The organism is Kitasatospora sp. NPDC087861, from assembly GCF_044742585.1.
In the GTDB taxonomy this organism is placed as follows: Bacteria; Actinomycetota; Actinomycetes; order Streptomycetales; family Streptomycetaceae; genus Kitasatospora.
The window spans coordinates 287,169-343,480 of the sequence record NZ_JBIUUS010000003.1; the positions used below are offsets into that span (position 1 = coordinate 287,169).

General features: G+C 74.5%; 48 protein-coding genes (2 of these 48 cut by a window edge). 20 read left to right on the forward strand and 28 right to left on the reverse strand.

Going from position 1 to position 56,312, the window contains the following annotated elements:
* Positions 1–984, reverse strand: partial view of an MFS transporter gene (locus ACIOJE_RS06325; RefSeq protein ID WP_400773702.1) — the 5' portion only. Its footprint begins 540 nt before the window's first position; only the first 984 of its 1,524 coding nucleotides appear in the window; it begins with the start codon at positions 982–984; the stop codon falls past the left edge of the window.
* 165 nt (positions 985–1,149) lie between these two features.
* On the opposite strand from ACIOJE_RS06325, the gene ACIOJE_RS06330 reads away from it, so the two are divergent.
* Both ACIOJE_RS06330 and ACIOJE_RS06335 read left to right on the forward strand, forming a co-directional pair.
* Positions 1,150–1,878, forward strand: coding sequence for a TetR/AcrR family transcriptional regulator (locus tag ACIOJE_RS06330; protein WP_400773703.1), 729 nt, complete (start codon positions 1,150–1,152; stop codon positions 1,876–1,878).
* A 229-nt stretch (positions 1,879–2,107) separates the two neighbouring features.
* Positions 2,108–3,505 carry an AarF/ABC1/UbiB kinase family protein gene (locus ACIOJE_RS06335; protein WP_280676294.1) on the forward strand — a complete coding sequence of 466 codons (1,398 nt, stop codon included), beginning with the start codon at positions 2,108–2,110 and terminating at the stop codon, positions 3,503–3,505.
* Positions 3,506–3,598: 93 nt separating this feature from the next.
* Here the strand turns inward: ACIOJE_RS06335 and ACIOJE_RS06340 are convergent, their stop codons facing one another.
* The 4 genes from ACIOJE_RS06340 to ACIOJE_RS06355 all read right to left on the reverse strand — a co-directional run bounded on the left by ACIOJE_RS06340 (position 3,599) and on the right by ACIOJE_RS06355 (position 7,497).
* Positions 3,599–3,844: a hypothetical protein gene (locus ACIOJE_RS06340; RefSeq protein ID WP_400668746.1), complete on the reverse strand. Its 246-nt coding sequence runs from the start codon at positions 3,842–3,844 to the stop codon at positions 3,599–3,601.
* A gap of 149 nt (positions 3,845–3,993) precedes the next feature.
* A complete protein-coding gene (locus tag ACIOJE_RS06345; protein ID WP_400335999.1) occupies positions 3,994–4,362 on the reverse strand; it encodes a WhiB family transcriptional regulator in 369 nt (122 codons plus the stop codon).
* 168 nt (positions 4,363–4,530) lie between these two features.
* Positions 4,531–4,977: a hypothetical protein gene (locus ACIOJE_RS06350; RefSeq protein ID WP_280676298.1), complete on the reverse strand. Its 447-nt coding sequence runs from the start codon at positions 4,975–4,977 to the stop codon at positions 4,531–4,533.
* A gap of 261 nt (positions 4,978–5,238) precedes the next feature.
* Positions 5,239–7,497, reverse strand: a complete 2,259-nt coding sequence (locus tag ACIOJE_RS06355; protein ID WP_400773706.1) for an ATP-dependent DNA helicase UvrD2 — start codon at positions 7,495–7,497, stop codon at positions 5,239–5,241.
* A 208-nt stretch (positions 7,498–7,705) separates the two neighbouring features.
* On the opposite strand from ACIOJE_RS06355, the gene ACIOJE_RS06360 reads away from it, so the two are divergent.
* A complete protein-coding gene (locus tag ACIOJE_RS06360) occupies positions 7,706–7,963 on the forward strand; it encodes a mycoredoxin (RefSeq protein WP_280676301.1) in 258 nt (85 codons plus the stop codon).
* A gap of 27 nt (positions 7,964–7,990) precedes the next feature.
* Here ACIOJE_RS06360 and ACIOJE_RS06365 read toward each other — a convergent pair whose 3' ends face one another.
* The 6 genes from ACIOJE_RS06365 to ACIOJE_RS06390 all read right to left on the reverse strand — a co-directional run bounded on the left by ACIOJE_RS06365 (position 7,991) and on the right by ACIOJE_RS06390 (position 15,959).
* Positions 7,991–8,830, reverse strand: a complete 840-nt coding sequence (locus tag ACIOJE_RS06365) for a GntR family transcriptional regulator (RefSeq protein WP_280676303.1) — start codon at positions 8,828–8,830, stop codon at positions 7,991–7,993.
* A 209-nt stretch (positions 8,831–9,039) separates the two neighbouring features.
* Positions 9,040–9,981 (reverse strand): NAD(+) diphosphatase, encoded by a 942-nt coding sequence (nudC, locus tag ACIOJE_RS06370; protein WP_280676305.1) that lies wholly within the window; start codon positions 9,979–9,981, stop codon positions 9,040–9,042.
* A gap of 91 nt (positions 9,982–10,072) precedes the next feature.
* Positions 10,073–11,476, reverse strand: a complete 1,404-nt coding sequence (locus ACIOJE_RS06375; RefSeq protein ID WP_400773709.1) for a dipeptidase — start codon at positions 11,474–11,476, stop codon at positions 10,073–10,075.
* Between the two features lie 145 nt (positions 11,477–11,621).
* Positions 11,622–14,486, reverse strand: coding sequence for an FtsX-like permease family protein (locus tag ACIOJE_RS06380; protein ID WP_400773712.1), 2,865 nt, complete (start codon positions 14,484–14,486; stop codon positions 11,622–11,624).
* Positions 14,483–15,247: an ABC transporter ATP-binding protein gene (locus ACIOJE_RS06385; RefSeq protein ID WP_280676311.1), complete on the reverse strand. Its 765-nt coding sequence runs from the start codon at positions 15,245–15,247 to the stop codon at positions 14,483–14,485. Before ACIOJE_RS06385 ends, ACIOJE_RS06380 begins: the two co-directional genes overlap by 4 nt.
* 79 nt (positions 15,248–15,326) lie before the next feature.
* Positions 15,327–15,959 carry a PadR family transcriptional regulator gene (locus tag ACIOJE_RS06390; protein ID WP_280676313.1) on the reverse strand — a complete coding sequence of 211 codons (633 nt, stop codon included), beginning with the start codon at positions 15,957–15,959 and terminating at the stop codon, positions 15,327–15,329.
* 78 nt (positions 15,960–16,037) lie between these two features.
* Between ACIOJE_RS06390 and ACIOJE_RS06395 the strand changes: the two genes are divergently transcribed.
* Complete coding sequence (locus tag ACIOJE_RS06395) at positions 16,038–17,015, forward strand: endonuclease/exonuclease/phosphatase family protein (RefSeq protein ID WP_400773715.1); 978 nt, start codon at positions 16,038–16,040, stop codon at positions 17,013–17,015.
* Positions 17,016–17,034: 19 nt separating this feature from the next.
* Here the strand turns inward: ACIOJE_RS06395 and ACIOJE_RS06400 are convergent, their stop codons facing one another.
* The 4 genes from ACIOJE_RS06400 to ACIOJE_RS06415 all read right to left on the reverse strand — a co-directional run bounded on the left by ACIOJE_RS06400 (position 17,035) and on the right by ACIOJE_RS06415 (position 25,473).
* Positions 17,035–18,165, reverse strand: a complete 1,131-nt coding sequence (locus ACIOJE_RS06400; protein ID WP_280676317.1) for a PP2C family protein-serine/threonine phosphatase — start codon at positions 18,163–18,165, stop codon at positions 17,035–17,037.
* 253 nt (positions 18,166–18,418) lie between these two features.
* Positions 18,419–21,661 carry a UvrD-helicase domain-containing protein gene (locus ACIOJE_RS06405; RefSeq protein ID WP_400773717.1) on the reverse strand — a complete coding sequence of 1,081 codons (3,243 nt, stop codon included), beginning with the start codon at positions 21,659–21,661 and terminating at the stop codon, positions 18,419–18,421.
* 32 nt (positions 21,662–21,693) lie between these two features.
* Positions 21,694–25,074 (reverse strand): ATP-dependent helicase, encoded by a 3,381-nt coding sequence (locus ACIOJE_RS06410; RefSeq protein ID WP_400773719.1) that lies wholly within the window; start codon positions 25,072–25,074, stop codon positions 21,694–21,696.
* 21 nt (positions 25,075–25,095) lie between these two features.
* Positions 25,096–25,473, reverse strand: a complete 378-nt coding sequence (locus ACIOJE_RS06415; protein WP_400773721.1) for an MGMT family protein — start codon at positions 25,471–25,473, stop codon at positions 25,096–25,098.
* 134 nt (positions 25,474–25,607) lie between these two features.
* Between ACIOJE_RS06415 and ACIOJE_RS06420 the strand changes: the two genes are divergently transcribed.
* Positions 25,608–28,361 carry a lysylphosphatidylglycerol synthase transmembrane domain-containing protein gene (locus ACIOJE_RS06420; protein ID WP_280676335.1) on the forward strand — a complete coding sequence of 918 codons (2,754 nt, stop codon included), beginning with the start codon at positions 25,608–25,610 and terminating at the stop codon, positions 28,359–28,361.
* A gap of 213 nt (positions 28,362–28,574) precedes the next feature.
* Here the strand turns inward: ACIOJE_RS06420 and moeZ are convergent, their stop codons facing one another.
* The 5 genes from moeZ to ACIOJE_RS06445 form a co-directional block, all read right to left on the reverse strand.
* The gene (gene moeZ / locus ACIOJE_RS06425; protein ID WP_400773724.1) at positions 28,575–29,753 is read right to left on the reverse strand and encodes an adenylyltransferase/sulfurtransferase MoeZ; all 1,179 of its coding nucleotides are present in this window, start codon (positions 29,751–29,753) and stop codon (positions 28,575–28,577) included.
* A gap of 231 nt (positions 29,754–29,984) precedes the next feature.
* On the reverse strand, positions 29,985–30,959 hold the full coding sequence (locus ACIOJE_RS06430) for an NAD-dependent epimerase/dehydratase family protein (RefSeq protein WP_280676339.1): 975 nt from the start codon (positions 30,957–30,959) through the stop codon (positions 29,985–29,987).
* Between the two features lie 91 nt (positions 30,960–31,050).
* A complete protein-coding gene (locus ACIOJE_RS06435; protein WP_400773727.1) occupies positions 31,051–32,151 on the reverse strand; it encodes a hypothetical protein in 1,101 nt (366 codons plus the stop codon).
* On the reverse strand, positions 32,151–33,869 hold the full coding sequence (locus tag ACIOJE_RS06440) for a DUF3492 domain-containing protein (protein WP_400773729.1): 1,719 nt from the start codon (positions 33,867–33,869) through the stop codon (positions 32,151–32,153). Before ACIOJE_RS06440 ends, ACIOJE_RS06435 begins: the two co-directional genes overlap by 1 nt.
* A gap of 506 nt (positions 33,870–34,375) precedes the next feature.
* Positions 34,376–35,272 carry an alpha/beta fold hydrolase gene (locus ACIOJE_RS06445; RefSeq protein ID WP_280676345.1) on the reverse strand — a complete coding sequence of 299 codons (897 nt, stop codon included), beginning with the start codon at positions 35,270–35,272 and terminating at the stop codon, positions 34,376–34,378.
* Positions 35,273–35,492: 220 nt separating this feature from the next.
* Between ACIOJE_RS06445 and ACIOJE_RS06450 the strand changes: the two genes are divergently transcribed.
* The 3 genes from ACIOJE_RS06450 (at position 35,493) to ACIOJE_RS06460 (ending at position 36,977) form a co-directional block, all read left to right on the forward strand.
* Positions 35,493–36,146 (forward strand): TetR/AcrR family transcriptional regulator, encoded by a 654-nt coding sequence (locus ACIOJE_RS06450; RefSeq protein ID WP_280676348.1) that lies wholly within the window; start codon positions 35,493–35,495, stop codon positions 36,144–36,146.
* Positions 36,147–36,286: 140 nt separating this feature from the next.
* Positions 36,287–36,514, forward strand: a complete 228-nt coding sequence (locus ACIOJE_RS06455) for a DUF3107 domain-containing protein (protein ID WP_280676350.1) — start codon at positions 36,287–36,289, stop codon at positions 36,512–36,514.
* 136 nt (positions 36,515–36,650) lie between these two features.
* Positions 36,651–36,977 carry a hypothetical protein gene (locus tag ACIOJE_RS06460; protein ID WP_400773733.1) on the forward strand — a complete coding sequence of 109 codons (327 nt, stop codon included), beginning with the start codon at positions 36,651–36,653 and terminating at the stop codon, positions 36,975–36,977.
* 4 nt (positions 36,978–36,981) lie between these two features.
* Here the strand turns inward: ACIOJE_RS06460 and ACIOJE_RS06465 are convergent, their stop codons facing one another.
* On the reverse strand, positions 36,982–37,710 hold the full coding sequence (locus ACIOJE_RS06465; protein WP_280676354.1) for a ferritin-like fold-containing protein: 729 nt from the start codon (positions 37,708–37,710) through the stop codon (positions 36,982–36,984).
* A gap of 620 nt (positions 37,711–38,330) precedes the next feature.
* Here ACIOJE_RS06465 and ACIOJE_RS06470 point away from each other — a divergent pair.
* From ACIOJE_RS06470 to ACIOJE_RS06490, 5 genes are all read left to right on the forward strand, one after another.
* Positions 38,331–40,337: a DEAD/DEAH box helicase gene (locus ACIOJE_RS06470; RefSeq protein ID WP_400773736.1), complete on the forward strand. Its 2,007-nt coding sequence runs from the start codon at positions 38,331–38,333 to the stop codon at positions 40,335–40,337.
* A gap of 157 nt (positions 40,338–40,494) precedes the next feature.
* Complete coding sequence (locus ACIOJE_RS06475; RefSeq protein ID WP_400773739.1) at positions 40,495–41,373, forward strand: alpha/beta fold hydrolase; 879 nt, start codon at positions 40,495–40,497, stop codon at positions 41,371–41,373.
* A 367-nt stretch (positions 41,374–41,740) separates the two neighbouring features.
* A complete protein-coding gene (locus tag ACIOJE_RS06480) occupies positions 41,741–41,899 on the forward strand; it encodes a hypothetical protein (protein ID WP_280676647.1) in 159 nt (52 codons plus the stop codon).
* A gap of 307 nt (positions 41,900–42,206) precedes the next feature.
* The gene (locus tag ACIOJE_RS06485) at positions 42,207–42,845 is read left to right on the forward strand and encodes a DUF6758 family protein (RefSeq protein WP_280676358.1); all 639 of its coding nucleotides are present in this window, start codon (positions 42,207–42,209) and stop codon (positions 42,843–42,845) included.
* Positions 42,846–42,955: 110 nt separating this feature from the next.
* Entirely contained in the window at positions 42,956–43,816 is an 861-nt protein-coding gene (locus ACIOJE_RS06490; protein ID WP_400773742.1) for a PHP domain-containing protein, read from the forward strand.
* A gap of 113 nt (positions 43,817–43,929) precedes the next feature.
* On the opposite strand, the gene ACIOJE_RS06495 is transcribed toward ACIOJE_RS06490, so the two are convergent.
* A complete protein-coding gene (locus tag ACIOJE_RS06495) occupies positions 43,930–44,571 on the reverse strand; it encodes a suppressor of fused domain protein (protein ID WP_400773744.1) in 642 nt (213 codons plus the stop codon).
* A 424-nt stretch (positions 44,572–44,995) separates the two neighbouring features.
* On the opposite strand from ACIOJE_RS06495, the gene corA reads away from it, so the two are divergent.
* The gene (gene corA / locus ACIOJE_RS06500; protein WP_280676364.1) at positions 44,996–46,117 is read left to right on the forward strand and encodes a magnesium/cobalt transporter CorA; all 1,122 of its coding nucleotides are present in this window, start codon (positions 44,996–44,998) and stop codon (positions 46,115–46,117) included.
* 7 nt (positions 46,118–46,124) lie between these two features.
* Here corA and ACIOJE_RS06505 read toward each other — a convergent pair whose 3' ends face one another.
* Positions 46,125–47,045, reverse strand: coding sequence for a DMT family transporter (locus ACIOJE_RS06505; protein WP_400773747.1), 921 nt, complete (start codon positions 47,043–47,045; stop codon positions 46,125–46,127).
* A 127-nt stretch (positions 47,046–47,172) separates the two neighbouring features.
* Here ACIOJE_RS06505 and ACIOJE_RS06510 point away from each other — a divergent pair, with 127 nt between their 5' ends.
* The 4 genes from ACIOJE_RS06510 to ACIOJE_RS06525 all read left to right on the forward strand — a co-directional run bounded on the left by ACIOJE_RS06510 (position 47,173) and on the right by ACIOJE_RS06525 (position 51,003).
* Positions 47,173–47,712 (forward strand): hypothetical protein, encoded by a 540-nt coding sequence (locus ACIOJE_RS06510; RefSeq protein ID WP_280676366.1) that lies wholly within the window; start codon positions 47,173–47,175, stop codon positions 47,710–47,712.
* A gap of 129 nt (positions 47,713–47,841) precedes the next feature.
* Positions 47,842–49,143 carry a magnesium transporter MgtE N-terminal domain-containing protein gene (locus tag ACIOJE_RS06515; protein WP_280676368.1) on the forward strand — a complete coding sequence of 434 codons (1,302 nt, stop codon included), beginning with the start codon at positions 47,842–47,844 and terminating at the stop codon, positions 49,141–49,143.
* A 49-nt stretch (positions 49,144–49,192) separates the two neighbouring features.
* The gene (locus ACIOJE_RS06520) at positions 49,193–49,786 is read left to right on the forward strand and encodes a DUF1003 domain-containing protein (protein WP_400668749.1); all 594 of its coding nucleotides are present in this window, start codon (positions 49,193–49,195) and stop codon (positions 49,784–49,786) included.
* 56 nt (positions 49,787–49,842) lie between these two features.
* Positions 49,843–51,003 carry an Mrp/NBP35 family ATP-binding protein gene (locus tag ACIOJE_RS06525; RefSeq protein ID WP_400773751.1) on the forward strand — a complete coding sequence of 387 codons (1,161 nt, stop codon included), beginning with the start codon at positions 49,843–49,845 and terminating at the stop codon, positions 51,001–51,003.
* A gap of 76 nt (positions 51,004–51,079) precedes the next feature.
* On the opposite strand, the gene ACIOJE_RS06530 is transcribed toward ACIOJE_RS06525, so the two are convergent.
* The 4 genes from ACIOJE_RS06530 to sigE all read right to left on the reverse strand — a co-directional run bounded on the left by ACIOJE_RS06530 (position 51,080) and on the right by sigE (position 54,343).
* The gene (locus ACIOJE_RS06530; protein ID WP_280676372.1) at positions 51,080–51,757 is read right to left on the reverse strand and encodes a hypothetical protein; all 678 of its coding nucleotides are present in this window, start codon (positions 51,755–51,757) and stop codon (positions 51,080–51,082) included.
* A 245-nt stretch (positions 51,758–52,002) separates the two neighbouring features.
* The gene (locus ACIOJE_RS06535; RefSeq protein WP_280676374.1) at positions 52,003–52,452 is read right to left on the reverse strand and encodes a sec-independent translocase; all 450 of its coding nucleotides are present in this window, start codon (positions 52,450–52,452) and stop codon (positions 52,003–52,005) included.
* 137 nt (positions 52,453–52,589) lie between these two features.
* Positions 52,590–53,615 (reverse strand): zf-HC2 domain-containing protein, encoded by a 1,026-nt coding sequence (locus tag ACIOJE_RS06540; RefSeq protein WP_280676376.1) that lies wholly within the window; start codon positions 53,613–53,615, stop codon positions 52,590–52,592.
* Positions 53,612–54,343, reverse strand: coding sequence for an RNA polymerase sigma factor SigE (sigE, locus tag ACIOJE_RS06545; RefSeq protein WP_400668752.1), 732 nt, complete (start codon positions 54,341–54,343; stop codon positions 53,612–53,614). Before sigE ends, ACIOJE_RS06540 begins: the two co-directional genes overlap by 4 nt.
* Positions 54,344–54,601: 258 nt before the next feature.
* Here sigE and ACIOJE_RS06550 point away from each other — a divergent pair, with 258 nt between their 5' ends.
* Entirely contained in the window at positions 54,602–55,264 is a 663-nt protein-coding gene (locus tag ACIOJE_RS06550) for an O-methyltransferase (RefSeq protein WP_280676630.1), read from the forward strand.
* Positions 55,265–55,405: 141 nt separating this feature from the next.
* On the opposite strand, the gene ACIOJE_RS06555 is transcribed toward ACIOJE_RS06550, so the two are convergent.
* Positions 55,406–55,573 carry a DUF3117 domain-containing protein gene (locus ACIOJE_RS06555; RefSeq protein WP_014137929.1) on the reverse strand — a complete coding sequence of 56 codons (168 nt, stop codon included), beginning with the start codon at positions 55,571–55,573 and terminating at the stop codon, positions 55,406–55,408.
* Between the two features lie 313 nt (positions 55,574–55,886).
* Between ACIOJE_RS06555 and ACIOJE_RS06560 the strand changes: the two genes are divergently transcribed.
* On the forward strand, positions 55,887–56,312 hold the 5' portion of the coding sequence (locus ACIOJE_RS06560) for an enoyl-CoA hydratase-related protein (RefSeq protein ID WP_280676387.1). The gene runs 375 nt beyond the window's last position; only the first 426 of its 801 coding nucleotides appear in the window; its start codon is at positions 55,887–55,889; the stop codon falls past the right edge of the window.

Genomic DNA, 56,312 nt, shown 5'->3' on the forward strand with positions numbered 1-56,312 from the left:
GGCCGCGAGCTTGGCGCCGACCCCGTTGCCGACCAGCGCGGCGATGGCCAGCGGCACGAACGCGAGGCCCGCCTTGACCGGCGAGTACCCGAGCACGAACTGCAGGTACTGGGTGAGCACGAGCAGCAGGCCGCCGTTGCCGATCTGCACCAGGGTCAGCGACAGCGAGCCCCCGCTGAAGTTGCGCTGCTTGAAGAGCACCAGCGGCACCATCGGCGCGGAGGTGACGTTCTCCCACACCACGAACCCGCCGAGGCCGAGCACCGCGACGGCCAGGGTGACCAGGGACTGGCCGCCGAAGGCACCGTGCTGCGGGATCTCGATGATCCACCAGACCAGCGCGGTCATGCCGACCGCGGACAGCACCGCGCCGAGCGGGTCGGGCTTCTGCCACGGGCCCTTGGACTCCGGCATCAGCAGCAGGCCCGCCAGGATCGCCAGCGCCACGACCGGGACGTTGATGAAGAAGATCGAGTGCCAGGAGAAGTGGTTGATCAGCACGCCGCCGAGGACCGGGCTGCCGACCAGCCCCAGCATCGCCACCGAACTCCAGGCGGCCATCGCCTTGTTGCGCTCGTCCTCGTCGAAGACGGTGATGAGGATCGACAGCGTCGAGGGCATGATCAGCGATCCGCCGACGCCCATCGCGACCCGCGCCGCGATCACCTCGCCGGGGTTGGTGCAGAAGGTCGCCGCGAGGGAGGCCGCCCCGAAGAGCAGCAATCCGATGATCATGATCTTCCGGCGGCCGAAGCGGTCTCCGAGGCTGCCGGAGGTGAGCAGCAGCCCGGCGAAGACCAGGACGTAGGAGTCGAGGATCCACTGGGTGTCCTGGGCGCCGGCGCCGAGGTCCGCCGTCATCGAGGGCACCGCGACCGTCAACGCCATGCTGTCGACCACCAGGACGAGCGAGCTAAGGCACAGCACGATCAGGATCCACCAGCGGTGCGGATTGCGACCTTCGACCACCTTGCGGGCTTCCATCAGCCACCCCTCCATTCTGCGCACACCGTTCCCCCGGTGCACACTCCGTTCCTGCCATGCGAACACTGTACGCATTGAGGAACAGTGTGCGCAACACCAGACTCCTGTACGCTCAATGCGAACGGTGTACGCAACGAAGCAGGAGCAGAGGGAAGGGAAGCCACCATGGCCGCCGAGACGAACCCGATCCCGTCCGTATGGGCCCGCCGACAGCGCGAGCCCGACCAGCCCGCACTCAGCCGGGCCGCGATCGTCCGCGAGGCGATCACCATGCTGGACGCCGAGGGCATCGAGGCCCTGAGCATGCGCAAGCTCGCCGCCCGCCTGAACGCGGGCGCCACCTCCCTCTACCGGCACGTGGCGACCAAGGACGAGCTGATGGAGCTCGCGGTGGACGAGGTCTTCGGCGAGATCACCCTGCCGCCCGCCGACAGCCCCGACTGGCGCGCCGCCGCCACCGAGGCCGCCGGGGCGTTCCGGGCGACGGCCCTGCGCCACCCCTGGCTGTCGTCCGTCCTCGGCCAGGCCGGCCTCGCCTACCTCGGCCCCAACCTGATGTCCTACGGCGAGCGACTGACCGCCTTCTTCGCCTCGGCCGGCTTCCCCGAGCCGGCCCGGGCGATCGACACGGTCATCTCCTACGTCGTCGGGATGAGCACCACGGAGGCGGCCTGGCTCACCACCGTCGCCCGGGCCGGCGAGAGCGAGGCCGAGTTCATCGCCCGTCTGATGCCCGCCGCCCAGGAGGCCACCGCGGGCTTCGACCACCTCACCGACGCCTACGCGGTCGCCACCGCGGACCCGGAACCGGACCCGGCCGCCGTGCGCGACGCCAAGTTCGCCTACGGCCTCGACGTGGTCCTGGACGGTCTGGCCCTCCGCCTGCCCCGCTGACCGCCGCCCCGGTTCCCCGCGCCCGGCCCGACCGGACCGAGCCGCCCGACTCCCCCGCACCGGACCAAGCCGCCCAACTCCCCCGCAAAGGGGCAGCGGCCGCGGCCCGCGCACGGTGCTCCCCTCCCCGCCCGGGGAAATACCGCCGGGGGCGGGGTGGGGAGCGGGCACAATGGCCTAGTGATGGTGGGCCGTCCGGTGTCGGGGGGCCAGGGAATTGGAGGCCCGGGTGAGCGATCTTCCGCGCAAGGCAGTGACCCGCACGGCACGGCTCGCCGCCCTGCCGCTGGGAATAGCCGGTCGCGCCACGCTCGGACTGGGCAGGCGCATCGGCGGCCGCTCCGCCGAGGTGGTGACGGCCGAGCTCCAGCAGGCCACCGCCGACCAGTTGTTCAAGGTCCTGGGCGAACTCAAGGGCGGGGCGATGAAGTTCGGGCAGGTGCTGTCCGTCTTCGAGGCCGCGCTGCCCGAGGAGGTCGCCGGGCCGTACCGGGCCGCGCTCACCAAGCTGCAGGACGCCGCTCCCCCGATGCCCGCCGCCAAGGTGCACACCGCGCTCGCCCAGCGACTCGGGGACAACTGGCGCGAGCTGTTCCGGGAGTTCGACGACCGACCGGCGGCGGCCGCCTCGATCGGGCAGGTGCACCGGGCGGTCTGGCACGACGGGCGCCGGGTCGCGGTCAAGGTGCAGTACCCGGGCGCGGGCGACGCACTGCTCGCGGACCTGACGCAACTGAGCCGGGTGGCTTGGCTGTTGGGCCCGTTGATCCCCGGGCTGGACATCAAGCCGCTGATCACCGAGCTGCGCGAGCGCGTGTCGGAGGAACTGGACTACGAGCTGGAGGCGCAGGCCCAGCGCCGGCACGCCGAGGAGTTCGCCGACGACGCGGACATCCTGGTGCCCGACGTGGTGGCGCAGGCCGACCAGGTGCTGGTCACCGAGTGGATGGACGGCACCCCGCTGGCCGAGGTGATCGCGAACGGCACCCAGGAGGAGCGCGACCGCGCCGGGCAGCTGCTGGCCCGGTTCCTGTTCGCGGGCCCGTCCCGGACCGGCCTGCTGCACGCGGACCCGCACCCGGGCAACTTCCGGCTGCTGAAGGACGACGGCCCGGCGTCGGGCTGGCGGCTGGGGGTGCTGGACTTCGGCACGGTGGACCGGCTGCCGGGCGGGCTGCCCGAGCCGATCGGGGCGTCGTTGCGGATGGCGCTGGACGGCGACGCGGCGGGCGTGCTGACGATGCTGCGCGAGGAGGGCTTCGTCAAGCCCTCGATCGAGCTGGACCCGGACGCGGTGCTGGACTACCTGCTGCCGATCATCGAGCCGGCCGCCGTGGACAGCTTCCACTTCACCCGGGCCTGGATGCGCGCCCAGGCGGCCCGGATCGCGGATCCGCGCTCACCCGCCTACAACCTGGGCAAGCAGCTGAACCTGCCGCCCGCGTACCTGCTGATCCACCGGGTGACGCTGAGCACCATCGGCGTGCTCTGCCAGCTGGGCGCCCAGGCGCCGTTCCGGGCGGAGATGCTGGCGTGGCTGCCCCGGTTCGCCGAACAGGAACCCGCGAAGCCGGCCGGCCGCAGGCCCGCGAGCGGAAAGGCCGCCGGCCGCACCCGCAAGAGCTGACCCGGACGCCGCAACGGCCGCAGGCCGCTCCCCATGACGGGGGGCGGCCTGCGGCACGACGGGGGTGAAACGCGGGGAGGCCCCGCGCCGCGACTACATCAGCGCGACGGCGAGGGCCTTGCGGGCGCGCAGCGAGGCGCGCTCGGCCCGCTGCTTGAGCCGGCGGGCCCTGGCGACCCGGGTGACGAGGCGTTGGTGCTCCGCCTCGTGCAGGCGCTCTTGCATATGGGCCCGGGCCAGGGATTCGTGGAGGAGTTGCATTTCGAGGGTCCTGTTCTGGATCTGAAGTTCGGTGGTCTGCTCGGCGCGGACGGTCGGATCGATGGCGGCGGCGGTCATGTGGTGGTCCTGCTCGTGGTGCGTGCTCGGGAAGGGGACTGGTCGGGCTGCGTCGGCCTTGGCGGCGGCGATCCGGACGGAACGGCGGAGGGAGGTGTCCAGCAGGGGCTGCTCTCCCCGGCGGACGGCCCTGGCGCCGTGGGCGGGGTTCACGCCATGACCTCGGTCTTGCGCGGACGGCCACGCGGCCGCTTGCGGGCCACGACGACGCCCTGGACGAAGAGCTCGCCACCCCAGACGCCCCACGGCTCGCGCCGCTCCAGCGCGCCGGTCAGACAGGCGTCCTTGACCGGGCAGGTGCCGCAGAGGGACTTCGCGTACTCGACGTCGGCGGGCGTCTCGGCGAAGAAGACCTCGGGGTCGAAGGCGCGGCAGGGGATGGGGAGCCCGAGCGCCTCGGCCTGCTCGATGGAGCTGATCTGCATGGAAGGAACCTCCGGGGGGTCGGCCTGGTCGGCCTTGGTGATCTGGCTTGTCGGCGGTACGGACGGGATGGGCGGTGTGATGACCGTGGACACTGTTGGCGTCTTCCTCGTCTTCTCAGTGGTTCCGGCCCAGATGGCTGGTGGGTCTGGGCCGGAGGCCCCGGGGGGCCTGGGGGGTCTTGCGTACCGGACAAAACAGAAGGGCCGCGGATCCCGGTGTGACGGGTTCCGCGGCCCTGGAGGTGCCGACCTGAGGCTTGCTCAGGTTCGTTCTCTCCAGGGTTCAGGCCCGCGGAAGGCCCGCATCCGGATGGCCTTGGCGCCCGCGAGGGCCGCCATGGCCTGGTTAATCTGCTGCTCGTTCTGCTTCTGGGCGTTTCCGGCACCGATGACCTGCGCATAGTCGCCATGCATGGCGGCGGCTACGAGTGCCTTCGGTGCCTGGGTCGGTCGCTCATCACGCAGGGAGCGCGACGTGCCGAACGACGCCCAGTCGCGGGACAGACCGGTCTCGACAGCGGTGCCTTCGACGTTCCTGCCGGCCGCGCCGCAGAGATCAGTGTGTCCAAGGGCACTGACAGCGGGGACGACGGAGACACCGGTGGTGTCGAGACCCAGACCGGTTCCACCGAGCTCGGCGAGCGCCCGCAGACGGGCGGCACGCAGGGAGGCAGCGACAACGGTCTGGCCAGTCAGTTTGGTGATCATGATGTTTCCCACTGTCTTCGCCTCCTCTCGGCGTCTCGCGGAGCCCGGTTCCCCCGGCTCCGAATGTTCGGATGTCTGTCTCGGTGAAGCTGTTGGGTGTGGGGGATTCGGCACAGGTGTCACCCCGTGCGATCGCGTCCCCTTGACCGCTCCGGCAGGCTATTGCGCTCCCGGTATGCCGCGCAAACTATTTTTCGCGGCGGGTTCCGAAGTCCCCCGAGCGGCCCCCGGGCGACTCGCCCGGACCGCGCCCGGACCGGCTCACGCCGGATCGACCGGCTCGCCGTCCTCGACACCGTCCGGATCCTCCACGGGCTCCTCCCCCGCACACAACGAGAGCACGGCGGCCCCGTACTTGTCCAGCTTCAGCGCACCGACCCCGGAGATGACCGCCAGCTCCTGGCGACTGGCCGGCACGTCCTCGGCGATCGCCATGAGCGTCGCGTCGGTGAACACCACGTAGGCCGGTGCTCCCTGCTTCCTGGCCTGCCCGGCCCGCCACTCGCGCAGCCGCTCGTACAGCGCCTCGTCCATCGTGGACGGGCAGCTCTCGCAGCGGCGCAGCTTGCGCTCGACCGCCTCGGTGAGCACCTTCTCGCAGACCCGGCACTTCACCGGCCCGCGGACCCGCCGCCCGGCGGAGCGCTCACCGGGCTCGACGCCCCCGCGCCCGCTCCGCCCGCCGGTGCGCGCGCCGGGCGCGCTGGAGCCCGGGCGCAGCCCGTCCATGAAGCGGCTGGGCTTGCGGCTGGCGCGGCCGCCCGGGGAGCGGCTGAGCGCCCAGGAGAGCGAGAGGTGCTTGCGGGCGCGGGTGACGCCGACGTAGAGGAGCCGGCGCTCCTCCTCGATCTGCTCGTCGGTCTTGGCGTAGATGATCGGCAGGGTGCCCTCGGTGAGGCCGACGAGGAAGACGGCGTCCCATTCGAGGCCCTTGGCGGCGTGCAGCGAGGCGAGGGTGACGCCTTCGACGGCGGGGGCGTGCTGGGCGGCGGCCCGGGCGTCGAGTTCGGCGACGTAGGCGGCGAGTTCGGCGCCGTGGCCGGCGGCGGCGCGGGTGCGCTCGAACTCCTCGGCGAGCCGGACGAGCGCGGCGAGGGACTCCCAGCGGTCGCGGACGGCGCCGGAGCCGGCGGGCGGTTCGGCGGTGAAGCCGCGGGTGGCGAGGACGGCGCGGACCTGGCCGGCGAGGTCGGGGGCGTCGGCGGTGAGCGGGTCGGCGGCGGCCCGGGCGGCACCGCGCAGCAGGACGCCGGCGTCGCGGACCTCGGGGCGTTCGAAGAACCGCTCGGCGCCCTTGAGCTGGTAGGGGACGCCGAGGTCGGCGAGGGCCTGTTCGTAGACCTCGGACTGGCCGTTGGTGCGGAACAGGACGGCGATCTCGCTGGCGCGCACGCCGGCGGCGAGCAGGTCCTTGATCCGGCGGGCGGTGGTCTCGGCCTCGGTGGGCTCGTCCTCGTACTCGGTGTAGACGGGTTCGGGGCCGGCCTCGCGCTGGGAGACGAGTTCGAGCCGGTGCCGGGCGGCCTCGCCGCGGGCCTGGGAGAGCAGCCCGTTGGCGAGGTGGACGACCTGCGGGGTGGAGCGGTAGTCGCGGACCAGCTTGACGACCGTCGCCTCGGGGTGGCGGGTGCGGAAGTTGAGCAGGTAGTCGGGGGTGGCGCCGGTGAAGGAGTAGATGGTCTGGCTGGCGTCGCCGACGACGCAGAGGCTGGCGCCGCCGCCGGGGCCGGTCCACTGGTCGAGGAGGCGCTGCTGGAGCGGGGAGACGTCCTGGTACTCGTCGACGGTGAAGTGCCGGTACTGGCCGCGGACCTGGTCGGCGATGTCGGGGCGGTCCTCCAGGATGGCGGCGGTGAGCAGCAGGACGTCCTCGAAGTCGATCACGCCGCGGCGGCTCTTGGCCTCCTCGTAGACGCGGTAGACCTGGGCGGTCTCGGCCGGGTCGCGGGGGGCCTCGCGGCCGGACTTCTGGACGGCGGCGGGGTAGTCGTCGGGGCCGATCTGGGTGACCTTGGCCCATTCGATCTCGGCGGTGAGGTCGCGCAGTTCGGTGCGCTGGACGCGCAGGCCGCAGCGGCCGGCGGACTCGGCGACGAGCTGGACCTTGCGTTCGAGCAGCGAGGGGACGGGCCCGCCGACGGCGCGCGGCCAGAAGTACTGGAGCTGGCGCAGGGCGGCGGCGTGGAAGGTGCGGGCCTGGACGCCGTCGGCGCCGAGCTGGCGCAGCCGGCCGCGCATCTCGCCGGCGGCGCGGGCGGTGAAGGTGACGGCGAGGACCTGCTGGGGCTGGTAGACGCCGCTGCGCACGCCGTAGGCGATCCGGTGGGTGATGGCGCGGGTCTTGCCGGTGCCGGCGCCGGCCAGGACGCAGACGGGCCCGTGCAGGGCGGTGGCGACGGCGCGCTGTTCGGGGTCGAGCCCGGCGAGCACGGCGTCGGGGCCCGTGGCGGCGGTGGGGTCGGCCCAGAGGGAGCCGTGGGGGCCGTCGGACGGGCTGCCGCTCAAGAGGTCTTCCTGCATGCGTTCCATCCTCTCAGCCCGCTGGGACAACGGGGGCGGGGTTGTCCACAGGTCCGGTGTGATCGCAGGATGATCACTGCGCACCGGGGCGCGCGAGTCCGTTCGTGCGCCGCCGTCTGCGCCGGGGCGTGGCCGTGCGGAATGACCGCCGCGCGGCGGGCGTTCCCGCCTTGAGACCGTACGCCCTCTTCCTGAAGGAGCCTCCTCGATGTCCGGCAGCGTGACGATGTACAGCACGACCTGGTGCGGGTACTGCAACCGACTCAAGAGCCAGCTGGACCGGGAGGGGATCGGCTACACGGAGATCAACATCGAGGAGGACCCGGCGTCGGCGTCCTTCGTCGAGTCGGTCAACGGCGGCAACCAGACGGTGCCGACGGTGCTGGTGACGCCGAACGCCGGCGGCGAGCGGGTCGTGATGACCAACCCGAGCCTGCTGCAGGTGAAGAAGGCCCTCGGGGTCTGAGCCGGCCGGGGCCCGGGTCGGCGCGCGTCACGGCGCGTCGGCCCGGGCGGGGTCGACGGGCGCGGCGGGCGCGGGCAGGATGGTGCGCGCCGCGAGGTCGCCGATGCCGTAGACGAGCCGGCTGCGGTCGGCGGAGTAGCGGGTCTCGATGACCCGGACGGGCCCGCGCCGGTCGAAGGTGACGCGGGTCTGCACCATCAGCGGCACGCCGGGGCCGCCCTGGAACCACTGGGCCTCCTCGGGGCCGGGCATCCGGGCGACCAGGTGGTCGACGGCGCCGATCTCGGTGCGGCCGAGTCCGTTGAGGACGGCCTCGTCGCCGCCCTCGACCGGGTCGGGTTCCATCAGCGGGGTGCCGGCGGCGAGTCCGGCCCGGTAGTGGCTCTCCTCGATCGAGTAGGGCTCGCGGTCGAGCAGGCGCAGCTGGCGGCGGACCACGATGGCCTCGCCGGGGCGCAGTCCGAGCCGTTCGGCGATGTCCACCCGGGCCCGGACGATCATCATCTCGAAGTCGCTGGTGAGTTCGCGGCCGGCCTCGGCGGCCTCGCCGAGGTAGACGGCGGAGGGCAGGGCCAGGCAGTCCCGGGGGGTGGGGGCCAGGGTGGGGCCGTAGGCGCGGTGGTCCAGGACGGGGTGTTCCCGCAGGTAGGTGCCCTTGCCCTGGAGGCGGACCAGGCGGCCTTCGTTGACCAGGACGTCGACCGCGAGCCGGACGGTGTTGCGGGCGACTCCGTACTGGCGTTCCAGTTCGCTCTCGACCGGCAGCGCGGCATCGGCGGTGAACTCGCCCTCGGCGATCCGGCGGCGCAGGTCGGCGGCGAGGCGCTGGTATTTGGGGGATTGGGCGGTGCCCCGGGGGATTGTCACCCGAGTGAATGTAGCGAGCGCCGTGGCGGGGTTTCAGCCGTTTCCGGCAATGTCGTCCGCGCGGGTTGACGGCGGATGCCGGGTGGCATGCGGCGGTAGCAGAACTGGCCCGTCCGGCCACGAACATCCGATCGTGGCGGATTCGGGAGGGGATGGAAAAGAAAAACGGGGGCGCGCGGCATAATCCGCACGCCCCCATTCGGACAGGATTACCAGCGCGCCGCCGACGGCAGCGGTCCGCCGTACCAGAGCTCGACCAGGTGGCGCGCGATCGAGATCCCGGACGGCGGCAGGATCTCCCCCGCCTCCATCCCGGCCTTCAGCTCCTCGCGGGAGAACCAGCGCGCCTCGGCCAGCTCCTCGCCGTCCACGGTGATCTCCGTGCCGCCCGGCAACGCCCGGCCCGTGAAGCCGAGCATCAGGCTCGACGGGAAGGGCCAGGGCTGGCTGGCGACGTAGCGCACCTCGCCGACCTTCACACCGGCCTCCTCCTGCACCTCGCGCACCACCGCCTGCTCGATCGACTCCCCCGGCTCGACGAAGCCGGCCAGGGTGGACCAGCGGCCCTCCGGCCACAGCGCCTGGCGGCCGAGCAGGCAGCGGTCCTGCTCGTCGGTGATCACCATGATCACCGCCGGGTCGGTGCGCGGGTAGTGCTCGGCCGCGCAGGAGGTGCAGCGCCGCACGTGCCCGGCACCGGCCTTCTCGGTCGGGTGCCCGCAGCGCGAGCAGAAGCTGTGCAGCCGGTGCCAGTGCTCCAGCGCGACGGCGTGCACCAGCAGTCCGGCGTCCCGGTCCGACAGCAGCGCGCCGACCTCGCGCAGCCCGGCCGGACGGGCGTCGCCGTCCAGCCGCCCGGGCAGGCTGTCCCCGGCCAGCGCGAAGTACGAGACGCCGTCCTCGTCGGTGCCCAGGAAGTACCGGTCCCCGGTCTGCGGCGCCTCGAAGGAGGGCAGCAGCACGAGTTCGGTGCCCTGCGCGGTGTCGACGACGAACGCCTCGCCGCCGGCGATCGGCAGCACCCGGGTGGCCGGGTGGCTCCAGGCGGCCGCCAGCCAGGGCTCGTCGAACCGGTGCTCGGCCGCCCGGTCCACCCCGGCCCGGGCCAGTGCCAGGTTCAGTGGGCGTTCGGTCTCAGGCACGGTGCTCACTTCGTTCCATCCCCACGTGATGAATCATCCGGATGAGTGATCTGACTGCCATGGTGTGCTCGCGCGGGCTCCCCCGGCGGGCCGGACGGGCTCACGCGCCGGGCCGGAAGTTCTCGGCCAGGTCCCCCCACAGGTACGCGGCGGTCTCCACGCCCTTGGCCAGCAGGTCCAGCTCGACCTTCTCGTTGACCGAGTGCCAGCCGTCCGAGGGCACCGAGATGCCGAGGAACAGCACCGGCGCGCCGAGCACGTCCTGCAGGTCGGCGGCGGGGCCGGAGCCGCCCTCGCGGGTGAAGAGGATCTTCTGCCCGAAGGCCCGCCCCATGGCGCGGACGGTGGACTGCAGCGCCGGGTGGTCCAGCGGGGTCAGGCAGGGCCGGGTCGCGCCCGGGAAGGCCAGCTCGTAGCGGACGCCCTCGGGCACCCGCGCGGCCACCCACTCCCGGACGGCCTCGCGCACCTTCTCCACCTCCTGCCCGGCGACCAGCCGGAAGGACAGCTTCAGGTGCGCCGAGGACGGCACGATGGTCTTGCCGCCGGGGCCGGTGTAGCCGCCCCAGACGCCGTTGACCTCCGCGGTCGGGCGGGCCCAGACCCGCTCCAGGGTGGAGTACCCGGCCTCGCCCCGGGTGCCGTACGACTTGGCGACCCGCAGCCACTGCGCCTCGTCGAAGGGCAGTTCGGCGAACAGCTCGCGCTCGCGGTCGGTCAGCTCGATCACGCCGTCGTAGAAGCCCGGGATGTCCACCCGCCGGTCGGCGTCGTGCAGGGCGGCCGCCAGTTCGGCGGCGACCTCGGCCGGGTTGGGGACGGCGCCGCCGAAGGAGCCGGAGTGGATGTCGGTGTCCGGGCCGTACAGGTCGATCTGGGCGTCGGCCAGGCCCCGCATCCCGGTGCAGACGGTCGGTGTGGTCTCGGACCACATGCCGGTGTCCGAGATGACCACCACGTCGGCGGCCAGCCGCCCGGCCTCGCGCCGGACCAGGTCGGCGAAGTGCGGCGAGCCGGACTCCTCCTCGCCCTCGATCAGGAGCTTGAGGTTGACGGCCGGCGCGGTGCGCCCGGTGGCGGCCAGGTGGGCGCGCACGCCCAGGGTGTGGAAGAACACCTGGCCCTTGTCGTCGGCGGCGCCGCGGGCGAACAGCTGCTTGCCGACCACGGTCGGGGTGAACGGCTCGGTGTCCCAGCCGTCCTCCTTGGCGGCCGGCTGCACGTCGTGGTGCCCGTAGACCAGGACGGTCGGCGCGGACGAGTCCCCGGAGGGCCACTCGGCGAACACCGCCGGCAGACCGTCGGTCTCCCAGACCTCCGCCACCGGGAAGCCGGTGTCGCGCAGCTTGGCGGCCAGCCACTCGGCGGAGCGCCGCACGTCGCCGGTGCGGCCGGGGTCGGCGGAGACCGAGGGGATGGCCAGCCACTCGGAGAGGTCGGCGAGGAAGGCGGCCTGGTGCTGGTCGATGAAGGCGCGGACGACGCTGTCCGGAGTTCTCGTCATACGGACGACTTTAGTTCGCCCGTGCGGGTGCCCGCCCGGGCCGTCCGGCTGCCGGGCGCCGTCGGGGCTGTAACCTCCGTCACCCCCGGCCGCGACCCGGCGGTGACCGGGGCGCGGACGGGGGTGACGGGAGGGCGCGGGGACCTCAGCCGGAGCGGCGCAGCAGCGAGATCCGCGAGCGGGTGAGCAGCGCGGCCAGGCCCGCCGCGAGCAGCGGCAGCACCACCACGGTGATCGCGAGGGTGGTCCACGGGAAGACCACGACCGACTTGTTGGCGATCACGTCGGCGGTCATCCCCGGTACCGTGGCCGCCGCGCCCTGGACCTTGCGCAGCGCCACCGCCGGCACGATCCCGCAGACGGTGCCGAGCAGGGTGCCCATGGCGGCGATCACCCCGCACTGGAAGCCGGACAGTGTGCGCCGGATCCGGGGCTCGGCGCCGACCGCCGCGAGGGTGGTCAGGTCGCGCTGGGAGTCGGCGGCGGCGAGGCCGGTGGCGATGCCGGCCGCGCCGAGGGCGACGATGGCGGCGAAGATCGACAGCCCGAGGCTGATCAGATCGGCCCTGGACTGGTAGCCGCGCTCGATCGAGAGGACGTCCTGGTCGGTGAGCTTGGCCAGCGCCCCGTTGGCCTTCTGCTGGGCGCCGTCGGAGGGGACGCCGTCGGGCAGCCAGACCGAGCCCGCCGGGGAGGTGGTGAGCCCGAGCCGGGTGGCGGTGTCGGGGCTGATCACGGCCGCGCCGTTGGCCGGCACCGTCGCGGACACGAGGACGGCGTCGACGGCGATCTCGGTGTGGCCGCGCTTGCCGGGGGACGGCACGTCGCCCGCTTGGAACGGATCGTTCAACTCGACGGCGACCTTGCCGTCCTTGAGGTAGCGCGCGTCGAAGACCACGGCCTTGCCGGCGGCGAGGGCCCGGCCGGCGGCCGGGTCGGTGACGCCGAAGAGGTTGCGCAACAGGGTGGCGTCACCCGCGCTGAGGTCGCCGTAGGGGCTGCCCCGGTGGCCCATGCTCTTGCAGCGCGGGTCGGTGGTGAGGAGGCGCTCGGTCTCGACGGGGCCGAGGTCGTCGTTGTCGACGACGGGGCAGCGCAGTTCCTTGGGCAGCTCGACCCGGATGTAGCCGCAGCTGCCGCCGGCGGAGCAGTCGCCCTTGTAGTTCACGCGCTGGACGTCGGCGCGCGGCCCGAGGGCGGGGATGTTGCGCTCCACCTCGTCGCGCATCTGCGGCAGCAGCTTGCCCTCGGCGGCGGGCAGCCAGCCGCTGCCGATCAGGACGGCGCCGGCGGGGGCCGCGGCGACGTACTCGCGACGGCCCTCCTCGTCGTAGCTGGCCGTGTAGACGCTGACCGCGACGGTGCCGGCGACGGCGGCCATCACGGCGGCGACGGCGGGCGCGGTGCGGCCGCGGTGGCGCACCGAGTCGCGCAGGGCGAGCCGGGGGCCGAGCGAGAGCCAGCGGCCGAGCCGGCCGAACAGCCCGACCAGGTAGGGCGTCAGGGCGACCATGCCGAGTTCGGCGACGGCCGAGCCGCCGAGGACGGCCAGGCTGCGGCTGGCGAAGCCGCTGGTGGCGCCGAGCAGGGCGAGCGCGGCGCCGCCGCCGACCATCAGCAGACCGAGCAGGGCGAGCTTGCGGCTCGGGGGCTTGAGCGAGTCGCGCCCGGTGAGCGCGGCGACGACGTCCTGGCGGGAGGCCTGGACGGCGGGCACCACGGCGGCGAGCAGGCCGGTGACCAGGCCGACCAGGAGCACGCCCAGCAGGTCGAGCGGCTGCAGGTTGAAGTGGCCGAAGCGCTGGCCGGAGTACTCCTCCGCCTGGGTGCGCAGCAGGGCGACCAGTCCGATGCCGAGTCCGAGGCCGACGACGGCGCCGGTGACGCCGAGGACGATGCCGCCGCCGAGGACGACGGCACGGACGTTGGCGCGCTCACCGCCGCCCGCGGCGAGCAGGCCGAGCTGCCGCCGGGAGCGCCGGGCCCCGACGGCGAAGGCGGGGCCCGCGAGGAGGACGATCTCCAGCAGGGCCATGCCGACGACGGTGGCGAGGATGACGACGGAGGTGCGGTCGAGGTAGCCGGTGCTGCTGCCGCCGTGCTTGTCGGCCTCGACGTAGTAGGGCACGTCGGCGCGGGCCGGCGGGTCGAGCAGGACGGTGCGGGAGGCGAGGGTGAAGCCGTAGCCGCCGAGCTCGGTGACCTTGGACCAGTCGAGGGTGGCGCCGGCGGGGAGCTTGACGAGCCAGCGAGTGGGCTCGTCGGTACCGGCGTTGCGGCCGTCGCCGGCGCCCGTGAGCTTGGCGACCTTGCTGATCAGGGTGCCGGGCCGGGCGACGATCTCGGTGGCCGTCAGCTCGCCGGGGTACTCGACGACGCCGGTGATGGTGAAGGGGGCGTCCTCCAGGCCGCGCACGGTGGTCTGGTCGCCGATCTTGAGGCCGGAGCGGGAGAGGAACTCCCCGGTGACGGCGGTTTCGCGGTCGGTGGCCGGAGCGCGGCCCTTCACCAGGTTGACCCGGCCCTTCCAGACCGGATCGGTGAGGTCCAGCTCGGTGGTCCGGGCGCTGAGCAGGCCCTGGGCACTGCCGGCGGCGGTGAAGGGGCCCTGCCGCTCGGGCACGAGGGTGGCGCCGGGCGGGAGCAGTTGCCGCGCCAGTTCGGCGGGTTCGGTGTCGAGGCTGCGCTGCTGGACGGGGGTGTACCGGGGGGCGGCGCCGTCCTTGGCCTCGTACTTGGGGCTGTTGACGGTCATGCCCTTTTCGGGGTCGGGCGCCTGCAGGACGGTGGCGCCGCGTTCGACCATCTCCAGTTCGCCGTCGGCCTGGCCCATGACGCGCACGACGTGTTCGGCGGGTTCGAGGTCGGCGCTGCGGAAGACCACGTCGGCGCCGGTGACCCCGAGAACGGGCAGCGCGACCATGGCGATGACCAGGGCGCTGCGGCCCTTGGCCCGCAAGGCGTCGCGGCGGGCGATGCGCAGGGCGACCCGCCAGGCGCTGAGCTTCACTCGTCCACCTTCACGCTGTTGGTGGCGGCGGTGACGAGCAGGCTGGCGGCGTCCTGGCTGACGCTCTCGTCGACCATGCGGCCGTCGCGCAGGAAGACCACGCGGTCGGCCCAGGCGGCGTGCCGGGCCTCGTGGGTGACCATCATGGCGGCGGCACCGGCGTCGCAGCGGGCGCGCAGGACGGCGAGGACGGCCTCGCCGGTGGTGGAGTCGAGGGCGCCGGTGGGCTCGTCGGCGAGGACCAGGCGGCGGTCGCCGATCAGGGCGCGGGCGATGGCGACGCGCTGCTGCTGGCCGCCGGACATGTCGTCGGGGAAGCGGTCGGCGAGCTCGGGGATGCCGAGTTCCTCCAGGGCGGCGAGCGCCTCGCGGCGGGCGGCGCGGGCGGAGAGGCCGTCGAGTTCGCGCGGCAGCGAGATGTTCTCGCCGGCGGTGAGGGCCGGTATCAGGTTGTAGTCCTGGAAGACGTAGCCGACGGAGCGGCGGCGGACCTGGGCGAGCCGCTTGCGGGTGAGCCCGCCGAGGGCGACGCCCTCGACGAGGACCTGGCCGTCGGTCGGGGTGTCCAGTCCGCCGGCGAGGGTCAGGAGCGTCGACTTCCCGGAGCCGGACGGGCCCATGACGGCGACGAACTCGCCGGGGTGGACCTTGAGGTCGATGCCGCGCAGGGCTTGGACCTGCGCGGCGCCTTGGCCATGGACTCGGGTGACGTTCTCCAGGTGCAGTACCGGCGTCTGCCGGGCCGGTTGGGTGTGGGACATGGTTCCCCCCTTGTGCTGGTGGTGGGCTCGGCGTCGGGTCCGAGTCGGTGGTTCGGGTGGCCGTCGCGGCCGGGCGCGCTCAGGCGCGCAAGCGGCGGCGGGCGGGCGGGGCGCCCGTGGCGCCGCCGTCGCGGGCGGCCTCGGCGGCGCGGGCCTGTTCGGCCTCCGCGTGCTGGGCGAGGCGGGTCTCGCAGTGGTCGAGCCAGCGGATCTCGGCCTCGGTCTGGAAGATCAGCTGGTCGAGGACGAGCAGCCAGGCGAGGTCGTGGCTCGCGGAGGACGCGACGCCGGGCCTCGGTTCCCCGGCCAGCGCGCGGCCCTTGAGCCGGGTGTAGTCCTGGAGCGCCTTGATGCTGTGCCGGCGCTGGCCCTGGACGACGGTGGTGACGTCCACCCCGGGGACGGTGACCGCCATGGCGAGCTTGATGGCCAGTTCGTCGCGCGGCGGGTTGGTCCGGGGCACCGGGGTGTCGAACCAGGCCCGCAGCTCGGCTCGTCCCGATGCGGTGACGGCGTAGAACTGGTGGCCCTCCTCGTCCTCCCCGGCGGGCTCGACCAGCCCGTCCCGTTCCAGCCGGGACAGCGTGGTGTAGACCTGCCCGACGTTGAGCGGCCAGGTGGCGCCGGTGCGCGCCTCGAACTCGGTGCGCAGCTGGTAGCCGTAGCGCGGGCCCTGGTCGAGCAGGGCGAGCAGACCGTGACGGATGGACATACCGAGTATGTATACCCGGTATGCCCTACGGCCTCAAGCTGCGCCTCCTCCCCCGGCGACCGGGTACCGTCGTGCGGTGTGAGCCAGTTGCGCATCGCCACCTTCAACCTGCTGCACGGTCAGCCACTCGCCCCGGACGGCGCCCCGCGGCCCTACCCGGCCGACGCCGGCGGGCCGCTGGCGGAGGCGGTGGCCGCGCTGGACGCCGACGTCCTGGCCCTGCAGGAGGTGGACCGCCACCAGTCCCGCTCCGGCGGCACCGACCAGGCCGCGGTCGCGGCCAAGGCGATGGGGGCCGCCGACTGGCGCTTCGCCGCCGCCCTGCACGGGCGCCCGGCGCCGGTCGCGGGCTGGGTGTCGGAGCCGTCCGCGCCCGGCGGCCTGCGGGTGTACGGGCCGGGCGACGTGGGCGACGGCGCCGTCCCCTCGTACGGCACGGCGCTGCTGACCCGGCTGCCGGTGCGGCACTGGCGGGCCCGCCGGTTCGCCCCGGCGCCGTTCGGACTGCCGCTGCGGGTGGCCGGCCGGCGCGGGCTCACCCCGGTGCCGGACGAGCCGCGGGCGGCGCTGGCGGCCGTACTGGAGGGCGAGCACGGCCCGTTCACCGTGGTGGCGGCGCACCTGTCCTTCGTCCCCGGCTGGAACATGGCGCAGCTGGCCGGCATCCGGCGGTGGATCGCGGACCTGCCGCAGCCGTACCTGGTGCTGGGCGACTTCAACCTGATCGGCGCGGTGCCCCGAACCGTCCTCGGCGGGGCGACCGCGCTGGAGCGCACCGCACCCCGGGCGCGGGTGCGGGTACGGGAGCTGCGGGCGGCCCGGCGGGCCCGGCCGGCGCTGGCCGAGCCGCGCCGGCGCCGGGTGCGCGAGCCCCGCGCCCGCCTGCAGGGCTGGCACGACCTGGCCCGCACCCCGACGTACCCCTCGCACCGCCCGGCGGTGCAGTTCGACCACGTGCTGGCGATCGGCGTGCCGCGCGCCGCGGTCGGCCCGGCGGCGGCGCCGCGCGCGGCGGTGTCGGACCACCGGCCGCTGCTGGTGGAGGTCGGCCTCTGAAGCCGGCGGGCTCCAGGGCCTAGCTCTGGGTGGTGTGGGTCAGGACGCCGTTCTGGTGCGGGAGTTGGGCCCCGATGGCCGGGGGTGGCTCGTACTGGAGGAGCAGCATGGCCGCGTCGTCGCCGAGTTGGCGGCCGACGTGGCGCACCACGTCCTCGTGCAGGCGCTGCAGGACGTCCGCCGGGCGGCCGTCGGCGCAGCGCGGGAGGCGTTCGGCGAGCGGGTAGAAGGTGCCGGAGCGGTCGCGGGCCTCGATCACCCCGTCGGTGAACAGCAGGACCCGGTCGCCGGGCCGCAGCGGCACCCGGTGCACCGGCGGCCGGACGTCGGCCGGGTCGAGGACGCCCAGCGGCGGTACGGTCTCGGCGAGTTCGAGCGGCCGGACGTCCTCGCCGCGCAGCAGCAGCGGGGCGGGGTGGCCGCAGTTGACCAGTTCGGCGGTGCCGTCCGCTCCGACGCCGATCAGCACCAGGGTGACGAACTCCTCCTCCACTCCCGGGTGGTCGTTCTCGTGCAGGGCCCGGTCGAGACTGACGGCCAGCCAGCCGGCGACCCGGTCCAGCGCGGGCTCCTGGTGCGCGGCCTCACGGAAGGCCCCGAGGACGGCGGCGGCCGTCTCGACCGCGCCGAGGCCCTTGCCGCGGACGTCGCCGACCACGGCCCGTACGCCGTGCCGGGTGTTGACCACCTCGTACAGGTCGCCGCCGATCCTGGCGTGCGCGGCGGCGGCCTCGTAGTGGACGGCCGCCCGGACGGTGCCGACCCGCTCGGGGACGGGCCGCAGCAGCACCCGGCGGGCGATCGAGGCGACGAGTTGGGCGTCGGCCAGCGCCCGCTCCTGGCGCAGCCGAAGGGTGGCGCTGACCCAGCCGATCGCGGCGACCAGCAGGATCGCGAAGACGCTGGCGGTGTGCACGGACTGGTCGAGCGTGTCGCTGCGCAAGGCCATCAGGAAGGCCACCGCCTCGGTGAACAGGCCGATGGCGAGCGGGTACCAGGTGCGGTGGCTGACCACGGCGGCCAGCGCGGGGACGGCGGTGAGGGCCGGTTCGACCGTCACCTCGGTGTTGCTGACGTAGTCGAGGGCGACGATCAGCGCCATGCCGATGAAGGGCAGCGCGAGCGCCGTCCTCGGCCAGGTGCCGGTCACGCCTGGAGCGGGTCCCGGGGTCGGCCCGGTGAACCGCTCTCTGATCCATCCGGTCGCGCTCAACGTCGTTACTCCAGCAGAAGACGCCGGTGCCCGGGGGCACCTGCGGTGATGACTGAGGGTCAGGGAATGCGGGCCTCGCTGGCGGCCGGAGCACGGGGGTTGACCGGTTACCGACCCCACAATAGGCGCGAAACGTGCATGACGCACAGGTTTCGGGCGTTGCCGTGATGACTTGAATGCTCTGCGTGACTCATTCTTCACTGTTCCCGATCAGGAGCCGTTCCAACTCTTTTCGGTCGGGAAGTCCTGCCGGACGGACGATCCGCCCGCTGCGGACGTACAGGAAGGACGCCGTGACCTGCTCCGGCGGAACGCCCGCCTGCTCGGCCCAGGCGATCCGGTAGACCGCGAGCTGCAGCGGGTCGGCGGTCTCCTCGCGGTGGGTCTTCCAGTCCACCACTTCGTAGCGTGACGCGCCACCGGTTACCGACGACACGTCACCGTCCCGGTAGACCGCGTCGATCCGGCCGCGCACCACCCGCCCCCCGAGCACCAGGTGGAACGGCGCCTCCACCCGGTGGGGCCGGCGCTGGGCGTACGGGGTGCGCAGGAACGCCGCCTTGAGCCGCTCCAGGTCCTGCTCGTCCTCGATGCCGTCGTCGTCGGCGCCAGGCAGCGCGCCGGGCTCGATCAGCAGCAGCGGTTCGATCCGGGACTGCACCCAGGCGTGGAAGCGGGTGCCGCGCCGGGCGGCCGGCTGCGGCGGACGCGGCATCGGCCGGGCCAGGTCGTGCGCGAAGCCGTCCGGGTCGGCGGCCAGCCGCAACAGCTGGGTGGCGGACAGCGCGGCGGGCAGCGGCACCTCGCGGGCGGTGCGCCGGGAACGCTCCAACTCGCCCAGCAGCGCGGCGAGATCGCGGTCCCAGGAGGCCACCTGGCGCTGGTCCTCGGCGGCCATCGGCTCGGGTTCGGGGGCGGGCGCGCCGGCCAGTCGGGCGTGCACCACCGCGGCGACCCGGCGGCGGGCGTGCTGGGCGGCCGGGTCCAGCGGAAGCGGCCAGGGACGCTCGACGGGGGCGGCCAGCGCCGGGTTCTCGGCGCCCTTCTCCGGCTGCTCGGCCCAGCGCTCGACCTCCCCGGCACCGGGGAGGTCGCAGTGCTCGCGCAGCTGCTCCAGGAAGACGGACGGGCCGCGGACGGTCTTCTGGCTCGGCCCCCACCAGTGCCCGGAGGCCAGCAGCAGCGTGCGCGGGCGGGTGAACGCGACGTAGCCCAGGCGCAGCTCCTCGGTGCGGGAGTGCTCGGCCAGCTGCTGCTTGAACGCGGTCATGGACTTGCCGTTCCACCCGCCGCGCACGTCCGGCAGGGTGGCCGCGTCGCCGCGCAGGGCGTGCGGGAGCACCCTCTTGGTACTGGTCCAGCGCTCGCGCGCGGTGCCGGACGGGAAGGCGCCCTTGACCAGGCCGGGGACGGCGACGACGTCCCACTCCAGGCCCTTGGACTTGTGCGCGGTGAGCACCTTCACGGTGTCCTCGCCGCCGGGCAGGCTGCTGTCCAGGCCACGCTCGTACTCCTGGGCCGCGCGCAGGAAGCCGAGGAAGGCGGCCAGGCCCGGGTCGCCGTCGAGGTCGGCGAAGGAGGCGGCGACGTCCAGGAAGGCGTGCAGGGTCTCGCGCCGCCGCGCGGCCAGCGCCTGCGGGGAGGCGGCGAGTTCGACCTCCAGGCCGGTGACGGCCAGCACCCGGTGCAGCACGTCCATCAGCGGGTCGGCGAGCGAGCGGCGCAGGTCGCGCAGCTCCTGGGCGAGGCGGGCGAGGCGGACCCTGGCCTCGGCGGAGAACGGCAGCTCGTCGGGCTGCTCCGCGTCGAGGAAGGTCTCCACCGCGTCGGCGAGCGAGACCACCTCGGTGGGGTCGGCCTCGGCGACGGCCGCCGTCAGCGCCTCGACGCCCTCGGGCCGGTCGGTGCGCACCAGGTCGGCGGCCCGGCGCCCGAGCAGGGCGAGGTCGCGCGGGCCGATCCGCCAGCGCGGGCCGATCAGCAGGCGCACCAGCGCGGCGTTGGCGGTCGGGTCCTGGAGCACCTCGCAGACCGCCACCAGGTCGGCCACCTCGGGCAGTTGCAGCAGTCCGCCCAGGCCCACCACCTCGACCGGCACCTCGCGGGCGACTAGGGCCGCGTGGATGTCCGGGAAGGCCGCGCCGCCGCGGCACAGCACGGCGATCCGGCCGGGCGCGGTGCCGGTGCGCACCAGGTGGGCGATCGAGTCGGCGAGCCAGTCGACCTCCTCGGCGTGGGTGGGCAGCAGCGCCGCCCGTACGAAGCCGTCCCGCTCCGCGCCGGGGGCCGGGCGCAGCGCCTCGACGCCCTCGTGCATGGCCCGCAGCGGCGCGGCGAGTTCGTTGGCGAAGGCGAGCAGCCGCCCGCCGCTGCGGCGGTTCTCGCTGAGCGCGTAGCGGGCGGCGGGGCTGCCGTCGGCCTTCGGGAAGTGCCGGGGGAACTCGTCGAGGTTGGCGACGGAGGCGCCGCGCCAGCCGTAGATCGCCTGGCAGGGGTCGCCGACGGCGGTGACGGGGTGGCCGGTGGCGCGGTCGTCGGGGCCTGCGGTGTCGGGGCCGGCGGCTTCGGGGCCGGCGCCGAACAGGCCGGCGAGCATCAGCCGCTGGGCGACCGAGGTGTCCTGGTACTCGTCGAGCAGCACGACCCGGAACTGGCCGCGGAGCAGGTCGCCGACCTCGGGCCGCTGCTGGGCGAGCCGGGCGGCGGCGGCTATCTGGTCGCCGAAGTCCATCAGCCCCGCGGCCTGCTTGCGGCGCCGGTAGTCCTCGACCAGACGCAGCAGCTCCAGCCGGGCCCGGGCGGTGACGGGCACGGCCCGCAGGTCGTCGTTGGTGAGCTTGACGGTGGCGAGGGTGTCCAGCAGGTCCTCGTCGTGGGCGCGCAGGACGTGCGGTTCGACCAGGTGCTCGGCGAGTTCGCCGTCCAGCGCGATCAGGTCGGCGACCAGGTTGGCGAAGGTGCCGGTGAGCGCGGGGAACGGGCCACGGGCGGTGCGCAGCACCTTGGCGGCGAGCTGGAAGCGGGTGGCGTCGGCGAGCAGCCGCACGTCGGGTTCGACGCCGATCCGCAGGCCGTGCTCCTTGAGCAGCCGGCCGGCGAAGGCGTGGTAGGTGGAGATCTCCGGTTCGCCGAGCGGCTCCGCGTCGTCCTCCCCGGCGACGCCGGCTCTCAGCAGGGCGGCGCGCACCCGCTCGGCGAGCTCGCCGGCGGCCTTGTTGGTGAAGGTGAGGCCGAGCACCTCCTCGGGCCGTACGGCGCCGGAGCCGACCAGCCAGACGACGCGGGCGGCCATCACCGTGGTCTTGCCGGAGCCGGCGCCGGCCACGATCACGGCCGGTTCCAGGGGGGCGCCGATGGCCGCCATCTGCTCCCGGTTGAACGGGATGCCCAGCAGCTCCTTGAGCTGGTCGGGATGGCTGAGCACGGCGGTCACCCCGCAACGTTAACCGGAGCGGCGGACAACCTTCACTCGACGAGTTGCGCCCCGTCCCGCTGGGCGGAGCAGCTGCGGCGGAAGGCACAGCGGTCGCAGCCGCCGCCGGTCTGCGGGACGAAGCGCTCGGCGAGGACCTTGCCGGCCGCGGCGGCGAGCAGGTTCTCGATCCACGGCTCGCCCTCCGGCGGGTCCTGCCGCTGCACCTTGGGGGCGTCCTGGGCGGCCTTGGCGGCGGGCTCGCGCAGGTGGACGAGTTCGGCGCCGCCGGTGGCCGGGGGGCGGTCGGCGAAGCCGGGCAGCTCGTTGAGCGCCCCGGCGCGGACGGCGAGCTGGTAGACGGCGAGCTGCTTGTGCTCGGGCAGCGACTTGTCGGTGGGGATCTGCTTGCCGGTCTTGAAGTCGACCACGTAGGCGCGCCCGGCGGTGTCCTTCTCGACCCGGTCCATCGAGCCGCGGATGCGCACCGAGACGCCGCCGACGTCGAGGGTGACGTCGAAGCCGTGCTCGGTGGCGACCAGGTCGCGGCCGCGCTCCAGCACGTGCCAGTTGAGGAAGCGCTCCAGGGCGGCGCGGGCCTCGGCCTTCTCCTGCTGGGACTTCCAGGGCGCGTCGAAGGCCAGCGCGTCCCAGACGGTGTCCAGGCGTTCCATCAGGACGGCGAGGTCGGCGGGGGTGCGCCCGGAGCCGACCTCGTCGGCGAGCGCGTGCACGACGTTGCCGAAGCCCTGGGCGGCGGAGCCGGCGACGCGGGCCTTGACCTCCTTGTCCAGGAACCACTGCAGCGAGCAGCTCTCCAGCTGCTCCAGGCCGCTGCCGGACAGCCGTACCGGCAGGTCGGCGCTGCGCAGCGGCTCGGGGGCGGCGGTGGGGTCGTCCAGGCCCCACCAGCGCTCGGGGCGGGCGGCGGGCACCAGCGGCAGGCCCTCGTCGTCGGTGGCGGCGGCGAGGACGGCGAGCCGTTCGGCGGCGGCCCGGCGCAGTTCGGGCGAGCGGGCCGGGTCGACGGTGACGGCCCGCAGTTCGGCGATCAGCGCGGGGACGGACAGCGGGCGGCGCGGGCGGTGGGTGACGTCCTCGACGGTGACCGGCGGGGTGCGGCGCACGACCCGGCCGGTGCGCGGGTCGACATCCTCGCGGTAGAGCTCGCGCAGGAAGCGGGAGGGCTCGTCGCCGTCGTCGGCGGGGGCCTTGACGGCGGTGACGATCAGCCGCTCCCTGGCGCGGGTCGCGGCGACGTAGAAGAGCCGGCGTTCCTCGCCGAGCAGGGCGCCCGGGGAGAGCGGTTCGGCGAGGCCGTCGCGGCCGATCCGGTCGGCCTCCAGCAGGGAGCCGCGACGGCGCAGGTCGGGCCAGAGGCCGTCCTGGACGCCGGCGACGACGACCAGGCGCCACTCCAGGCCCTTGGCGCGGTGGGCGGTCATCAGCCGGACGGCCTCGGGGCGCACGGCCCGCACGGTGAGGGTGTCGGCGGCGATGTCCTGGGCGTCGAGCTCGGCGAGCAGGTCGAGGGCGCCGCGGTGGCCGGTGACCTGCTCCTCGGCGCGGGCGGCGGTCTCGAACAGCGCGCACAGCGCGTCGAGGTCGCGGTCGGCGTTGCGGCCGGCGGCGCCGCCGCGCAGGGCGGCCCGCTCCAGGCGCTCGCGCCAGCGGCGGCTGCCGTCCCACAGCTCCCAGAGCGCCTCCTCGGCGGTGCAGCCGCCGGCCAGCCGCTCGCGGACCTTGCGCAGCAGGGTGCCGAGGTCGCGGGCCCGGCGGGCGTGGGCGGGGTCGAGGGCGACCAGCCGCTCGGGCTCGGCGAGGGCCTCGCGCAGGAGGTCGCCGGCCGGGCGCGGGGCGGCGGGGTTGCCGTCGGTGCGCAGTGCGGCGCGCTCCTCCTCGCGCAGGGCGCGGCCGAGGCGGCGCAGGTCGGAGCCGTCGAGGCCGCCGAGCGGGCCGGTGAGCAGGGCGTGGGCCAGCTCGGTGGTGAGCGGGTCGGGCGTGTCCGGGTCGCCGTGCCGGTCGCGGGCGGCCTGCTCGGCGCAGACCCGCAGGGCGAGCAGCAGCTGGGCGACGGCCGGCTCCTCGCGCAGCGGCAGGTCGTCGCCGTCGATCTCCAGCGGGACGCCCGCCGCGCTGAGCGCCCGCCGGACGCCGGGGATGGAACGGGCGCCGGCCCGGACGAGGACGGCCATCTCGCCCCAGGGCACGCCGTCCTCCAGGTGGGCGCGGCGCAGCAGGTCGGCGATCGAGTCGAGTTCGGCGCCGGGGGTGGGGTAGGTGTAGACCTCGACCCGGCCGCCCTCGCGGGAGGGCAGCAGCGCGCGGTGCTGGGCGAGCTTGTCGGCGGGCAGCCGGCCCATCGGCATCCGCCGGGCGATCTCCCGGGAGGCGGCGAGCAGGACGGCGCCGGAGCGGCGGGAGACGCGCAGCACCTTGACGTCGGCGGGGCCGCCGTCGGCCCGGCGGAAGGTCTGCGGGAAGTCGAGGATGCCGTTGATGTCGGCGCCGCGGAAGGCGTAGATCGACTGGTCGGGGTCGCCGACCGCGACGAGCGCCCGTCCGTCCCCGGCCAGCTGGCGCAGCAGCCGGACCTGGGAGGGGTCGGTGTCCTGGTACTCGTCGACGAACACCACCTCGTAGCGCCGCCGCAGTTCCTCGCCGACCTCGGGGCGTTCGGCGAGCAGCACGGCCCGGTGGACGAGTTCGGCGTAGTCGAGGACGCCGCGCAGGTCGAGCACGTCGAGGTAGTCGGCCAGGAAGTGCGCGGCGGCGGCCCAGTCGGGGCGCTGGACGCCCTGGGCGAAGCGCTCCAGTTCGGCCTCGCCGAGGCCCAGCTCGCGGCTGCGGGCGAGGACGGCGCGGACCTCGTCGGCGAAACCGCGGGTGGTCAGGCAGGCCCGCAGGTCGAGCGGCCAGTGGATCCGGGAACTGCCGAGCCGGGCGTCCTCGGCGCCGCCGGCCAGCAGTTCGCGGACCATGACGTCCTGTTCGGGGCCGGAGAGCAGCCGCAGCGGCTCGGCGTAGTCCTGCGGGTCCTGGTGGGCGCGCAGCAGGGCGTAGCAGAAGGAGTGGAAGGTGGTGGCCTGCGGGGCCGCGGCCGAGGCGCCGAGCCGGCCGGACATCCGGTCGCGCAGCTCCATCGCGGCCTTGCGGCTGAAGGTGAGGACGAGGATGCGCTCGGGGTCGGTGCCGTCCTCGATCCGCCGGGCGACCGCCTCGACCAGCGTGGTGGTCTTGCCCGTCCCGGGGCCGGCGAGCACCAGCAGCGGGCCGCCGTCGTGCTCGACCACGGCGCGCTGGTACTCGTCCAGCACCGGCGGGGCGGGCTGGACGAGCGGGCTGCGCACGAGCCGGTACGGAGAACTCACTGAACGGATCCTGGGGTTGTGCTGGAGGCGTGGTCGAGCGGGCCCGCCGGGGCCCGCCCGCATCGAGCCTACGATCCTGCCCCGTCAATCCCGTCCGCGCGGCGGATTCCCCGGAAGCTCCCGGCCGTCCCAGCGGGCCCGCCGCAGGTCGACCCGGGGCGGGTCGGCGAGCTCGCGCAGCGGGGTGCCCTCCTCGCCGTAGTGGGCGAGGGCGCGGTGCTCGTGCCCGGGCAGGAAGCGGCCGTCGGCGCGGATCACCCGCCACCAGGGGACCGAGCCGCCGTACAGGGCCATCACCCGGCCGACCTGCCGGGGGCCGCCCTGGCCGAGGTACTCGGCAACGTCCCCGTAGGTCATCACCCTGCCGGGTGGAATCCGCTCGGTCAGGTCGAGCACCAGTTCGGCGAAGGGTGGCAGGGCGTCCGGGAGGCCGTCGTCTGTTACGTCCGTCACCTGCGGCATTCTTCCTCACCGGCGCGCGCCCCAGGCCCCGTACGAACGATCCGCCGCGCCCGATCCGCCCCCTGTCCAGCACGGGGCGCCAGGGCATGCCACCATCTTCGGGGCGGTGAGTGGTGATACGAGGACAAGACCAGATGACCGGGACGGCTGACGTGGGCGTGGACAAGGACTCCGACGAGTCCGCCGCCGCCGTACCCTCGGCTCCCGGTGGAGGGCCCGCAGCCGGGCCGACCCCGGAAGTCTCCCTGATCAAGGACCTGACGATCAAGACCCCCGCGCCCACCGAGGCCCCCGAGGAACCCGCCGAAGCCGCCGAAGCCGCCGCGGCCCCCGGGGAACCGACCGTCCCCGCCCCCGCCGGCGAGCCACCGGCCCGGCGCCCGCTGCCGGACTACCACGACCCGCTGGACGACACCCCGCACCTGGACGTCGACGAGCCGCTGCTCGCCGCCCGGGCGCACCGCCCGTCCGACCTGATCCGCTTCCTGGCCGGCGTCTGCGGCATAGTCGCCGTCTTCGTGCTGGCGGGCATCGCCACCTCGACCACCACCGGCATCGAACAGGACATCGCCACCAACGCGCCGCACTTCTCCGCGGTGCTCTCCACGATCACCGGCCTGCTCTCCAGCGTCGCGGTGCTCGCCGTACCGCTGGCCTTCGCGGTCGAGCGGCTGATCAAACGCGACGGCCTGCGGGTCGCCGACGGCGTCCTCGCCTCGGTGCTCGCCTACGGCGTCTCGCTGGGCATCGACTGGTGGGTGGCCGAGGGCGCCTCCGACCACATCCGGGACGCGCTGACCCGGCTGCCGATGGACAGCAACGGCACCCTTACCGACCCGGTGCACGGCTACCTCGCCCCGGTGATCGCCTACATGACCGCGGTCGGCATGTCGAGCAGACCGCGCTGGCGGGTCGCCCTGTGGGTGGTGGTGGTCTTCAGCGGGATCACCGAACTGCTCGGCGGCTACACCACCCCGCTGTCGCTGCTGCTCACCGTCCTGATCGGCTGGTCCGTCGCCTACGGCACGCTGTACGCGATCGGCTCCCCGAACATCCGGCCCACCGGCCAGCACCTGATGATCGGCCTGCGCAAGGTCGGCTTCACCCCGCAGAGCGCCCACCGCGCCCCGGACGCGCCCGGCGGCACCCGCCGCTACTACGTGACCCAGCAGAGCGGCCCGCCGCTGGACGTCCACATCATCGACCGCGAGCAGCAGGCCTCCGGGTTCTTCTACCGGGCCTGGCGGCGGCTGCGGCTGCGCTCGGTCGCGGTGCGCCGCAGCCCGCAGTCGCTGCGCCAGGCGCTGGAGCAGGAGGCCCTGATCGCGTACGCGGCGGCCGCCTCGGGCGCCCGCGCGCCGCAGCTGGTCGCCACCTCCGAGCTGGGCCCGGACGCCGCGATCCTGGTCTACGGCAAGGTCGAGGGCCGCATCCTGGACGAGCTCTCCGACGACGAGGTCACCGACCTGGTGATGGCCTCGCTGTGGGAGTCGGTGGCCGCGCTGCACGAGCGCCGGATCGCCCACCGGCGGCTGACCGGCGAGTCGCTGCTGGTGGTGGACGAGAAGACGGCCTGCCTGGTCAACCTCTCCGGCGGCGACATCGCCGCCACCGACCTGACCCTGCGCATCGACGTCGCCCAGCTGCTCACCACCTTCGCGCTGCGGATCGGCCCGGAGCGCGCCGTCGCCACCGCCAACGCGGTGCTCGGCGCCGACCGCGTGGCGCAGGCGCTGCCCCTGCTCCAGCCGGTCGGGATGAGCCGCTCCACCCGGATCGACCTCACCCGGCTCGGCAAGGAGCGCAAGGCCGCCGCCAAGGCCCGGGCGCTGGAGCAGGTCGCGGCCGGCGAGCGCACCCAGCAGCAGGCCGAGGAGGACATCGCGGCGGCCGGCGAGGACCTGCTGAGCCGCATCCGCGGCCAGATCCTGCAGATCGCCCCCGAGGCTCCGATGGAGCCGGCCAAGCTGGAGCGGCTGAAGCCGAAGAGCCTGATCATGGTGATCGCGCTCACCTTCGCCGCCTACCTGGCCCTGACCACCATCAAGCCGGCCCAGCTCAAGCTCTCCCAGATGGACTGGGTCTGGGCCGCGGTGGCCCTGGCGGCGGCCGCCTTCAGCTACGTCGCCGCCGCGATGAGCCTGACCGGCTTCGTCCCGGAGAAGCTGCCGTTCCGACGCACCGTCGCGGCCCAGCTGGCCGGCTCGTTCGTCAAGCTGGTCGCGCCCGCCGCGATCGGCGGCATCGCGCTCAACACCCGCTACCTGCAGAAGGCCGGCATCCGCTCGGGCCAGGCGGTGGCCTCGGTCGGCGCCTCCCAGCTGGCCGGCCTGGCCGGGCACCTGCTGCTGCTGTTCAGCTTCGGCCTGATCACCGGCAGCCAGACCAACGGCGACCTCTCCGCCTCCCGCGCGGTGATCATCGGCGTGCTGACCGCCGCCGTGCTCGCCCTGGTGGTGGCGGCGGTCGCGCCGCTGCGCCGGTTCGTCCTGGGCCGGCTGCGCTCGCTGTTCTTCGGCGTCGTCCCGCGGATGCTCGACCTGATGCAGACGCCCAGCAAGCTGGTCACCGGCTTCGGCGGCATCCTGCTGCTGACCCTGTCCTTCACCGCCTGCCTGGACGCCTCGGTGCAGGCCTTCGGCGGCAACGTCAGCTTCTCGGCGGTCGCGGTGGTCTTCCTGACCGCCAACGCGGCCGGTTCGGCGATCCCCACCCCGGGCGGCATCGGCCCGGTCGAGGTCGCCCTGATCGGCGCCCTGACGGTCGCGGACGTGTCGCCGGCGGTCGCCACCCCGGCGGTCTTCCTCTACCGGGCGCTCACCTTCTGGCTGCCGGTGCTGCCGGGCTGGATCTCCTACAACATGCTGCAGCGCCGCGGCGCGCTCTGAGCCCGGAGACGCGGAAGGGCCCGCCGAGGCGGGCCCTTCGCCGTGTCATGCCTCAGACCGACCGGCACATGGTGGGTGGATGAAGGAGCGGCGTCCGGGCCGAGTCTGGGCGGTGCCGACGAGGGAGTAGCAGCGGAGCTGCGGCGACTGAGGAGAAGCCGTCCAGGCGACAGCCTGGGCGTCGCGACGCCGCCCACCATGTGTCGGTCGGTCTTAGTAGACCGGCTTGTGCGGCTCGATCTGGTTGACCCAGCCGAGCACACCGCCGCCCAGGTGGACGGCGCTCGCGAAGCCGGCCGCCTTCACCACGGCCAGCACCTCGGCCGAGCGCACGCCCGACTTGCAGTGCAGCACGATCTTCCGGTCCTGCGGCAGCTTCTCCAGGGCGTCGCCCATGAGGAACTCGTTCTTCGGGATCAGCACCGCGCCGGGGATGTTGACGATCTCGTACTCGCCGGGCTCGCGGACGTCGACCAGGAAGATGTCCTCCTTGTCGTCCTGCCACTGCTTGAGCTGCGCCGAGGTGATGGTCGAACCGGCGGCGGCGGCCTGCGCCTCCTCCGACACGACGCCGCAGAAGGCCTCGTAGTCGATCAGCTCGGTGACCGTCGGGTTCTCGCCGCAGACCGCGCAGTCCGGGTCCTTGCGGATCTTCACCTGGCGGTAGTTCATCTCCAGGGCGTCGTAGATCATCAGCCGGCCGACCAGCGGGTCGCCCACGCCGGCCAGCAGCTTGATCGCCTCGGTGACCTGGATCGAGCCGATGGACGCGCAGAGCACGCCCAGCACGCCGCCCTCGGCGCAGGAGGGGACCATGCCCGGCGGCGGGGCCTCCGGGTAGAGGCAGCGGTAGCAGGGGCCGTGCTCGGCCCAGAACACGCTGGCCTGGCCGTCGAAGCGGTAGATCGAGCCCCACACGTACGGCTTGCCGAGCAGCACCGCGGCGTCGTTCACCAGGTACCGGGTGGCGAAGTTGTCGGTGCCGTCGACGATCAGGTCGTAGCCGGAGAAGATCTCCAGGACGTTGGAGTTGTCGAGGCGCTCCTCGTGGAGGATCACGTCGACGTAGGGGTTGATCTCCTTCACCGAGTCCCGCGCCGACTCGCCCTTGGAGCGGCCGATGTCCGACTGGCCGTGGATGATCTGGCGCTGCAGGTTGGACTCGTCGACCACGTCGAACTCGACGATGCCCAGTGTGCCGACACCGGCGGCGGCCAGGTACATCAGCGCGGGCGAGCCCAGGCCGCCGGCGCCGACGCACAGCACCTTGGCGTTCTTCAGCCGCTTCTGCCCGGCCATGCCCACGTCGGGGATGATCAGGTGGCGGGAGTACCTGCGGACCTCGTCAACGGTGAGCTCGTCGGCCGGCTCGACCAGGGGTGGCAACGACACGGGGACTCCGATGGGTGTCTTGTTCAGGTGGCCAGGACCACCCTCGTGGCGGGGTCGCTGCTCCGCCGCGCGGGTGGCTCCTTACGCCAACAGTGTCATGCCCCTCCGGTATTCCGAGACAGCTCGTCCGATGGGCGAGACGCGCGGCGTCGGATCGTGGGACCGCCCGCCGGGCCCCGGAAAGCGCCCCGGGCCTGTGCCGACAGGCCCGGGGCGCTTTCCGGCGTCCGCTCAGACCCGGCAGGCCGTCTCCAGCCAGACGTCCCCGAGCGACTCCTCCAGCGGTACCTGTGTCCGCCAGCCGAGACGGTCCCGGGCGGTCCGCACGTCCGCCTGCCGCCACGGCACCGGCTCCCCCGCCGCGACCCGGCCCTCCGGGCGGTGGCCCGGCAGGTGGTGGCCGGGCAGGTGGTCGCCGCCCGGCCCGCCGACCTGCGCGGGCAGCAGGACCTGCCGGTTCTCCTCGACGATCGCCCCCTCGAATCCGGACGCCCGGACCAGCAGCTGGGCGGCGTCCCGGGCCCGGACGGCATGCCCGCTGCCGATGTTGATCACCCCGGTGGCGGCCGACACCGCCGCCGCCTGGATCGCCCGCGCGACGTCCCGCACGTCCACGAAATCCCGGTATCCGGACAGGTCCGGCATGCGCACCTGGGCCTCGTCCCGCTCCAGCGCCCGCCGCAGCCCCTCCGCGAGCCGCCCGAACAGCGAGGCGGTCGGCGCCCCCGGGCCCACCACGTCGAACACCCGCAGCACCGCCGCGTCCAGGCCGGAGGCCAGCACCAGCTCCGTCCCGGCCAGCTTGGACACCCCGTACGGGCCGACCGGCCGCGGCTCGGCCTGCTCCGACACCGGCACCCCGCCCGGCACCGGGCCGTACTCGGCGGCCGAGCCGACGTGCACCAGCCGGGCCGGCTCCCGGCTGCGCCGGATCGCCTCGCAGACGGTGGCGACGGCCAGCGTGTTCGACCGGATCAGGGTCCGCGAGCTGCCGTAGGTGGCACCCGCGCAGTTGATCACCACCTGCGGCGCGACCGCGTCCAGGAACCGGGCCAGCGCACCCGGACTCCCGGTGGTCAGGTCGAAGCGGATGTCGGCCGAGTCGCGCCGGCCGAGCACCGTCACCTGCAACTCCTGGTCCATCAGCAGACGATCGGTGACCCGGCGGCCGATGAAGCCGTCGGCGCCCAGCAGCAGCACCCTCATCGGGGGCGTCCTTCCACGAAGCGAGGTCGGAGACGACCTGGCGGACTGAAATCAACAACGGGACGAACCAAGACAGGAACGGGGACGGCGCTCAGCGGTGCGAGCCGGCCCGGCCGAGCACGGCCCAGGCGTACGCCAGCAGCCCGGCGGCGACCGCGCCGCCGCCGAGCAGCCCGGCCGTCGGACCGGTACGGCCCAGGGCGAGCAGCCCGAGGGTCGCGGCGGGGCCGGCCAGCGCCCCCGCCGCGGCGGCCGCGGTCCGGCCGCAGCGGGCCAGCAGCGCGGGCAGCACCAGCAACAGGCCCAGCACGCCCTGCGCCGCCCACTGCGCGGCGCCGGCCCGCTCGGCCGCCAGGTGCAGCAGCCCGCCGCCGTGGCCCGGCCCGGGGCGCGGCGCGACGACGGTCAGCACCGCCAGCGCGGCGAAGGTCAGCACCGCGAGCACCGCCAGGTGCAGGGCGACCGCCACCGGCAGCACCGGCCGCATCCGGGCCCGGAACTCGGCCAGCGTGGCCGCCGCCCCGAGATGGCCGCGGCCGACCTGCCGGGACCAGTGGGCCGCCCGCTCGGCCGCCCCGGCCGACACCGCCCCGGCCAGCACCAGCGCGGCGGTCAGCGGCCGGTCCCCGCCCGGCGCGGCCAGCGGGAGCAGCAGCAGCGCGGCCAGGCCCAGGCCGTACCCCAGCGCCGCCGGGCGCCACCGGGAGCCGGCCCGCCGCGGCGCCCGCGCCGGGCCCAGCCCGTCCGCCGCGCGGCAGGGGCCGGTGTGCGGCGGGCCGGGCTCGGCCGCGGGGTCCGCGGCCAGGGCGGGCGCGAGCGCCAGCGGGACGGCGGCGGGCAGCAGCACCGTCCAGCGGGCGCCGAACGCGACCACCGCCGCGCAGGGCAGCGCGGCCAGCGCGGCGGCGGTCAGCGTCGCCCGGGCGGCGGCGGCGCGCTCCCGGCCGCGCGGCGGCTCCGGCGCGGGCGGGCGGCGGGGCACCCGCGCGTACAGCTCCTCGGCGAGCGAGAACAGGTCGGCGTGCCGGCAGCGCGCGGCGGCCTCCGGGCCGAGCCCGGCCTCCTCCAGCCCGGCGGCGATCTCCAGGGGGTCGACGGCCCGCTCGCACAGCGCCCGGTGCTCGGCCATCACCTCGCGGACCGGGTCGCCCACCGGGCGCCCGGCGCCGCCCACCGCCGCGCCGCCGGCCATCAGACGACCTCCGCGAGGGCGCCGGGGCGCTCTTGCGCGCCGGCGTCGCCGCCCTCGTCCGCCAAGCCGTCGGCCCCGTCGGCCCCGGCCCGCCCGTCGCGGCCCGCGTGGCCGTCCCGACCGTCCGGACTGCCAGGATTGTCCGGACCGCCGGGGCGGCCCGGGCCGCCCGGACCACCCGGGGCCTCCGCGGCGCGCCGGCCGTCGGCGAGCCAGTACTCGGCGGGCCGGGCGAACGGGCGCGGCGGCTCCCCCGCCGCGCCGCCGCCCCCGCCGTCGGGGAAGGCGGGGTACTGCGAGACCAGCTCCAGGTAGATCTCCCGGAAGGCGCCGATCACCGGCTCCACGGCGAAGCGTTCCTGCGCCCGCAGCCGTCCGGCCAGCCCGAGCCGGCCCCGCCGCTCCTCGTCGCGCAACAGCGCCAGGCAGGCGCCGGCCAGCGCGCGCGGGTCCCGGGCGGGCACCAGCAGCCCGGTCGGCCCGACCACCTCGCGGGCCACCCCGACATCGGTGGACACCACCGCCCGGCCGCTGAGCATCGCGTCCGCGAGCAGCCGGGGACTGCGCTGGGACAGCGCGGAGAAGACGGCCAGGGTGCCGCCCGCCCAGGCCTCGGCGAGCGAGCCGGGCCGCCCGGCGAAGTCCACCGCCGCCGCCAGTCCCAGCCGCTCGGCGACCGCCGCGCAGTGCGCCCGGTAGCCGGGCGCGGCCTCCTCGCCGTGGATCACCAGCCGGGCCTGCGGCAGGTCGGCGCGCACCTGCGCGAAGGCGTGCAGCATCAGCTCGGTGTCCCGCCCCGGCTCCAGCGCGCCCGCCCACACCAGGGTCGGCACCGCGGGCTCGGGCCCGGCCGCCGGGCGGGTCACCGCGGGCGTCCCCTCGTACACCACCCTGGTGCGCGCCGGGTCGGCCCCGCAGCGGCGCTGCCACTGCTGGTCGTGGACGCTGCCGGGGGTCAGCACGGCCGCCTGCCGGTAGGTCTCCTCGGTGAGCGCCCGGAAGAACGCCAGCAGCAGTGCCCGCACCGGCCACCGGTACGGCGCCGCGCGGTAGCCGAGGTACTGCTCGCGCAGGTGCAGGCCGTGCTCGGTGACCACGAACGGCACCCCGTGCAGGTGGCGGGCCGCCAGCGCGGGCAGCGCCGCGAGGCCGCCGCCGACCACGTGGCACAGGTCGACGGCGCCGAGGCCGCCGGGCCCGGTGCCGTACCAGGGCGCGGACAGCGGCCGCAGGCACTGCTCCAGCAGGTCCGCCGCGACCAGCACGTCGCAGACCAGCGGACGCCCGGCCGAGGTGTCCGCGCCCGGCAGCCGCCAGACCCGTTCCAGGGTGCGCCGGGCGTGCACGGAGGCGAGGAAGGCGGGCAGCGCGCCGTCCTCCCGGGCGAGGGCGGCCAGCCGGTACAGCCCGGCCCCGAAGCCGGCCCGCTCCCCCGGCATGACCAGCGCGCTGACCAGCTCCTCGTACGCCCGGGCGTACTGGCGGCTGCGCAGCGCGCCCGGCGACCGCCCGCCCGGCCGGCGCCCCCACAGCGCCGGCTCGCGCACCCCGCGCCAGGCGGGCGACCGCCGCTCGGCGCCGCCCCGGCCGCCCGGGCCGGTCACCAGGTACAGCTCGAACCCGTGCTCCGGCAGGCCCTCGGCCAGCCGGTCGCACCAGCCTCCGGCGCCACGCTGGGAAGGTGGCCGGGCACCCTCGGTGAGCAGGGCAACGCGCACGGGAGACCTCCAGGGCAGAGCGGATCGCGGGCGGATCGACGGATGGCTTGAGCGGCCGGCGTGGTCACCCGGCGCGGCCCCGCGCGGCGGCGGGGACGGTCCGGGGCCGAGGAGCCCGGTCGGCCGGGTACGACACCGTGACGCCCCCGGGGCGAAGCACCACCGCGTGGCGGCGCGGCCGTCCGTCCCGACGGTCCGGCCGCGCCCTCCCGCGATCCGTTCCCCCGGGCGCACGCCCGTTCCGGCGGCCGGGCCCGACCCGCCGGGACCCCTGGGTGCGGCCGCCCTCGGTTCCTCCGGCGGCCACGACCTCCCCCACACCTGTTCGGTCCGACAGCAGAAAGGTAGGACCGGCCCCGGGCAATCCATCGGTCACCTGCCTGGTTGCCACCTGAACGAGTGAACCGGCGTGACCTCACCCCGAACCGGGCCGTTACCCGGCCTCCGCGGCGGCCGGTTGCAGCGGCCCGTTCCGACCGCCCGTTCCGGCGGCCCGTTCCCGCCGGTCAGCTCGCGGCCAGCAGCTCCCGCACGGCGCGGGCGACCTGCTCGGGGTGCTCCATCATCGCGACGTGGCCGGACTCCGGCAGCACCAGCAGCCGGACGTCGGCGAAGGCCGCGCCGGCCCGCCGGGCGGAGCGGTAGGAGACGAGCTTGTCGCGCAGCCCGTACACCAGCAGCACCGGCGCCCGCACGTGCTCGGCCTGCCGCCACAGCGCCTGCTCGCCGCGCTCGGTGTACGCCGAGACGATGCCGCGGGCCGAGCCGGTCAGCGCCTGCAGCGCGTGCGGCACCTGCAGCCGGCGCCGGTACTCGGCCACCGCCTCGGCCCTGGCCGCCGGGGAGAGGCCGCCCGGGTCGCCGTAGACCAGCCGCAGCAGGTCCTCGGTGGCCGCCTCGGGGCCGCGTCCGTTCGCCGGGAGGCGGCGCAGCAGCGCGGGCGCCCCGGGCAGCGCGAGCAGGCCGGTCGGCCAGGCGGAGCGCTGCGGCGGCAGTTCGGGCAGGGCGGGCGAGACCAGGGTGAGGCTACGGACGAGGTCCGGGCGCAACGCGGCCAGCCGGACGGCGACGGCGCCGCCGAGCGAGTTGCCGAACAGGTGCACCGGCCCGCGTCCGGCGGCCTCCAGGTAGCCGATCACCGCGCGGACGTGGCCCGAGACGCTCAGGTTGCCGTCGGCGGGCGGGCCGGAGCGGCCGAAGCCGGGCAGGTCCACGGCCTCGCCGTCGACCAGGTCGCCGAGCCGGTCCATCAGGGCCGTCCAGTTGCCGGCCGAGCCGCCGAGGCCGTGCACGAACAGCCCGGGCTCGCGTCCGTCGCCCTCCCCGCCGGTGGCCGGCCGATGCACCGCGAGCACCGCGCCGGGGATCTCGACCGTACGTACCTGCTGCTCAGCGCTGCTCATGGTGGACGATGGTAGTGAGCCCCGGCCGGGGACCGTCGGGGGCGGTCCGGCCGTTTCACCCCCTGTCACACCACTGCCGACGCCGAGGTCAGCGCCGTATTGTGGGCTCCTGACAAGGAGGCCGAGGTCCTTTTCTCACTCCCGCCGAACGCGGAAGCGGTTACCGAAAAGTAGAATCGGCCCTCTTGCCAGCCCCGAACAACCCGAAGTGAGGAGCGCCGTGACGGCCATCCAGGAGGCGCAGGAGCGCCCGCGCGGTGCCCGCCTGCCGCGAAGCGCCCGTCGTGAACAACTGCTCGGTGCCGCCCAGGAGGTGTTCGTCGCGCAGGGTTACCACGCGGCCGCCATGGACGACATCGCCGACCGTGCCGGGGTGAGCAAGCCGGTGCTGTACCAGCACTTCCCCGGGAAGCTGGAGCTGTACCTGGCGCTGCTGGACAAGCACTGCGACGCCCTGGTCGAGTCGACCCGCGAGGCGCTGTCGACGACGACCGACAACAAGCTGCGGGTGGCCGCGACGATGGAGGCGTACTTCAACTACGTCTCCAGCGAGTCCGGCGCGTTCCGGCTGGTCTTCGAGTCGGACCTGACCAACGAGCCGGCCGTGCGCGAGCGGGTCGAACGGGCCTCCGAGGAGAGCGCGACGCTGGTCAGCAAGGTGATCCAGGAGGACACCGACCTGCCCGAGTCGGAGTCCAAGCTGCTCGCCGCCGGGGTCTGCGGCCTGGCCCAGATCACCGCCCGGTACTGGCTCTCGCAGGGTCTGGAGATCCCCCGCGACGAGGCGGTGCGGCTGGTCGCCAGCCTGGCCTGGCGCGGTCTGAAGGGCTTCCCGATGCACCCGGTCGCGGAGGACGGGGAGGCCCCCTCTTAGCAGGGGTGATCCGGCGACCTTCGCCGCCGTGGTGATCTCGTGCTCTATGGTGAAGCCGTACGGCGCGGTCGTCGCGAACGCTTGTCCCAGGCGGTCGGGTGTCCGCGCGTGGAGGCTGCAACCCCGGAGGGACGGAAGCCGTGGAGGTCAAGATCGGCGTGCAGAACACGCCGCGCGAGATCGTGATCGAGAGCTCGCAGACTGCCGATGAGATCCAGAGCGCGATCGCCAAGGCCCTGGAGGGTTCGGAGAAGCTCTTCGCGCTGACCGACGAGCACGGCCGCCGCGTCATCGTCCCGGCCGAGCGCCTGGCGTACGTGGAGATCGGCGAGCAGGCCGCCCGCAAGGTCGGTTTCGGCACCCTCTGAGGCGCTGCCCGAACTGCTCACCCGGTGCCCCGCTCCCCCCAGGGAGCGGGGCACCGCTGCGTGTACGGCCGGGTGGGGCGGGGTACGGCGACAGTGCGGCCGTCGGCGCCGCGCGCCCGTCCTCCGGGAGGCAGTCTTGCTGGTCGAATCGATCGCCTTCGCCCTGGTCGGCCTGGTCACGGGCCTGGTCGCGCTGCTGGCCCGGCCCTCGTACTTCCGGACGGCCCGCACCCTGACCGTGGGCACCGCGCTGGCGGCGGCGCTGCTCGGCGGGGTGGTCACGCACTTCTGCCTGGAGGGGCACTACCCGGCGGGGTCGATCGTGGCCGCCGCGGTGGCCTCGGCGGTGCTGACCGCGACACTGGCCCGGCCGGACCTGGCCGCCGGGCTCGCCCCGGCGCACCGGCACCACCCGCACCGGGGCGGCGCCCACCGCGCGCCGCGGCACCACCGGCCGGCCTGACCGGTCAGCTGGCCAGGCCCAGGGCGGCCATCCGCCGGGTGTGCGCCTCGGTGATCCGGTTGAACATCTTGCCGACCTCGACCAGGTCGAAGCCCTGCACCTGGACGCCGCCGACCAGCAGGTTGGACAGCGCGTCCCGCTCGGCGACCACCCGCTGGGCCTGGCTGAGCGCCTCGCCCATCAGCCGCCGGCCCCACAGCGCGAGCCGGCCGCCGGAGCGCGGGTCGGCCTCGATGGCCTGGCGCACCTTGTCCACCGCGAACTGGGCGTGCCCGGTGTCGGACATGACGCCGAGCACCAGCTCGCGGGTGTCGTCGTCGAGCCGGACGGCGACCTCGCGGTAGAAGTCGGTCGCGATGGCGTCGCCGACGTAGGCCTTGACCAGGCCCTCCAGCCAGTCCGAGGGCGCGGTCATCCGGTGGAACAGCTCCAGCGGCTCGACGAACGGGCGCATCGCCTCCTGCGGGTCGGCGCCGACCTCGGCGAGCCGGTCGTGCAGGCGCTGGTAGTGCTGGAACTCGGCGGAGGCCATCCGGGCCAGGGCCGCCTTGTCGGCGAGGTCCGGAGCCAGCTTGGCGTCCTCGGCGAGCCGCTCGAAGGCGCTCAGCTCGCCGTACGCGAGCGCGCCGAGCAGATCCAGCACCGCCGCCCGGTAGCCCGGGTCGGCCGAGCACGCGGCCCAGTCCCCGATCGAGCCGGCCGCGGCGTCCTGCGTCTCACCATGGGTCTCCATGACCCGTCACCTTAGTGCCGTCCGCCCGGCTCCCCCACATGGAGCGGCCGCCGGGCGGCACCCGGGTGACCGGCCGGAATCCCCCTTCCGGGCCGGGTCGGCGGGGGCAATGTCAGACGCGTCACGTGTTCGAGTCGTCGCCTGACTGTATGGTGGTACGGAGCCCCGTCGTGCTCGCACGGTGTCACCGCCGTCTCGGTGTCCCGCGCAAGCCCGCTCCGTAGCGGCACCGTCCACCCGGACGTGTCCGCACCGGAGCCACGGGTACTCACGTACGCGGATGCCCGGTCGGAGAGCCGATCGGCTCCGACCATGGCTTGGACTTCAAGCCTTGGCACCGCATCAGTGGCCGAGCGAGGGCCGCCGAGACCGCGCCCCCTGGCGAAAGGTCCCGCGCAGGTCCCTCACGGGAATCCTCCCCGACGCCGCCGGCGACGCGCCCCGTACCAGGGCAGCGCGCACCGGCCGGCCGCAGGGACCGGCGCGGTTGTGCGTCCGCCCAGCTGCATCAGGGCCGCCCAGGCCCGTACGCAGCCGTGCGGCTGCCCGCCCGCCGCTCGCTCTCGGCCCCTCCACACGGAAGAGGCAGCACCCTGTCCACCACCGCTGAACCCATCAAGATGACGTTCCGGGACCTGGGAATCCTCCCGGAGACCGCCGAGGCGCTCGAGGCCGTCGGCATCGTCCATCCCTTCCCGATCCAGGAGATGACCCTCCCGGTCGCGCTGACCGGCCACGACGTCATCGGCCAGGCCAAGACCGGCACCGGCAAGACCCTCGGCTTCGGCCTCCCGCTGATCGAGCGGGTCGTCGTGCGCGCCGACGTGGACGCCGGCCGGGCCACCGAGGAGCAGCTCTGCGGGTCCCCGCAGGCGCTGATCGTCGTCCCGACGCGTGAGCTCTGCACCCAGGTCACCAACGACCTGCAGACCGCCGGCAAGGTCCGCGACGTGCGCGTCCTGGCCGTCTACGGCGGCCGCGCCTACGAGCCGCAGGTCGAGGCGCTCGCCAAGGGCGTCGACATCGTGGTCGGCACCCCGGGCCGGCTGCTGGACCTGGCCGGGCAGAAGAAGCTGAACCTGTCCAAGGTCCGCTCGCTGGTCCTCGACGAGGCCGACGAGATGCTCGACCTCGGCTTCCTGCCGGACGTCGAGAAGATCATCACCATGCTGCCGGCCAAGCGGCAGACCCTGCTGTTCTCGGCCACCATGCCGGGCCAGGTGATCAGCCTCGCCCGCCGGTACATGAGCCAGCCGACCCACATCCGGGCCGCCGCCCCGGACGACACCGGCACCACCGTCGCCAACACCGAGCAGCACATCTTCCGTGCGCACTCGCTGGACAAGGTCGAGCTCGTCTCGCGCATCCTGCAGGCCGACGGCCGCGGGCTGGCGATGATCTTCTGCCGGACCAAGCGCACCGCCGCCGACGTGTCCGACCAGCTGACCCAGCGCGGCTTCGCGGCCGGCGCCGTCCACGGCGACCTCGGCCAGGGCGCCCGCGAGCAGGCGCTGCGGGCGTTCCGCAACGGCAAGGTCGACGTGCTGGTCTGCACCGACGTCGCCGCCCGCGGCATCGACGTCGAGGGCGTCACGCACGTGATCAACTACCAGTGCCCCGAGGACGAGAAGACCTACCTGCACCGGATCGGCCGCACCGGCCGGGCCGGCGCCTCGGGCACCGCCGTCACCCTGGTCGACTGGGACGACATCCCGCGCTGGCAGCTGATCAACAAGGCGCTCGAGCTGTCGTTCAACGACCCGGAGGAGACCTACTCCACCTCCCCGCACCTGTACGAGCTGCTGAAGATCGCGCCGGGCACCAAGGGTGTGCTGCCGCGTTCGGAGCGGACCCGGGCCGGGCTGGGCGCGGAGGAGGTCGAGGACCTCGGCGAGACCGGCGGACGCGGTGCGCGCACCGCGCGGGGCCGGGGCACGCGGAGCGGCCCCGGCCGCACCGAGGCCGCCGAGGCCGCCGTGGCCACCGAGGAGAAGCCGCGCCGTACCCGTGAGCGCCGCCGCACCCGGCGGGGCTCGGCGGTCGCCGAGGGCGAGGCCGGTACCGCCGTCGAGACCCTGGCGGCCCCGGCCGTCGAGGGCGTCGAGGGCGAGGCCGCACCGCGCCGTCGTCGCCGTCGCTCGCGCGGCGCCGGCGAGGCCGCCGTGGTCGCCGAGGCCGCTGCCGTGGTCGCCGAGGCCGTCGTGGTGACCGAGGCCGCCGTGGCGGCTCCGGTCGCCGAGGCCCCGGCCGCCGAGGCCGTCGCCGAGAAGAAGCCGGCCACCCGGACCCGTACGCGCAAGCCCAAGGCCGAGGCCGTCGAGGCACCCACCGCCGAGGCGGTCGCCGAGACCGCGGTCGCGGTCGCGGTCGCGGAGAAGCCGGCCACCCGGACCCGCACCCGCAAGCCGAAGGCGGAGGCCGTCGAGGCCCCCGCCGAGGCCCCGGCCGCCGAGGCCGTCGCCGAGAAGAAGCCGGCCACCCGGACCCGCACCCGCAAGCCCAAGGCTGAGGCCGCGACCGCCCCGGAGGCTGCGGCCGCCGACGCCGCGGCCGAGGTCCCGGCCCCGCGCAAGCGCACCCGCGCCCGCAAGGCCGCCGCCGCGCCGGAGGCCACCCCGGAGAGCTGACGCACCCCGCCCCGGAGGGGGCGGGCCGGGCCCCTGACGGCCTGGCCCGTCCCCTCCGGCGTTCCTGGATAGGCTCGGGGTCACCGGCCAGGTCCTGCCCGGTCGATCTTGCCGGATCAGCCGGGCGGGCCCTATCTCGCCCGCAGGAGAGCAGCCCATGAGCACCCCGCCGTTCCTCACCCTCCCCCGTTGCGCCCGGGCGCTGCGGCTGTCGACCGCCCGCGGCACCTTCGCCGCGCTGCGGGCGGAGCCGGACGGGCCGGTGCGCGGCTCGGCGCTGCTGGTCCCGGGCTTCACCGGCAGCAAGGAGGACTTCATCGCCCTGCTGGAGCCGCTGGCGGCGGCCGGCTACCGGGTGACCGCCGTCGACCAGCGCGGCCAGTACGAGACCGGCGGCCCGGACGACCCGGCCGCGTACGCGGTCGAGGCGCTGGGCGCGGACGTCCGGGCGCTCACCGAGGCCCTGGCCGCGGACGGCGGGCCGCCGCCGCACCTGCTGGGGCACTCCTTCGGCGGCCAGGTGGTCCGGGAGGCGGTGCTGGCCGCCGCCGCGGACGGCCCGCCGTCGTGGCGCTCGCTGGCCCTGATGTCCACCGGCCCGGGCGCGATCGACCCGGCCGAGGCGGCCCGCACCAAGCTGCTGCTGGACGTGCTGCCGGTCATGGGCCTGGAGGAGATCTGGCAGGTCATGCGACAGCTGGAGGAGGGCAGCGGGGACCGGCGGCAGCGCCCGGAACCGGCGGTCGAGGAGTTCCTGCACCGCCGCTGGCTGGCCAACGTGCCGCTGGCGCTGACCGTCACCGGCGGCCATCTGGTCGCCGCGCCGGACCGGGTGGCGGAGCTGGCCGCCGCCACCGCCGAGTTGCCGGTGCTGGTGCTGTCCGGGGTGCGGGACTACGCCTGGCCGGTGCCGGAGCAGACCGGGATGGCGGAGCGCCTGGGAGCCCGCCGGGTGGTCGTCGAGGACGCCGGCCACTCCCCCAACGCCGAACGGCCGGCCGCCACGGCCGAGGCGCTGGCCGCGTTCTGGGCCTGACCGGACCGATCCGGAGAGTGGTCTGAACCACTTCTCGAAGTTCGACCGCCCTCAACGCAGGACAAAATTCGTTAGTTACGGTAATCTTTGATTCTGTCCGGGAATCATCGCCGGCCTCCGCGTCGGCGCGAATCAGCCGAAACCTGGACTTTACGGTCGGGCAACGGCCCGGAAGCACCACCACGTCACCGTGGTTCACGAGGCACCAGACGCACCAGGCAAGTAGGGGGAGCCCTTGCCGCAGCAGACCGCCACGCGCACGAACCGAACGATCCGGCCGCACCGCCGGACCCGCAGGACCCCGAAAGGGCTGGTACCCACTCAGCCGCAATCGCCCCGACCGACGGGGCCAGGAAAGGAGACGCCCATGACGAAGACCATGCGCTTCGAGATCGTCCGGCTGGACGACGTCAACGGCTCCGCCGCCGGCCGTCTGATAGCCGACGCCGAGACCGTCCGCGAGGTCGTCCAGGCCGCCGCCCGCACCGGCGAGCGCCTGCTCATCCGCCCGTGCCCGACCGTCTGACCACGCGCGGCGCCTCCGACCGGGAGACCTCACCCGCCGCCGACGAGCCAGGAGCATCCGATCCGGACGTTCCGATACCCGACTGACGCCCCGTCACCGCGATCGCCGATGACGGGGCGTCAGTGCGTCCGGGCCCGGCGCCCCCGACGTTTGCCGTCGCCCGCCACGGGACATCCCCCAACGAGAACCGCCCGTACCGCGCCCCACCCCGCGTCGGACGGGCCCCGCCACCGACAGGTGCCGCCGCGCCCTCCGTACGGGTGATCGTCCTTGACGCGGCGGTCCGGAGGGAGGAGCGTTGTCGGCTATGAGGGGCGAGCCAAGCTGCCCGAGGTGCGCCGGTCGGGTCCGCGCCCCCGGTCTGTTCTCAGACACGTGGCAGTGCGACCGGCACGGAGCCGTGCACCCGATGCAGCCCGTCCTGCCACCGAGCGTGGAGGCCCTGGGCGTCGCCGTCGCCCGTTCGCAGGTCCCCGTCTGGCTGCCCTGGCCGCTCCCGGTCGGCTGGCTCTACACCGGCATCGCGCACGTCGGCGACGACGTCTCCGGAGCCCGGGCCACCGCCGTCGCCTGCTCCGGCCCGGCGCCGCTCGGCGGCTTCGGCGAGCTGGTGCTGATCGCCGAGGAACTGGGGGTCGGCCTCGGTGCCCGCTACGCCGGACTGGCCGGACCCGACCCGGGCGACTCCGTCGGCCTCTACAAGCCCGCCGACGCCAAGCTGATGGCCGCCGGGCGGCCCACCCCGATGTTCCACGTCCCGGACGCCCCGGTCGACCGCGCGGTGTTCGCCGGCGAGGCCCGCGGGCTCTGGCTCTGGGCGGTCGCCTGGCCCGAGCAGTCCGCCCTGGTGATGTACGACGAGCTGGTCCTCACCGACCTGCGCGAGGCCGGCGCCGAACTGGACCTGCTCCCCTGCGGGGCCCTCTCCCCCCGCCTGCTCGGTTAAGGCGTGTCTGGCAATTCGCGTCGGATCGCACGCCCGGCGGGAACTGTCAGACACGCCTTAGGGCCTGTCCTATCCTGGGCGGCACCCACGAGCCTCCAGGAGTCCGCCCCGTGCGCATCGACCTGCACGCCCACAGCAATGCCTCCGACGGCACCGACACCCCGGCCGAGCTGGTCGCGGCGGCCGTGGCCGCGGGCCTGGACGTCGTGGCGCTCACCGACCACGACACCGTCGCGGGCCACGCCGAGGCCGCCGAGGCGGTGCGCGCGCTGCCGGTCGGCACCCGGCTGACCGTCGTCCCGGGGGCCGAGCTGTCCTGCGCGGTGGGCGGCGTCAGCATGCACCTGCTGGCGTACCTGTTCAACCCGGACGAGCCGGAGTTCGCGCGCGAGCGGGAGCTGGTGCGCACCGACCGGTTCCGGCGCGGGCGGGCGATCGTCGAGCGCTGCCGCGAACTCGGGGCGAACATCAGCTGGGAGCAGGTGGCGCGGATCGCCGGGGCGGGCTCGGTCGGACGGCCGCACATCGCCAGCGCGCTGATCGAGGCGGGCGTGGTGGCCACCGTCTCGGACGCCTTCACCCCCGAGTGGCTGGCCAACGGCGGCCGGGCGGACGTGCGCAAGCACGAGACCGACCCCGTCGAGGCGGTCCGGCTGGTCCGGGCGGCCGGCGGGGTGCCGGTGTTCGCCCACCCCGGCGCGGTCAAACGCGGGCGGACCGTCCCGGACCAGGTGATCGCCGACCTCGCGGCAGCCGGGCTGGCGGCGCTGGAGGTGGACCACATCGACCACGACGAGCAGACCCGGGTGCGGCTGCGCGGCCTGGCCGGCGAGCTGGGGCTGCTGGTCACCGGCTCCAGCGACTACCACGGCACCCGCAAGACCGTCCGGCTCGGCGAGTACACCACCGATCCGGCGGTGTACGAGGCGCTGCTGGAGCAGGCCACCGGCGCGAAGCCGATCGGGGCCTGAGGGCCGCGCGCCCCGCGTGCGGGGGCGCGGCGGCGGGGTGCCGGCCCGACCCGCGCGCCCGGCCCGTGCGATCGACGCGTACGCCCGGCCCCGGCCCCGCCACTGAGCCGCCGTCAGTCCAGCCGGACGCCGCGCCGGTCCGGATCGCGCAGGTCGGTGCCCTGGTTCAGCCAGCGCTCCTGGAGCGCGGCCGCGCCGTGCACCCGCTTCCAGCCGGCCTCGTTGGGCGTCATCGGCAGCAGCGGCAGGAAGCGGACCGGGTCGGCCGGCTCGTCCAGCTCCAGGTCCGGCACCAGGCCGCCCGGCTCGGCGGCCAGCACCGAGGTGAACGGCGCGCCGTCCCAGAGCGGGGCGCCCAGGTCGAGCGAGCTGCCCGGGGCCACCACCAAGCCCTCGACCTGCGGCGTCGCGGCGAGGGTGGCGAGGCTGCGGAGCACGCTGTCGCGCCCGCCGCGCACCGTCAGCACCAGTTCGGCGCGCGGACCGCGCAGCTGGTCGGCGACCGGTGCGGTCGGGTCGGCCATCGGCGCGGCGGACATGCCGAGCGTCGCGTACCGGACCAGGCCGTCGGCGTCCGGTCCGAAGCGCAGCACCTCGATCCGGTCGGTGCCGAGGAAGGTGACCGCGGCTCGGCCGCTCGACGCGCCGAAGGTGGTGATCAGCCTGGCCTCGACGGCGGCCAGCACCGCCTCCCGGGAGAGCGCCGGGGAGCTGCCACCGTGGGGTTCGCCGAAGAGCGGGAAGTCGTGCGCCATGCCGGTGAGCGTAACCCGCGGGGGCGGACCGGCCGCGGACGGGCGACCCCGGGCAAAGCCTTGGGAAAGCCCGGGCACCGATGGCCGGTCAGATGTTAGGGTGAGCGACTGGCCACCGGGAACGCTTCGTCCCCGGGGCAGCGGCGCGAAGGAGGTGGTTGCGGTGGATACCGGCCGACCATGCAGTACCGGCAGCTCTACCCGGCCCCGTCCTCCCCGTACCCCTCGCCACGCAGGCTGAACCGGCTGAACCAGCCGAGGTAGCCCGGGCAGACCGAACGCGGACGGACCGGCCGGGAGAGCACCCCGATCCCCCTTCACCGGTGTTCTTCGCCGTCGCACCACGGCCGCCCGTTCCTCCCCCGCCTCCGACCGGGGGACTCCGACGCCGCTGTGCGGCGGCTCCTGTCCCAGGGAGCCTGCCATGTCGATGATCAACAGCCTGCGCGCCGCCGTCCGCACCAACCGCCGCCGGTCCGCGGTCGGCGGGTACGACGCCGTCCCGATGGGCGCCGGGTCGGCGGTCGTGGACTGCGCGGTCTACCAGCACGGCAAGCGCAACGGCGAGACCTGCAGCCCCCGCGAGGCCGCCCGCCGGGTCAAGGCCGCACACCAACTCCCGGAGGGCAAGGGCTCGTTCAGCTGGATCGGGCTGCACGAGCCGACCGAGGCCGAGTTCGAGGGCATCGCCCAGCGGTTCGGCCTGCACCCGCTCGCGGTCGAGGACGCGGTGCACGCGCACCAGCGGCCCAAGGTCGAGCGCTACGACGACGTGCTGTTCGCCGTCTTCAAGACCATCCGCTACGTCGAGCACGACCAGCTCACCCCGACCAGCGAGGTGGTGGAGACCGGCGAGCTGATGGTCTTCGCCGGGCGGGACTTCGTGATCACCGTCCGGCACGGCGGCCACGGCTCGCTCCAGGAGCTGCGGCACCGGCTGGAGGCCGACGCGGACGAGTCCGGGCTACTCGCCAAGGGCCCCTCGGCGGTGCTGCACGCGATCGCCGACCACGTCGTGGACAACTACCTGCTGGTCACCGAGCGGCTGCAGAACGACGTGGACGAGATCGAGTACGGCGTCTTCTCGGCCAAGGGCGGGCGCAGCGCCGACGTCGGCCGGGTCTACCAACTCAAGCGCGAGGTCCTGGAGTTCAAGCGCGCCGTGGTGCCGCTGCTGCGCCCGATGCAGCAGCTGTCCGAGCCACTGCAGCGCCTCGTCGACCCGGACATCCAGAAGTACTTCCGGGACGTCGCCGACCACCTGGCCCGGGTCACCGAGCAGGTCCACAGCTTCGACGAGCTGCTCAACTCGCTGCTCCAGGCCAACCTGGCGCAGGTCTCGGTGGCGCAGAACGAGGACATGCGCAAGATCACCGCCTGGGCGGCGATCTTCGCCGTGCCCACCATGATCACCGGTGTGTACGGCATGAACTTCGAGTACATGCCCGAACTGCACCACAAGTACGGCTATCCGATGGTGCTCGGCGGGATCGTCCTGATCTGCATCGGGATGTACCGGGGCTTCCGCCGCAACGGCTGGCTCTGAGGCGTCCTCAGCGGCGGCCGCCGCGGGCGACCAGGACCAGGCCGATCAGGATCAGCACCACCGCCGGGTAGGCGGCCGCCGGGGGCCACTGACCGAGCCAGAGAGCGGCGATCAGGGCCGCACCCGGGGTCTCCAGCAGGATCGCGGTGGAGGTGATCGACGGGCCGAGGGCGCGCACCACGCGGTTGCTCAGCGAGTGGCCGAGCAGCTGGGCGGCCACCATCAGCAGCACGATCTGCCACCACACCCCGGCCGGCCAGCCGGACAGCGGCGCCCCGGCGACCAGACAGATCGCCAGCAGGCCCACCGCCGTGGTGGCGTAGCAGACCAGGGTGTACGCGGTGGTGCTGACGGTCTTGCGGACCTCCGCGCCCAGCAGCACGTACCCGGCCGCCGCCAGGCCCGCGCCGAGGGCGAGGGCGTCTCCGAGCAGCGCGCGCGGGGAGAGCGAGAGGTCGACGCCGGTCAGCACCAGCACGCCGGCGAAGGCCACACCCGTGCCGAGCCAGACCATCCGGGGTGCGCGGGCGCCGAACAGCCGCATCAGCAGGATGGTCCACAGCGGGGTGGTGGTGACCAGGGCGGTCGCCGAGGCCACCGAGGTCATCCGCAGGCTGGGCATCCAGAGCGCGAAGTGCACCGCGAGCAGCGCGCCGGCCGCCGTCGCGAGCAGCAGCGCCCGCCGGCCGATCCCGCGCAGCTCGGCACGGTGGCGCAGCAGCGCGTACGGGCCGAGGACGCCGACCGACATGACGTTGCGCCAGAAGGCGATCGCCAGCGCGGGTGCGGCGGTGGCGCTGATCAGCGGGCCGGACAGCGAGATGCCGGCGATCGAGACGGCGAGCAGCAGCAGGTCGAGGGTGGGCAGCGGGTGCGCCGGCGGCGCGGCGGTGGCGGCGGGTGCGGTCGCGGGCCGGGCGGCGGGCACGGCGCTCCTCTGCTGGTCACGTGGGCTGGGTCGGGCGCTCCTACGGTAAGGCCCGTGGATGGGCGATGGAACTGTCGCCCGACGGCTGAGACACCTCGTGGACGGGAGAAGCCGTACGCTGTGCGCCATGGACCGTACGACCGCCGCCGCAACCGCCGACGACCTCCTCGACCGGGCCCTGCTGGAGGAGGCCGCGAAGAAGTCCGGCCTGCTCTGGGTCCGCGCGGACGGCCAGGAACAGTCCCGCCCGCTCTGGCACGCCTGGTACGACGGCGCGGTGGTGGTGGTCGGCGACGGCGGCGAGCAGCCGCTGCACGGCCTGACCGCCGGATCCGGCGCGGTGGTGACCGTCCGCAGCAAGGACAAGGGCGGCCGGCTGACCGGCTGGAACGCCCGGGTCTCGGAGCTGCCCCCGGGCGGCGAGGCCTGGCTGGGCGCCGTCGAGGAGCTCAAGGGCAAGCGGCTGAACGCGCCCGACACCGACACCATCGCCGACCGCTGGGCCCGCGAGTGCCGGGTGCTGCGGCTGGAGCCGGCCGGCGCGCTCACCGAGCGTCCGGGCACCATGCCGGACGGCTCGCACGCCGCCCAGCCGATGCCCACCCCGGCCACCACCCGGCGCCCGATCCCGGCCGGCCTGCCCAAACTGCTGTTCAAGCGCCGCTAAAGATTCACGCCCGGGACTCCTCGGATGTGTACCGTGCCTCGTCGGGCCGGGTCCCCGACGCGCGGGTAGCCTTGGCCGCGGGTGCGCCCCGGCGTACCAGGCACCGCGTCGAACGAGTCGAGGGAGTTCATGGCAGGGCCAGGCACCCGGGTCTTCATCTCCCATCTCTCCGCCCTCGCCGTCTTCGACCCGAACGGCGACCAGGTCGGCCGGGTCCGGGACGTGGTCGTCTCGCTGCGCCTCGGCGGACGCCCGCCGCGGGTGCTCGGCCTGGTGGTCGAGGTGGTCGGCCGGCGCCGGATCTTCCTGCCGATGACCCGGGTGACCAGCCTGGAGTCCGGTCAGGTGCTCACCACCGGCGTGATCAACCTGCGGCGCTTCGAGCAGCGCCCGTCCGAGACCCTGGTGCTCGCCGAGCTGCTGGACCGCACCGTCACCTGGTCCAAGACCGGTGAGGACGTCACCGTGCTGGACGTCGGGATGGTGCAGACCCGGCTGCGCGAGTGGGAGATCAGCCGGGTCTTCGTCCAGGTCGGCCGGGCCGGCCGGCTGCGCAAGGGCAAGGGCGAGCGGCTCACCCTGGACTGGCAGGACGTCACCGGCTTCGCGCTGCCCGAACAGGACCAGGGCGCCGCCAACCTGCTCGCCACCTTCGACCAGCTGCGCGCCGCCGACCTCGCCAGCGTCATGCACCACCTGTCCGCCAAGCGCCGCGCCGAGGTGGCCGCCGCGCTCGACGACGAGCGGCTCGCCGACGTCCTGGAGGAGCTGCCCGAGGACGACCAGGTCGAGATCATCGGCAAGCTCAAGGACGAACGCGCCGCCGACATCCTGGAGGCGATGGACCCGGACGACGCCGCGGACCTGCTCTCCGAGCTGCCCGACGACGAGGCCGAGCGGCTGCTCCAGCTGATGGAGCCGGAGGAGGCCGAGCCCGTCCGCCGCCTGCTGTCGTACGAGGAGAACACCGCCGGCGGTCTGATGACCACCGAGCCGGTCGTGCTGGAGCCGGACGCGACCGTGGCCGAGGCACTCGCCCGCATCCGGGTCTCCGACCACAAGCCCGCGCTCGCCGCGCAGGTGTACGTCTGCCGGCCGCCGAACGAGACCCCGACCGGCAAGTACCTGGGCACCGTGCACTTCCAGCGGCTGCTGCGCGAGCCGCCGTACGTGCTGGTCGGCTCGCTGGTCGACGACGACCTGGACCCGCTACCGCCGGACACCCCGCTGTCGCTGATCACCAGCTACCTGGCGACCTACAACCTGGTGTCCGCGCCGGTCGTCGACGAGGCCGACCACCTGATCGGCGCGGTGACCGTCGACGACGTGCTCGACCACCTGCTGCCGGAGGACTGGCGCGAGTCCGTGCTGCACGGCCACGACGACGCGGGGGAAGACGACCCGAGGGAAGAGGTGCACGGTGGACGCTGACCGCAAGGGACGGCGGGACGAGTCCCCCCGCCAGCGCCTCCAGAGCGAGCTGCGGGAGCTGCGCCAGCTGCGCGAACTGCGCGGCCGCGAGGGCGGCCGGGACCGGCGCACCGAGATCTCCGTGGCGGGCCCGGCCCGCACCCGGCTCGACCAGCCCCGCACCGCCCGGCCCGGCCTGATCACCCTGCCCTCCTACGACCCGGAGGCGTTCGGCAAGCTCTCCGAGCGGATCGCGCGCTTCCTGGGCACCGGCCGGTTCATCGTCTGGATGACGGTGGTGATCATCGTCTGGGTGGCCTGGAACACCCTGCTGCCGGAGAACGTGCGGTTCGACAGCTATCCCTTCATCTTCCTCACCCTGGTGCTGTCGCTCCAGGCCTCGTACGCGGCCCCGCTGATCCTGCTCGCGCAGAACCGCCAGGACAACCGGGACCGGGTCAACATGGAGCAGGACCGGGCCCGCAGCGACCGCAACATCGCGGACACCGAGTACCTCACCCGCGAGGTCGCGGCGCTGCGGCACGGGCTCGGCGAGGTCGCCACCCGGGCCTTCATCGCCTCCGAGCTGGGGAGCATCCGCTCCGAACTGCAGTCCCTGCTCAAGGAGATCGACGAGCGCCGGGAGCCCTCCGAGACGCTGTGACCGGCGGCACGCTACCGGCGGGTTAGGGGATCCGCCGAGCGCCGTACCATCAAGACATGGCCAACGAGACAGAGGTCGCGGCCGGCGTCACGGAGGACTCCGTACGCCAGGCGCTGGCGACCGTCAACGACCCGGAGATCAACCGCCCGATCACCGAGATCGGCATGGTGAAATCGGTCGAGATCGCCGAGGGCGGCGCGGTGCGCGTCGCGGTCTACCTGACCGTCTCCGGCTGTCCGATGCGCGACACCATCACCACCCGGGTCCGCGAGGCGGTCGGCAAGGTCGCCGGCGTGACCGGCGTCGAGGTCGAGCTCGACGTGATGAGCGACGAGCAGCGCAAGGAGCTCTCCCAGCTGCTGCGCGGCGGCGCCCCCGAGCGGGAGATCCCGTTCGCCAAGCCGGGCACGCTGACCCGGGTCTACGCCGTCGCCTCCGGCAAGGGCGGCGTCGGCAAGTCCTCGGTGACGGTCAACCTGGCCGCCGCGATGGCCGCCGACGGCTTGAAGGTCGCCGTCGTGGACGCCGACATCTACGGCCACAGCGTGCCGCGCATGCTGGGCGTCGAGGGCCGGCCCACCCAGGTCCAGGACATGATCATGCCGCCGCAGGCGAACGGCGTGAAGGTCATCTCGATCGGCATGTTCACCCCGGGCAACGCCCCGGTGGTCTGGCGCGGCCCGATGCTGCACCGCGCGCTCCAGCAGTTCCTGGCCGACGTGTACTGGGGCGACCTGGACGTCCTGCTGCTGGACCTGCCGCCCGGCACCGGCGACATCGCGATCTCGGTCGCGCAGCTCGTGCCGAACGCCGAGATCCTGATCGTCACCACCCCGCAGATGGCCGCCGCCGAGGTGGCCGAGCGGGCCGGCACCATCGCGGTGCAGACCCACCAGAAGATCGTCGGCGTGATCGAGAACATGTCCGGCATGCCGTGCCCGCACTGCGACGAGATGATCGACGTCTTCGGCACCGGCGGCGGCCAGATCGTCGCGGACGCGCTCACCCGCACCGTCGGCGCGACCGTCCCGGTGCTCGGCTCGATCCCGATCGACGTGCGCCTGCGCGAGGGCGGCGACGACGGCCGCCCGGTCGTGCTCGCCGCCCCCGACTCCCCGGCCGGCGCCGCCCTGCGCGCCGTCGCCGGCAAGCTCGGCGGGCGTCAGCGCGGCCTCTCCGGGCTCTCCCTCGGACTGACGCCGAAGAACAAGTTCTGACGGCGGATCGGCCTGACAGCCCCGAAGGGGCCGGGTGGTTTCGAACCACCCGGCCCCTTCGGCGTCTTCGCGGGGCCTACGGCCGGGCGTAGGCGGTCAGGTCGGGGACGGTGGAGAAGCCGGTGCCGTAGGCGCTGACGCCGCGCCCGTAGGCGCCGAGCAGGACGCCGGGGGCCTCGCCGGCGAGCACCCAGCCGTACTCGGACTCGCGGTAGCGGAAGGGCTGCGGCAGGCCGTTGACCGGCAGGCTGAGGGTGGACCAGCCGGGGCCGGCCAGGTCGTCGGCGAGGTCCCAGGCCAGGGCGCTCTGCTGGTCCAGCCAGTCCTGGCGCAGCGCGCGGTCGAGTTGGCCGGGCCAGGTCGACGCGAGCAGGCCGGAGCCGGCCAGCCAGGCGGCGGAGGAGGCGGAGGTCGCCTCCAGGGTGCCGGTGTTGTCGGCGCTGCGACGGCTGTCGCGGCGGGCCACCGTGACCACGACCGCGAACCTGCGCATGTCGCGCGGCTCGTACTGCCGGGCCGGCTCCTCGCCGTGGCCGAGGGTGCCGTAGTCGACGCTGCCGGCCGCCCCGCCGCGGGGGCCGCCGGCGCCGGCCTGCATCAGGTAGCGGCGGCCGGTCCAGCCGTCGTCCAGGCCGTACCAGGGGAAGTCTGCGGACAGGTAGGGCACCAGCGGGTCCGGCGGGCCGGCCTGCCCGCCGACCACCGGGCCGCCGGCCGTGGCCGTCGTCCCCACCGCCTGACTCGTCGCGTCCATCCCCGGGCCTCCTCAAACGCATGTGTGCCTGCCGTGGCGCGCTCCCATCGTGGCGTACCGCGCCGTCCCCGGGGGCCGATCCTGGTCCGCGACAGCGCGGAACGTGACGGACGGCTCAGCGGGAACAATCAGCACAATAGCGGCGCACACGCCGCCGCCCCGCTCAGCCGGGTGGCCGGGCGGGGCGGCGGTGTCGTGCTACGGGGCCTGCGCCGGGGCGCGGCGGCGACGGGACCGGGGTCCGGTCAGGTCGCGTCGGGGTCGAACGGGGGCCGCTCGCCGGGTTGCAGCGGCGCTCCGGTGAAGGCTGCCGCCGGGGCTGCCGCCGCGGCGGCGGGCTTCTCGAAGCTGACGCTGCCGCTGCGGCCGTTCACCGGCGCCGCCGGCTTGTCGTCCAGGACGGAGCGGATGTCGAGCGAGTCCTTCATCTCCTTGAGGCCCAGCGGGTCCTCCTGGCCGCCCATGAGCTGCTTGCGGACGAAGGTCTTGGGGTGCAGGTCCTCGAACTCGAAGTCCTTGAACTCGGGCCCCAGCTCGCTGCGGATGTCCTCCTTCGCGTTGTCGGCGAAGGAACGGATCTTCCGGATGAAGCCCATGGTGTCCTGGATCAGCTTCGGCAGCTTGTCCGGTCCGAAGATGATGATCGCCATCACGACCAGGGTCAGGAGCTCCAGCCCGCCTACATCGCTGAACACCTAAGCTCCCTAGCTCGTCGGACGACGGTCTCTACAGGGTAATGGCCATCGGCGGGTCCCTGGTCCACGCTGTGATGAAGCCGTGGTAAAGACCTGCCGACGGCCAGGGCCGTCTCGACCGGGGTGCGAGATCCGCTCTAGCGGGTTTGTTGGCGCAGTGCCGGGAGGCCGCCCGGGTTCCGGTCCGGGGCGGGCGGCGGGGTCGCGGCGCGGGTCGCGGCGACGGGGCGGGCCGGGAAGTCCACCGGGATCTGTGCGGTCATCGGGACCAGGCCGCCGGTGCGGCCGGTGCTGGAGCCCGGGCTGACCGAGGTGCTGTGCTGGTCCTCGCCCTGGGTGCTGAGGCCTCCGACGCCGCCGAGCGTGACCGCGGCGACCGAGAAGGCGCCCGCGGCGGCGAAGACGAAGCGGCGCCCGCGAGGCGCGGCGGAACGGACGGCGGCGGCTGCGGCCGGACGGGGCCGGACGGGGCTCTCGGGACGGGCCGCGGCCTCGGGGCGGCCGGTACGCCGGCCCATCAGCGGCCGCAGCACCGCGCCGCCGCGTCCGAAGGCCCGCGGGTCGACCCCGGGCACCGGGGTGCCGGCGCCGAGCGCGCCCGCGCCGAAGGAGGCGCCTGCGCCGCGGCCGAAGGAGCCGCCGGTGAGCCGGCTGCCGCCGAGCGTGCCGGCGGCCGCGACCCCGCCGCCGGGCAGGTCGTCGTCGTCACCGCGGGTGCCGCGGCCGGTGGGCCAGTCGGTGTCCGCCGGGTCGTCGTCGGGCAGGCCGCCGACGGCCATCAGGCGGGCCATCAGGCCGGAGGACGGGCCGGGCGTGCCGGTACGGGTCAGCAGGTGCTTGACGGCCCGGCCCTCGTCGGCCTCGGCGAGGCACTGCGGGCAGGTCGCCAGGTGGGCCTGGACGCGCTCGCGCGAGTCGTGGCCGAGTTCGCCGTCCAGGAACGCGGAGAGGCGCTCGCCCAGGTGGTGTTCCTCGGCGGCGGGCTCGGCGGCGCGCACCGGCACCGCGCGCAGCGCCGTCTCGCCCGGCAGCGGGAGTGCGGGCAGCAGGGGCTCACCGGGTTCGTCGCTGCCGCGGCGGCCGGGCAGCGCCCAGCCCCGCCGGGCCGCGGACCGGCCGGACGCGTCCGACTGGCCCGGCCCGGACCGGCCGGTTCCGCTCACGATCGCCTCCGTCCGCGCGCACCCGGCGCGAGCGCGCCCTCGACGGCGGCGGCGCCCACCGGCACCGGCTCCTCCGAGCCGCCACGGCGCTCGCGCCCGGGGGCGGAGCCGGGGGCGCGGTGCTTGAGCGCGGCGCGCAGGTGCGAGCGGCCGCGGTGGATGCGGCTGCGGACGGTGCCGAGCTTGACGCCCAGCGTGGCGGCGATCTCCTCGTAGGACAGGCCCTCGATGTCGCAGAGCACCACGGCGGCCCGGAACTCCGGGGCGAGGGTGTCCAGGGCGTGCTGCACGTCGGCGTCGAAGTGGGTGTCGCTGAAGTGCTGGGCCGGGCTGGGCTCGCGGGAGGCGAGCCGCTCGGCCGCGTCCTCGCCGAGCGCGTCGAAGCGGATGCGCTGGCGGCGGCGGACCATGTCCAGGAACAGGTTGGTGGTGATCCGGTGCAGCCAGCCCTCGAACGTGCCGGGGGTGTAGGTCGACAGCGAACGGAACACCCGGACGAAGACCTCCTGGGTGAGGTCCTCGGCGTCGTGCTGGTTGCCCGTCAGACGGTAGGCGAGGCGGTAGACGCGGGCGCTGTGCGCCTCGACGATCTCCTCCCAGGAGGGCGGAGTCCAGGTCTGCGCGTCGGGGCCCTCGGTGAAGGTCGCGAGGGCGGGGGCCTCGGTGGTACCGGCGGCCGGCGTTTCGGCGGCGGGCTGGTCCAGGTCGGAGTGCGCAGGCTGGTTCATCACGGGCTTCGGCGTACGGGCCGACGCGGTGCCGCGGGTGTGCCGCCGCACGGGGACGTCGCCCTCGGCCACACCTCCTCGGTCGGCTCTTCTGCCCAGCAGGGCCACCACCATATCCACCTCACCCGTCAAGCCCGGATAAAAGTGCCCGGGAGGTCTCCCGTACCCGGTCCTTGGTGACAACGGCCCGCCGCCGTACGCGGTTCCCGGTCGGCCAGTAATCTGTGCCAGGAAATATCGACTTCCCCCGGCACCGGGCTGTCACCCGGGGCTCCGAAAGAGGCAGCCATCAGCGAGTTCGGGCCCGCGCGCGTGGCCCTCGCCGACACCTACGTCGGCGAGGACGCGGTGTTGACCTACGCCCGGGCCCAGTCCGCGCGTACCGGGATACGGGCGATCGGGCCCAGCGGCGGGGCGTGCCTGCGGCTGCTGGCCGCCGCACTGGACGCCAAGGCGGTGGCCGAGATCGGCACCGGGACAGGTGTGTCCGGGGTGTACCTGCTGCGCGGGATGCGGCCGGACGGCGTGCTCACCACGGTCGACTCGGAGCCGGTGCGCCAGCAGCTGGCCCGCGAGGCGTACCACGCGGCCGGGTTCGCGGCCAACCGCTCGCGGTTCATACCGGGCCGGGCGCTGGAGGTGCTGCCGCGGCTCGCCGACGGCCAGTACGACCTGGTGTTCTGCGACGGCGACCCGGCCGAGTCGCGGGAGTACCTGGCCGAGGCGCTGCGGCTGCTGCGGCCGGGCGGGATGGTCTGTTTCGAGGGGGTCTTCCAGGAGGGCCGACTGGCCGAGCCGGAGCTGCAGGACCCGCAGACGGGCGCGGTACGCGACCTCGTCCAGGCCGTCCGGGAGAGTGAGGCGCTGCTGCCGGCACTCCTGCCGGTCTCGGACGGGCTGCTCTGCGCCGTCAAGCGCTAGCGGCCCGCCCGCGGGCGGCGGCCCTCAGACCGACCGCGGCCCACGGGCCCGGACCCCGGAACGTCGCGGGGCCCGGGCCGACGTGACGTCGTACCCGGGCCCGGCAGCACATCTCCAGGAGATGACGAGCACCCGTTGCGGTCAGCCGCAGGCCTTCTTCAGGGCCTCGCCGAGCGCGTCGGCCTCGTCAGGCGTGAGCTCCACCACAAGGCGTCCGCCGCCTTCGAGCGGAACGCGCATGATGATGCCCCGTCCCTCTTTGGTGACTTCGAGCGGGCCGTCACCCGTCCGCGGCTTCATGGCCGCCATGCTCGTTCCCCTTCCTGCAACCGCTCAGCTACGCACCGGCAGTCCGTCCACCGCCGGTATCGAACGCATTGATCGGAAGCCATTATCCCGCATGCCACGGCCTGATGACCAACATCACTCTCGGTGCAACATCGGCCGGACCGCCCCCAAGCGCCGCAATTGCCGTCATAAGCCCCGGCGTGGCGGCGGTGCGCACGTCGCCGGAAGGTGCGATACCTCACACTCCCCAGCCGGCCGGATGCTCCGGCATCCTGGCACACGACCGACACCGAGCCGAGAACAACCGATCCGAGCACAAGGGAGCCCCTCGCCCATGTCCGATTCCGTGCTGTACGAGCTGGACGGCGGCCTGGCCGTCATCACCATCAACCGCCCGGAGGCGATGAACGCCCTGGACGTCGCGACCAAGGTCGCGCTGCGGGACGCCGTGGTCGCCGCGGCCGCGGACCCGGCGGTGCGCGCGGTGCTGCTGACCGGGGCCGGCGAGCGCGCGTTCTGCGTCGGGCAGGACCTGAACGAGCACCTGACGATGCTGAAGCGGGCCGAGGAGACCGGCGAGACCGCGCTGGGCACCGTCGCCGAGCACTACAACCCGTTGGTGCGGGCACTGGCCGGGATGCGCAAGCCGACCGTCGCCGCGGTCGGCGGGGTGGCGGCCGGCGCGGGCGCCTCGCTGGCCTTCGCCTGCGACTTCCGGATCCTCTCCGACCGGGCGGGCTTCAACACCGCCTTCGCCGGG

Excerpts from the sequence above, each read along its gene's own strand:
- ACIOJE_RS06485 (WP_280676358.1), top strand. The coding sequence starts at position 42,207 with ATGAGGGGCGAGCCAAGCTGCCCGAGGTGCGCCGGTCGGGTCCGCGCC.
- ACIOJE_RS06470 (WP_400773736.1), top strand. The coding sequence starts at position 38,331 with ATGACGTTCCGGGACCTGGGAATCCTCCCGGAGACCGCCGAGGCGCTC.
- ACIOJE_RS06495 (WP_400773744.1), bottom strand. The coding sequence starts at position 44,571 with ATGGCGCACGACTTCCCGCTCTTCGGCGAACCCCACGGTGGCAGCTCC.
- ACIOJE_RS06480 (WP_280676647.1), top strand. The coding sequence starts at position 41,741 with ATGACGAAGACCATGCGCTTCGAGATCGTCCGGCTGGACGACGTCAAC.
- ACIOJE_RS06390 (WP_280676313.1), bottom strand. The coding sequence starts at position 15,959 with ATGTCCATCCGTCACGGTCTGCTCGCCCTGCTCGACCAGGGCCCGCGC.
- ACIOJE_RS06385 (WP_280676311.1), bottom strand. The coding sequence starts at position 15,247 with ATGTCCCACACCCAACCGGCCCGGCAGACGCCGGTACTGCACCTGGAG.
- ACIOJE_RS06435 (WP_400773727.1), bottom strand. The coding sequence starts at position 32,151 with ATGGCCGGCGGCGCGGCGGTGGGCGGCGCCGGGCGCCCGGTGGGCGAC.
- ACIOJE_RS06465 (WP_280676354.1), bottom strand. The coding sequence starts at position 37,710 with ATGGAGACCCATGGTGAGACGCAGGACGCCGCGGCCGGCTCGATCGGG.
- ACIOJE_RS06410 (WP_400773719.1), bottom strand. The coding sequence starts at position 25,074 with ATGCGGGCGGGCCCCGGCGGGCCCGCTCGACCACGCCTCCAGCACAAC.
- ACIOJE_RS06355 (WP_400773706.1), bottom strand. The coding sequence starts at position 7,497 with ATGCAGGAAGACCTCTTGAGCGGCAGCCCGTCCGACGGCCCCCACGGC.
- ACIOJE_RS06375 (WP_400773709.1), bottom strand. The coding sequence starts at position 11,476 with ATGACGAGAACTCCGGACAGCGTCGTCCGCGCCTTCATCGACCAGCAC.
- ACIOJE_RS06415 (WP_400773721.1), bottom strand. The coding sequence starts at position 25,473 with ATGCCGCAGGTGACGGACGTAACAGACGACGGCCTCCCGGACGCCCTG.
- ACIOJE_RS06445 (WP_280676345.1), bottom strand. The coding sequence starts at position 35,272 with ATGAGCAGCGCTGAGCAGCAGGTACGTACGGTCGAGATCCCCGGCGCG.
- ACIOJE_RS06530 (WP_280676372.1), bottom strand. The coding sequence starts at position 51,757 with ATGGACGCGACGAGTCAGGCGGTGGGGACGACGGCCACGGCCGGCGGC.
- ACIOJE_RS06330 (WP_400773703.1), top strand. The coding sequence starts at position 1,150 with ATGGCCGCCGAGACGAACCCGATCCCGTCCGTATGGGCCCGCCGACAG.
- ACIOJE_RS06360 (WP_280676301.1), top strand. The coding sequence starts at position 7,706 with ATGTCCGGCAGCGTGACGATGTACAGCACGACCTGGTGCGGGTACTGC.
- sigE (WP_400668752.1), bottom strand. The coding sequence starts at position 54,343 with ATGAACCAGCCTGCGCACTCCGACCTGGACCAGCCCGCCGCCGAAACG.
- ACIOJE_RS06525 (WP_400773751.1), top strand. The coding sequence starts at position 49,843 with ATGGCCAACGAGACAGAGGTCGCGGCCGGCGTCACGGAGGACTCCGTA.
- ACIOJE_RS06420 (WP_280676335.1), top strand. The coding sequence starts at position 25,608 with ATGACCGGGACGGCTGACGTGGGCGTGGACAAGGACTCCGACGAGTCC.
- ACIOJE_RS06350 (WP_280676298.1), bottom strand. The coding sequence starts at position 4,977 with ATGATCACCAAACTGACTGGCCAGACCGTTGTCGCTGCCTCCCTGCGT.
- ACIOJE_RS06340 (WP_400668746.1), bottom strand. The coding sequence starts at position 3,844 with ATGACCGCCGCCGCCATCGATCCGACCGTCCGCGCCGAGCAGACCACC.
- ACIOJE_RS06430 (WP_280676339.1), bottom strand. The coding sequence starts at position 30,959 with ATGAGGGTGCTGCTGCTGGGCGCCGACGGCTTCATCGGCCGCCGGGTC.
- ACIOJE_RS06510 (WP_280676366.1), top strand. The coding sequence starts at position 47,173 with ATGGACCGTACGACCGCCGCCGCAACCGCCGACGACCTCCTCGACCGG.
- ACIOJE_RS06475 (WP_400773739.1), top strand. The coding sequence starts at position 40,495 with ATGAGCACCCCGCCGTTCCTCACCCTCCCCCGTTGCGCCCGGGCGCTG.
- ACIOJE_RS06515 (WP_280676368.1), top strand. The coding sequence starts at position 47,842 with ATGGCAGGGCCAGGCACCCGGGTCTTCATCTCCCATCTCTCCGCCCTC.
- ACIOJE_RS06555 (WP_014137929.1), bottom strand. The coding sequence starts at position 55,573 with ATGGCGGCCATGAAGCCGCGGACGGGTGACGGCCCGCTCGAAGTCACC.
- corA (WP_280676364.1), top strand. The coding sequence starts at position 44,996 with ATGTCGATGATCAACAGCCTGCGCGCCGCCGTCCGCACCAACCGCCGC.